Origin of the sequence: Bacillus sp. FCW2 (assembly GCF_021228595.1) — a bacterium.
In the GTDB taxonomy this organism is placed as follows: domain Bacteria; phylum Bacillota; class Bacilli; order Bacillales; family Bacillaceae; genus Bacillus; species Bacillus velezensis.
This window is the reverse complement of the sequence record NZ_CP089436.1, coordinates 1,748,474-1,806,144: the sequence shown is the minus strand read 5'-3', so window position 1 is coordinate 1,806,144 and position 57,671 is coordinate 1,748,474. Positions and strand designations below refer to the sequence as shown.

At 49.8% G+C, this 57,671-nt stretch carries 12 protein-coding genes (2 of these 12 running past the window's edge); all 12 read left to right on the top strand.

From position 1 onward, the window contains the following. On the top strand, positions 1-274 hold the 3' end of the coding sequence (locus K3G25_RS09230) for an MBL fold metallo-hydrolase (protein ID WP_003154103.1). 404 nt of this gene lie to the left of the window's left edge; only the last 274 of its 678 coding nucleotides appear in the window; its start codon lies beyond the left edge, outside the window; the stop codon is at positions 272-274. Positions 275-588: 314 nt separating this feature from the next. Beyond that, entirely contained in the window at positions 589-1,458 is an 870-nt protein-coding gene (fabD, locus tag K3G25_RS09225; protein ID WP_174532553.1) for an ACP S-malonyltransferase, read from the top strand. Between the two features lie 136 nt (positions 1,459-1,594). Further along, positions 1,595-2,569 (top strand): acyltransferase domain-containing protein, encoded by a 975-nt coding sequence (locus K3G25_RS09220; RefSeq protein ID WP_012117590.1) that lies wholly within the window; start codon positions 1,595-1,597, stop codon positions 2,567-2,569. Position 2,570: 1 nt separating this feature from the next. Next, entirely contained in the window at positions 2,571-4,811 is a 2,241-nt protein-coding gene (gene fabD / locus K3G25_RS09215; RefSeq protein WP_232489697.1) for an ACP S-malonyltransferase, read from the top strand. A 65-nt stretch (positions 4,812-4,876) separates the two neighbouring features. Continuing rightward, entirely contained in the window at positions 4,877-5,125 is a 249-nt protein-coding gene (locus tag K3G25_RS09210) for an acyl carrier protein (RefSeq protein ID WP_014417817.1), read from the top strand. Positions 5,126-5,176: 51 nt separating this feature from the next. After that, positions 5,177-6,439: a hydroxymethylglutaryl-CoA synthase family protein gene (locus K3G25_RS09205; RefSeq protein ID WP_014417818.1), complete on the top strand. Its 1,263-nt coding sequence runs from the start codon at positions 5,177-5,179 to the stop codon at positions 6,437-6,439. After that, complete coding sequence (locus K3G25_RS09200; RefSeq protein ID WP_014417819.1) at positions 6,436-7,209, top strand: enoyl-CoA hydratase/isomerase; 774 nt, start codon at positions 6,436-6,438, stop codon at positions 7,207-7,209. The genes K3G25_RS09205 and K3G25_RS09200 overlap by 4 nt, the downstream gene beginning before the upstream one ends. Positions 7,210-7,218: 9 nt before the next feature. After that, positions 7,219-7,968 carry a polyketide synthase gene (locus tag K3G25_RS09195; protein WP_003154094.1) on the top strand — a complete coding sequence of 250 codons (750 nt, stop codon included), beginning with the start codon at positions 7,219-7,221 and terminating at the stop codon, positions 7,966-7,968. 39 nt (positions 7,969-8,007) lie between these two features. Continuing rightward, on the top strand, positions 8,008-22,956 hold the full coding sequence (locus K3G25_RS09190; RefSeq protein ID WP_232489696.1) for a non-ribosomal peptide synthetase: 14,949 nt from the start codon (positions 8,008-8,010) through the stop codon (positions 22,954-22,956). A 1-nt stretch (position 22,957) separates the two neighbouring features. Then, a complete protein-coding gene (locus tag K3G25_RS09185; RefSeq protein ID WP_269770608.1) occupies positions 22,958-36,379 on the top strand; it encodes a type I polyketide synthase in 13,422 nt (4,473 codons plus the stop codon). Positions 36,380-36,396: 17 nt separating this feature from the next. Next, positions 36,397-46,932 (top strand): type I polyketide synthase, encoded by a 10,536-nt coding sequence (locus K3G25_RS09180; RefSeq protein WP_232489694.1) that lies wholly within the window; start codon positions 36,397-36,399, stop codon positions 46,930-46,932. Beyond that, positions 46,922-57,671, top strand: the 5' portion of a protein-coding gene (locus K3G25_RS09175) for a non-ribosomal peptide synthetase (protein WP_232489693.1). The gene runs 5,552 nt beyond the window's last position; 10,750 of the gene's 16,302 nt are visible here — the first part of the coding sequence; it begins with the start codon at positions 46,922-46,924; its stop codon lies off the right edge, out of view. Before K3G25_RS09180 ends, K3G25_RS09175 begins: the two co-directional genes overlap by 11 nt.

Genomic DNA, 57,671 nt, shown 5'->3' with positions numbered 1-57,671 from the left:
TCTTTTTACCGGTGACACCGTGTTTACAGAAGGGTGCGGTATATGTGAGGACAGGGGCAGCTCAGCTGAAGATATGTTTCACAGTATACAGAGGATCAAAGCCTCCATTCCGCCGCATGTGCGTGTGTATCCGGGGCACTCCTTCGGGGAGAAGCCGGGTCAAAAAATGGAGAGTCTTTTGAAAAACAATATTTACTTTCAGATTGAAAAAAAAGAACATTTCGTGAATTTTCGCAACAGAAAAAATCAAAAAGGGCTGTTTCATTTTAAGTAATGAGTAATTTAGTTCTATCTAACTAGCTTTCCTTTTGAGGCAAGGAACTTCTGAAATGGAATGGTAGTTATTACTAGATTTCTGGTGATGAATGGCTGAGTAACGGGAGTTTGCGGAAGAGAACGCCGGGCAGGCCGGATGGGACATTCTGCTTACGCCTGTTCCGAAAGCCCTGAGCCCGACTTCCGGCAGGGAAAAATAGGCATTATTCAGGAGTTCGCATAGGATAAATTAACTTGACATGGTATTTTTGTGAAGTTACTATCAACTTGAACATGCTTCTTATCTGAATCCGAGAAAGGATGGCTGAGAAAATGATCACATACTTATTCCCCGGACAAGGTTCTCAAAAGCAGGGAATGGGGAGCTCATTGTTTGATGAATTTAAAGACTTAACGGAGCAGGCTGATGAAACACTCGGATATTCCATGAAACGGCTTTGTCTTGAGAATCCGTATTCCAATCTTCATAAGACTCAGTTCACCCAGCCTGCTTTATATGTTGTAAACGCGTTAAGCTATTTGAAAAAAATCCAAGACAATGACATAAAGCCGGATTATGTGGCCGGCCACAGTTTGGGAGAATATAATGCGCTGTTTGCAGCAGGTGCTTTTGATTTTATTACCGGCCTGCAGCTTGTCCGTAAAAGAGGCGAATTAATGAGTATGGCCACTGACGGAAAAATGGCCGCTGTTATGGGGTTAACTGCATCTCAAGTGTCAGACGCCCTTCATAAGCACGGATTACATACGATTGATATTGCCAATATGAATTCTCCTCACCAAGTTGTCATATCCGGACGCAAAGAAGACATTGAAAGAGCCAAAAGCGTATTCGAAGGATTAAAAGACGTTACGATGTTTCATCCGTTAAACGTAAGCGGCGCTTTTCACTCGAGATATATGAGTGAAGCAAAACAAGAGTTCGAAAAATTTTTACAGTCATTTCATTTTTCTGCTATATCAATTCCTGTCATTTCTAATGTGCATGCCAGACCTTATGAGCAAGACGGAATCCACTCCGTTCTGGCCGATCAGATCGACCATTCAGTGCGATGGAACGACAGCATCCGCTATCTGCTGGACAAAGGGCGGATGGAATTTGAAGAAGTCGGCCCGGGCCATGTGCTGACAGGACTTATTCACCGCATCAAAAAAGAAACTGAAGCTTCACCCGCCATGTAGCGGAACGCAAGTCAAAATTCTTATCTCACACAATAGTGCCAGCCATACAACATCACGACCACTTCACCTGCACACGACATCACGAAAAACTCACAAATCAATATTTTGAAAAAATAAAGAGCAAAAAGGAGAACAAATGAACCAGCCAATTGTTTTCATGTTTTCTGGACAGGGTTCCCAATACTATCAAATGGGGAAAGAGCTGTTTGCACATAACGCCGCTTTTCGGCAGAAAATGCTTGACTTGGACGATTTTGCAGTCAGCCGTTTCGGTTACTCTGTCCTTAAAGAGATGTATCATACAGGCAATCGTCTGTCTGATCCATTTGACCGCCTTCTTTTCAGCCATCCTGCCATTTTTATGGCTGAGTACGCACTTGCATATGCTTTGGAGCAAAGAGGCATACGTCCCGATTATGTGATCGGAGCAAGCCTCGGAGAGTATGCAGCGGCCGCTGTGTCGGGCGTGCTGAGCGCCGAGGATGCTTTAGATTGCGTGCTGGAACAGGCCCGAATCGTTACGGAAACTTGCCGTAACGGCAGCATGCTTGCGATACTGGGTGATCCGGCTTTATATCAAGATGATCCGCTGCTCGGCGAACATAGTGAATTGGCATCTGTAAACTATCATTCTCACTTTGTCATCTCAGGAGAGCGGGAACATATCAAAAAGATCATGGACGATCTGAGAGAAAAGCAGATTCCTCATCAGCTATTGCCGGTATCTTACGGGTTTCACTCAGCGCTGGTTGATCAGGCGGAACAGCCGTACAAGCGCTTTTTAGCTCAGAAATCAATCCGGACTCCGTTTATACCGTACATCTCCAGTGCGACCGGAGAGGCTGAGACCGATATACAAGCGGACTTTTTCTGGGATATCGTAAGAAAGCCGATTCGATTCCGCGAAGCGCTTCAATTCGCAGACAGCCGCCAAAAAGGATTGTATATCGATGCCGGGCCTTCCGGAACATTGGCCGCATTTGCCAAACAGATTCTTCCTGCGGGATCGGCTGAACGCATCCGTGCCATTATGACGCCGTTTCATAAAGAACAAACACATTTGCAGCAAATAGAAGACAGCATTTTATCACCGCCCGGAAGGAGACTGTAAGATGATCAGCTTTGTTTTTCCAGGCCAAGGCTCGCAAAAAATCGGGATGGGAGAGGACCTGTTCGGCCGCTATCCTGAATTAACCGCAAAGGCCGATCACATTCTCGGATATTCCATTCAGGAGCTGTGCCGGGACGGAGAACGTCTCAATCAGACTCAGTTCACTCAGCCGGCGCTCTATGTCGTCAATGCCCTCAGTTATTTGAAAAAAACAGAAGAAACCGGCTTGAAACCGGATTTTACCGCCGGACACAGTTTAGGCGAATATAACGCGTTATACGCTTCGGGCGCCTTTGATTTCGAAGAAGGCTTACAGCTGGTCAAAAAAAGGGGCGAACTGATGAGCCGCGCAAAAGGAGGCGGCATGGCAGCGGTGATCGGCCTGACTCATGAGCAGGTGACGGATGTTTTAAGAGAAAATCACTTGGATATGATTGATATTGCCAACATGAACACACCGCAGCAAATTGTCATTTCCGGCTATAAAGAAGATATTGAAAAAGCCGCATCCGTTTTTGAAGCCGTAAACGGCGTAAAAATGGTTCACCGCTTAAATGTCAGCGGCGCCTTTCATTCCAGATACATGCTGGAAGCGAAGGAGGAATTTTCACGGTTTATCGAATCTTTCCATTTTAAGCCGCTGTCCATTCCGGTCATTTCAAATGTGACGGCAAGACCCTATGAGCAGAGAGAGCTGAAAGAGACACTCACCGGACAAATAACGGGATCGGTGAACTGGACTGACAGTATCCGTTTCTTAATGGGAAGAAAGAACATGAGCTTTGAGGAAATCGGTCCCGGAAAAGTGCTGACGGGGCTGATTCAAAGAATTACGGCTGAAGCGGATCCGATAACAGATGAAATCAAAGTCCCGGCTGAGACTGGAAAAAGCTCAATTACGGCGGCGTCTTTAGGAAATGAAGAGTTTAAGCGCGATTATCAATTGAAATACGCCTACTTGGCCGGCGGCATGTACCGCGGAATTTCTTCGAAGGAAATGGTCGTCAAACTGGCCGAAAAAGGAATGATGGGCTTTTTCGGAACGGGCGGTTTGAACATCGCGCACGTCGAGGACGCCATTTTGTCAATTCAGCATGAGCTTCGTGACGGCGGTTCCTTCGGCATAAATATTGTACATAACATGAAGCATACAGATTCAGAAGAAAAAATGATTGATCTTTTATTGAAGCATGGGGTTCAGAACTTGGAAGCATCAGCGTTTTTAACGGTTACTCCCGCTTTAGTAAGGTTTCGCGCTAAGGGGTTAAAACGCGGTGCCGGCGGACAAATAATAGCGCGTCAGCGGATTATCGCCAAGCTGTCCCGTCCGGAAGTAGCGGAAGCGTTTCTCAGCCCGGCGCCTGATCACATTCTGCAGAAACTTGCAGCCGAAAACAAAATTACCCCTGAAGAAGCAAGTCTGATGAGAGAAATACCCGTTGCGCATGACATCTGCGTAGAGGCTGATTCAGGCGGCCACACTGACGGCGGAGTTGCTTACAGTCTCATGCCGGCGATCATCCGTTTACGAGATGACATGATGAAAAAATACCGATACGGCAAAACCGTCCGCGTCGGAGCCGCAGGGGGAATCGGAACGCCCGAGGCTGCCATGGCCGCATTTATGCTCGGCGCTGATTTTATTGTGACCGGATCTATTAACCAATGCACCGTTGAGGCAGCGACGAGCGGCCTCGTAAAGGACCTCCTGCAGCAGATGAATGTACAGGATACGGCCTACGCGCCGGCCGGCGATATGTTTGAATCAGGCAGCAAGGTGCAGGTATTAAAGAAAGGGCTGTTCTTTCCGACCCGCGCCTCTAAGCTGCATGAACTGTATCAGCGTCACCGCTCAATTGAAGAAATTGATGAAAAGACACTCAGACAAATAGAAGAGAAGTATTTTAAGGCAAGTGTAAGCAGTATTTATGACAAAGTGAAGGCTCATTATTCGAATGAAGACATTTCAAAAGCCGAACGGAATCCGAAACAGAAAATGGCGCTCATATTCAAATGGTATTTCAGGCAAAGTTCTGCTTCGGCGATTAAAGGAGACCCGGATGCCAAGGTAGACTTCCAGATTCATTGCGGCCCGGCATTAGGCGCCTTTAATCAATGGGTGAAAGGTACGGAGCTGGAGTCCTGGAAAAACCGCCATGCCGATGATATCGGCCTGCGGCTTATGGAAGAGACGGCCACGCTTTTGAATCAGAAGTTAGGTTCATTTTTGCAAACGTGTTGACAAGACGAAATGATAGATTGAAAACATGGAATATTCATAAAAGATGAAACAGGGAGGAACTGACAATGAGTAAAGAAAAAATCTTTGAATTGCTGCAGAACACAATCTACGAGGTTTTGCCTGATTTAGAAGGCGAACAGCTTTCACAGGAAGACCGGTTAGTTGATCTGGGGGCGGATTCAGTGGACCGCGCCGAAATTATCACGATGATGCTTGAAGAATTATCACTGCAGATCCCGCGTGTTGAGCTGACGGGAGTGTCAAACATCGGCGAATTGGCAGCAAAGCTTTATGAAAAGGTACAGGCTGTCTGATAAAACGGTGAAATAATCGGAAACTCAAAATTCATATTGGAGGCGAAGTTCATGGCGGCTGCCGGAATAGAAGCGATAAATGTGTTTGGCGGGACAGCATACCTTGATGTCATGCAGCTGGCGGAGTACAGAAACTTAGACCCTGCCAGATTTGAGAATTTACTGATGAAAGAAAAAGCGGTGGCGCTTCCGTACGAAGACCCCGTCACATTCGGCGTTAACGCGGCAAAGCCGATTATCGACCGATTGACAGAGGCTGAAAAAGACAGAATCGAGCTGCTGATTACCTGCTCGGAGTCCGGCATCGACTTCGGAAAATCACTCAGTACATATATTCATGATTACTTAGGCCTCAACCGGAACTGCCGTTTATTTGAACTGAAGCAAGCCTGTTATTCAGGAACGGCGGGTTTGCAGATGGCGCTTAACTTTATTTTGTCGCAGACATCTCCCGGAGCGAAGGCGCTTGTCGTCGCGACGGATATTTCCCGGTTTTTAATTGCCGAAGGCGGCGATGCGTTAAGCGAGGATTGGTCTTACGCAGAACCGAGCGCCGGAGCGGGTGCCGTCGCCTTATTGATCGGTGAAAATCCAATCGTATTTCAGGCGGATGCGGGCGCCAACGGCTATTACGGCTATGAGGTGATGGATACATGCCGTCCGATCCCGGACAGTGAAGCCGGTGACGCCGACTTGTCATTGATGTCTTATCTCGATTGCTGTGAACAGACTTTTCGCGAGTACAAAAACCGTGTGCCGGGCGCTGACTACAAAGAGACGTTTCACTATCTTGCCTTCCATACACCGTTTGGCGGCATGGTCAAAGGGGCCCACCGGACGATGATGCGCAAGCTTGCAAAAGCGAAAAACGCTGAAATTGAACAGGATTTTCAAACCAGAGTAGAGCCGGGGCTCCGCTACTGCCAAAGAGTCGGAAACATTATGGGAGCAGCCTCTTTACTGGCTCTTGCAAGCACGATTGACCAAGGGGCATTCGACACTTCTAAGCGGATCGGCTGTTTTTCGTACGGCTCCGGGTGCTGTTCAGAATTTTACAGCGGCGTTGTGACGCCTGAAGGACAAACGCGGCAGCATTCTTTCAAAATAGAAGAGCACCTGAACAACAGGTACAGGCTGTCCATGGAGGAGTATGAAGAATTGTTTAAAGGCAGCGGTCTGGTGAAGTTCGGAACCCGGAATGTCAAATTGGATATGAATATGATTCCGAACATTTTAGACCATCATGCCGGAAGCCCTCGTTTGTATTTGGAAGAAATCACGGAATTTCATCGGAAATACAGGTGGATATCGTGACCTATGAAACGATAAACGTCCGTTTTCAGCAAAATGTCTGCTTCATCACCTTTGATCGGCCTGAAGCCAACAATACGATTAATGAGCGTTTAGTGGAGGAATGCCTGCACGTTCTTTCTGAATGTGAAGACTCCGTGACCTCCGTAGTGCTTGAAGGGCAGCCGGAGGTATTTTGTTTCGGGGCGGATTTTGATGAGATGTACCGGAAAATGAGGCAGGGAATGCAGCATGCTGAATCGCAGGAGCCGCTTTACCGTTTGTGGCTGGCATTAAAATCCGGGCCGTACATCACAATCGCCCGCGTCCGCGGAAAAGTAAATGCGGGAGGTGTCGGTTTTGCCGCCGCGTGCGATATCGTCATTGCAGAGGAGAGTGCTTCGTTCAGTTTATCTGAACTGTTATTCGGACTTTATCCGGCCTGCGTTCTGCCGTTTTTAATTCAAAGAATCGGATTTCAAAAGGCGCATTATATGACGATTATGACAAAGCCCGTGCCGGCACGCCAGGCGCTTGAATGGGGACTTTGTGACGTATGCGTCCCGGACTCAGCAACAGAGCTGAGAAAGCATTTGCTGCGCCTTCGTCCGCTGTCGAAAAAAGCAGTCATCCGCTATAAAAAATACATAGATTCCTTAAACGACCTTGTTCATCGTTCGAAATCCATTGCTCTAGCCGAAAATCAAGCGATGTTTTCAGATCCGGATAACCAATCAGCCATCTTCCGTTATGCAGAAACGGGGCGGCTTCCTTGGGAAACGGAGAACAGTTAGGAGGATATCATGCCGAACGCCGCAGTTGAACTGCTCGAAATTGAACCGGATATTATCCAAGTGACAATGCAGGATAAAGCCCATAAAAACGCCTTCTCCAAAGAACTGACGGATGGATTGATGGAAGCATTCACCCGTATAAAAAAATCGTCAGTCTATAAAGCTGTGATTTTAACAGGATACGGCCATTACTTTGCTTCCGGAGGCACACAGGAAGGCCTGCTCAGGATTCAGCAGGGTATCACGAAGTTTACGGAAGACCGCATGTACTCTTTGGCGCTGGAATGTGATATCCCCGTCATTTCCGCCATGCAGGGCCACGGAATCGGAGGCGGGTTTGTCATGGGGCTTTTCAGTGATTTTGTCATTTTAAGCAAAGAAAGCGTGTATACCGCAAACTTTATGAAATACGGTTTCACCCCCGGAATGGGCGCTACCTTTATCGTTCCGGAGAAGCTTGGGGCAAGCCTCGGCCATGAAATGCTGTTAAACGGCGGCCACTACCGCGGCGGTGACTTGGAGAAAAGAGGGGTGCCTTTTCCGGTGCTTCCGCGGCAGGAAGTACTAGACTATGCGCAGGAATTGGCCCGTGAGCTTGCGGAAAAACCGAGAAACTCTTTAATTACATTGAAAAGGCACTTGGTGACGCCGTTTCGCGAGCAGCTTCCGGCCGTCATTGAGAAGGAGTTAATCATGCACGATGAGACGTTTCATGATGATGAAGTGAAAAAACGAATCACGACGATGTACGGAGTATAAGACATACATCTTACATACAGATGAAATGGAGGCAGCTCTATGAAAAGTGATATGAAGGCAAGCGGGTTACTCAAGCCATCTGTCAGCTATGGAAAATCATTGCGGCTTTCAGCGGATCAGCCGATGACGATTCCTGAAGTCCTGCACAAAACCGCCGCGGCAGCGGGAGATCAAAAGGGCATCACATATATACAGCCTGACGGCACCAAAGTGTACCAGACTTACAGCGGCCTGAAAAAGATCGCTCTTTCGATTGTGAAAGGGCTCCGCCAATCAGGAGTGAAGGCTCAGGATGAAGTCATATTACAGCTCAGTGACAATTCCCAGCTGATTCCTGCTTTTTGGGGCTGTGTTTTTTTAGGAGCGATCCCGGTTCCGCTTGCGGCCGCTCCGGCTTATACAGAAATGAACAGCGGGACGCAAAAACTGAAAGACGCCTGGATGCTGTTGAATCAGCCGTATGTCATCACAAGCCGTGACGTGCTGCCGGAGATGACTGAATGGGCGAAGGAGCAGGAGCTTTCCGGGTTTTGCGCTTTGGCGGCAGAAGATCTCAGTGCGCATGAAATGGACACGGACTGTCATCATCCCCGTCCGGAAGATTTAGCGATGCTGCTTTTGACCTCGGGAAGCACGGGCACGCCGAAAGCCGTGATGCTCAGCCATGAAAACATCGTCTGCATGGTCAAAGGAAATATTCAGATGCAGGGCTATACAAGTGAGGATGTCACGTTTAACTGGATGCCTTTTGACCACGTCGGCGGCATCGGAATGCTTCATCTGCGTGATGTTTATCTCGGATGTGAGGAAATCAACATACCGAGCGAATCCATTTTGATGGACCCTTTAAAATGGCTCGACCTGATTGATCATTACCGCGCTTCGGTCACGTGGGCCCCCAATTTTGCCTTCGGACTGCTTGCCGATTTTGCAGAAGAGATTCAAACGCGGAAATGGGACTTATCTTCCATGCGTTACATGCTGAACGGCGGGGAGGCCGCGGTTGCGAAAGTCGGACGCAGAATTATGGAGCTTTTAGAGCCGCACGGTCTGCCGGCTAATGCCATCCGTCCCGCATGGGGAATGTCCGAAACGTCTTCGGGCGTTATTTTCTCAGATGAGTTTACATTGGAAAACACGAGTGACGACGATCGTTTCGTCGAGATCGGTCTGCCGATCCCGGGATTTAATATGAGAATTACGGATGACCGCAATCAAGTGGTGGAGGAAGGAGAAATCGGCCGCTTCCAAGTGTCCGGTCTGACTGTAACGAGCGGATATTATGAGCGCCCGGACTTAAATGACAGTGTCTTTACAGAAGACGGCTGGTTTGAAACGGGAGATCTCGGATTTCTGCGTGAAGGCCGCCTGACGATAACGGGGCGCACGAAAGATGCCATCATTATCAACGGTGTTAATTATTACAGCCACGCCATTGAATCAGCCGTTGAGGAATTGCCGGAAATTGAAACATCTTATACAGCGGCATGCGCCGTCCGGCCGAATCAAAGCACGACAGATGAGCTGGCGATTTTCTTTGTGACATCTGTTCCGTTGGATGAGAACCGCATGACGAAGCTTCTTCATCACATTCACCAGCACGTGACACAGAGAATCGGCGTTACCCCTGATTATCTGCTTCCGGTCGCAAAAGAAGACATTCCTAAGACGGCGATCGGGAAAATCCAGCGCACTCAGCTGAAACATTCATTCGAACAAGGGCAATTTGATTCATTACATAATAGCAGGCAAGAAGGCGGCAATTCAGACACGGCTTCTGCAGAGAAAGATATTGAACGGGATTTTATCCGTTTTCTGAAAGAGGAACTTTCCATCGCAGATGAGCTCGTTGATCCAAATACGCCGTTTCAAAGTCTTGGCGTCAATTCCATCAAGATGATGAAACTCGCCAGATCAATTGAAAAAACGTATCACATCCGGCTGACGGCAAGAGAGCTGCACAAAAACCCGACGATTGGCGCTTTAGCGGCTTATACTGCAGAAAAAGCGGCAAACATGTCAGCGGAGCATCATCCCCAAAAAGCCGAACCGCCGGCAGAACGGGAGAGACGGCAAATGGCGCCAGCGCTTTCAGAAGTCCAAAAAGGGCTGTGGACATTGCAGAAAATGTCGCCTGAAACGACTGCATACCATGTCCCGCTCTGTTTCCGATTCACATCCGGAATCGACAAAGAGAAACTGAAACAGGCGTTTCAGTTCGTATTAAAGCAGCATCCGATGCTCAAAAGCGCGGTGAATGAAACAGACGGCGGGTTTTATTTCATAGAAGCGGCAAATCCTTTTGTATTCTCGGAAGAAGATATTTCTGACGTCAATGAATCACAAATATCCGCTCTGATACGGAAAAAAGTGAAAGAGCCGTTTGTCAAAGAAGGCGGGCCTTTGCTGCGCGTGCAGCTGCTTTCAAAATCCGCCGCGGAACATTATCTTTTGACGGTCATTCACCACATCGTGTTTGACGGCATTTCATCCATTACATTTATTCACAGTCTGCTGGATCATTATCAGGCGCTGCTGGAGGGAAAAGAAGAGTTTACGGCCGCCGTTCCCGGCATTCATCCCGATTTCGCGGCTTGGGAAAAGCGGTATTTAGCGGGGGAAGAAAGCAAAGCTGCCCGCGCTTACTGGATGAAACAGCTCGGGGGCGATCTGCCTGACCTTCAGCTTCCGCCGATGCGCACGGACAGCAGTGTTCCGGAGTTTACAGAAGATACGCTGACACGCCGTCTTCCCGAACGGCTGCTGAATAATATAACGGCGTTTGCCGCATCCCGTTCGATTCATTTGTCTACCGTCATGCTGAGCTGTTACATGGTGCTTTTAAGCAAATATACGGATAAGGAAGATATTGTGACAGGCATGCCTGCAATGGTCAGACCCGAAGAACGCTTTGACGGAGTGGTCGGCCATTTCCTCAACATGCTTCCCATACGGAACAGAGCCGGACGAAAAGAAACATTTGCTGACTTTGTTCAAAAGGTGCAGGATGCCGTTCTGGACGGACTGGATCACTCATTTTATCCGTTTCCGAAAATGGTGCGTGATGTGCATGCGAAACCCCGGCAGAACGGTTCGCCTGTTTTCAGCAATACCTTTTTCTATCAGAACTTTCTGCAGCATTCGAGCTATCAATCGATGCTTGATGAATACAAGGAATTCTCCTGTGAGTTTGTAAAAGACATTCATCAGGAGGGGGAATATGATCTTGTTTTTGAAATGTGGGAAGCAGCATCAGGCATGGATCTTACGATTAAATACAGCACCGAATTATTCGACGAAGCAGGGGCGGCCAGGCTTTTTAGCCAATTTGTACAGGCTGCTGAAGCTTTGACGGCGAATCCGGATATGCCGCTTGAGAACGTTTCTCTCATGACAAAAAGAGAGGAGCACATGATTCTTAAGACTTGGAATGAGACAAGCCGTGAATATCCGGATGCCTGCTTCCATGAATTATTCGAACGTCAGGCGGCAGAAACACCGGACGCTTGTGCGGTCGTGTATGAACAGCAAAGGCTGACGTACCGTGAGCTTGATGAAAAAAGCACGAAGCTGGCGCTCTATTTGCAGGCGCACGGTGCAGGCCCTGATGATCTCATCGGCATTTATACAGACCGTTCATTGCATATGGCTGTCGGCCTTCTCGGCATTTTAAAAGCCGGGGGAGCGTATGTGCCGCTTGATCCTTCTTATCCCGCTGACAGATTGGAATATATGATCACCGACAGCAGGATTTCAATGTGCCTGACGACAGCTGATTTAGAGCACTCTTTGAACTGGGGAGGCGTGCAGACAACTGCCATTGACCGCGATTGGTCTCATATTGAAAGTACAGCCGCGGAAAGAACGTCGCTGAAGCGGTTAGTGACACCTGACGATCTGGCGTATGTCATTTACACGTCGGGCAGCACGGGCAAACCAAAAGGTGTCATGATTCCGCACCGGGCGCTGACCAACTTCTTAATCTCGATGGCGCATGAACCGGGGCTTTCGTCCGAAGACAAACTGCTTGCCGTCACGACATATTGCTTTGACATCGCGGCACTGGAGCTGTACCTTCCTTTAATCAAAGGAGCGGAGTGCAACATCTGTAAGACAGAAGTCACAAAAGACGCACGGAAGCTGAAAGAGCTGATTCAAGAGTACAAACCGACGATCATGCAGGCGACGCCGTTTACATGGAAAATGCTTTTTCATTCCGGATGGTCAAATGAAGAAAAAGTGAAAATCCTTTGCGGCGGAGAGGCGCTCAGCGAACAATTGAAGCAGCAGTTTCTCGATACGAAAAGTGAGGCTTGGAATATGTTCGGGCCGACAGAGACGACAATCTGGTCCGCGGTGCAGCGTATCACGGAAAATGAGAGCGCGCTTACGATCGGGCGCCCGATCGCCAATACCCGTGTGTATATTATGGATTCCGGTCTCAACCCTGTTTTAGAAGGGGTGCCGGGAGAACTTTGTATTGCGGGAGACGGATTGGCAAGAGGGTATTTCAACAAGCCTGAGCTGACAGATAAAGTTTTCGTCAGCCACCGGCTCGAACTGGGATCAAAGCTTTATAAAACAGGCGATATGGCGCGTTTTCTCCCCGGCGGCCGCATTGAATACATGGGACGGATGGACACCCAAGTCAAAATCCGCGGCTACCGGATTGAACCCGGAGATATTGAGAGCCGGCTGAATGCCCATCCGGCCGTACAGGAAAGCGTAGTGGTTGTGAACAATCACTCCGGAAATGAAAAGCTTTGCGCGTTTTATATTCTGAAAAACGGAGAGCCGCTTCCGTCTGCAAAGGAATTGCGCAATCATTTGAAACAAGCGCTGCCGGCCTATATGACGCCAGCTTCTTTTATCCGTCTTGAAGAGCTTCCGCTCACACCGAACGGAAAAGTGGACCGCAAGCTTCTTGCTGCGCGCGATCTGACGGAAAAGCAGCCGGACACACAAACATTTTCATCATCTCATATCCAGCAGGCGGTACTGGCGATTTGGCAGGATGTATTGAAAAGCAAAGATATAGAGCTTGATGACCGCTTTTTTGATGCGGGGGGAGATTCGCTTCTTGCCGTGACTGTCACTGACCGGATGACGCAGGAACTGGATTGTGAATTCAGCGTAACGGAGCTGTTTGAATACGCGACGGTAAAAGACATCAGCCGGTACATCATAGAACAAAAACCGAAAGAAGCCGTTTTGGCTCCTGTGCCGCAAAAGAAAGTGAATACAGAAGACCGGGAACACCCAGCGGGAGAATTTCCCGATTATTACGAGGACAGCCTTGCGGTTATCGGTATATCCTGTGAGTTTCCGGGAGCGAAAGATCATTATGAATTTTGGAATAACATCAAAGAAGGCAAAGAAAGCATCACCTTCTTTTCAAAAGAAGAGCTCCGCCGATTCGGTATTTCTGAAGAACTGGCTGATCATCCCGGCTTCGTTCCGGCTAAATCAGTTTTAGAGGGGAAAGAAATGTTTGATCCCGGTTTCTTCGGCTTTTCACCGAAAGATGCGGAATATATGGACCCTCAGCTGAGAATGCTTTTGCTCCATTCATGGAAGGCAATCGAGGATGCGGGATATATCTCCAAAGAAATTCCGGAAACAAGCGTGTATATGTCTGCCAGCACTAACTCTTACCGCAGCCTGCTGCCGGAGGAGACGACAGCACAGCTGGAAACGCCGGATGGCTACGTGTCATGGGTGCTTGCCCAAAGCGGTACGATTCCGACGATGATTTCTCATAAACTCGGGTTGAAAGGGCCGAGCTATTTTGTCCATGCCAACTGCTCATCTTCGTTAATCGGCCTGCATTCGGCTTTTCAAAGCCTGCAGTCCGGCGAAGCCAAGTACGCCCTTGTCGGCGGTGCGACCCTTCATACGGAATCAAGCGCCGGGTATGTTCATCAGCCGGGGCTGAATTTTTCGAGCGACGGGCATATTAAAGCGTTTGACACGGATGCTGACGGAATGATCGGCGGTGAGGGAGCCGGCGCCGTGCTCTTGAAAAAAGCGTCTGATGCCGTTAAGGACGGCGACCATATTTATGCGCTGCTGCGCGGAATCGGCGTCAATAACGACGGAGCGGATAAGGTCGGATTTTATGCGCCGAGCGTCAAAGGACAAGCTGAGGTCATTCAGAAGGTCATTGATCAGACGGGCATCCATCCCGAAACGATCGCGTACGTCGAAGCTCACGGCACAGGAACAAAACTCGGCGATCCGATTGAACTGTCCGCACTTCAATCGGTGTACGGCCGATATACAGATAAAAAACAATACTGCGGCATCGGTTCAGTCAAAACAAATCTCGGGCATTTGGATACAGCGGCCGGAATGGCGGGCTGCATCAAGGTTGTCATGAGCTTATATCATCAGGAAATCGCGCCGAGCATCAATTACAAAGAGCCGAACCCGAATCTTCATTTAGAAGACTCTCCGTTTTACGTAGCGGAAGAAAAGAAAGAGTTAACCCGTGAGAACACAGCGCACCGCATGGCTTTAAGCTCTTTCGGTCTTGGCGGAACAAACACACACGCGATTTTTGAACAATATCCGGATGCATCTGAGGCAGCAGACGCTGCCGGTCCGTTCATCATTCCGTTGTCTGCCAGAAAAAAAGATCGTCTGAAGAAGTACGCAAAACAGCTGCTGGCTTTTCTGGAAAGAAAAACGGACGCCGACCTCGCTGATCTTGCCTACACGTTCCAAGTCGGAAGGGAAGCGATGGAAGAGCGCGCGGCCTTTATCACAAGCGGCACTGCGGAGCTGAAACGCCAGCTTGCCGATTTTATCAATGATAAGCCGGCTGTAACAGGCTGCTTCAGGGGAGAAAAACAGCAGGCGAAAGATATTGCCTGGCTTTCTGATGATGATGACAGCGCTGAACTCATTGAGAAATGGCTTGCGAAAGGAAAAGGATCGAAGCTCTGTGAAATGTGGAGTAAAGGTGTCGCCATTAATTGGCACAAGCTTTACAAAGACAAGCATCCGAAACGAATCAGCGTGCCGGTCTACCCGTTTGCAAAGGAGCCGTACTGGCCGAAAAAAGCAGAAAAGAACACATCTGCCGCACACACCGGAGTCTCAGTTTTACACCCGCTCGTGCAGCAAAATACGTCAGATTTGGCCGTTCAGCGGTTCAGCTCACGGTTTACAGGCTCAGAATTTTTCCTGAAGGATCATGTGGTCAGGGAAAAAGCTGTGCTGCCGGGAGCGGCATATTTGGAAATGTCTTATGAAGCGGTAAAACGGGCGCTTGGCGGCTTATTAAAAGACCAAGACAGAATAACGCTCCATCATACCGTCTGGATGAAGCCGATCGTCGTTCACGAACAAGAGCGCCAGGTCCATATTGCGCTGTTCCCTGAAGAGGACGGCATCATCTCATATGACATTTACAGCATAAACGCTAACGATGAAGAAGTGCTGCACAGCCAAGGACGGGCCGAAATCATAAAGGCTGAACGAGAGCCTGAGAGAGACCTTTCTGCCATACAAAACAGATGCACAGCGGACATTCTTGATCCGGCGGCCTTTTATCGGGAAGGCCGGAGCAGGGGGATGTTCCACGGAAAAGCCTTCCAAGGCATTAAGTCCGCCTTTATCGGCGAGAAAGAAGTGCTTTCGGACATACAGCTTCCGGATTCTGTTTCTCATACGAACGGACAATTTACGCTTCATCCGAGCATCATTGATTCGGCTATTCAGACGGCGACGATCTGCATTATGCAGGAGTTTTCCGGACAAAAACTGATTCTGCCGTTTGCGCTGGAATATCTTGAAGTCGTCAAAGCATGCACGCCGACTATGCGGGCGCATGCACGCTTCAGCGAAGGATATCAAACCGGTGATTCCGTGCAGAAAGCCGACATTGACCTGTTCGACGAAACAGGAGCGCTTTGCGTGAAGGTGAGAGGATTTTCTACGAGAGTGCTAGAAGGCGATGCAGAATCGGCTCGGCGGCTATCAGGCTCGGAAAAGGTCTTGTTTGCACCGGTCTGGAAAGAAGCCGCCGCATCCGAGAAAGCCTCTGTCCATGCTGATGAGCATTTGATCATACTTTGTGAAGATGCCTGCCGTATAAAAGATGAAGCGGCATCCGGCCTGAAAGACGCCGAACTGCTGATTGCAGAAGGTGAGGGTGAAACAGCCGCTGAACGCTTCCAAAGCTACGCGCAGACAATCGCCGAACACATCCGGCGGATCATCAGCGAAAAAAGGCAGGGCCGCATTCTGATTCAGACCGTTATTTCAGCAGACGGCAGCCAGCAATTGTTTGCGGGGTTAACAGGTTTGTTAAAAACAGCCGAGCTGGAATACGGAAAACTTGACTGTCAGCTCATCGAAATGGAATCAATCGGTGAAATGCCGGCTGTCGCTCAAAAACTGAAAAACGACAGTCATCGGCCGCATGATAAACATATCCGTTATAAAGGAGACAAACGGTATGTGAAGGCTTGGGAAGAAGTGCATCCCGCAGGGGGCGGCACCGTCTGGAAGGACGAAGGCGTATATCTGATTACCGGAGGGACAGGAAGCCTGGGGTTGATGTTCGCAAAAGAAATCGCAGGTCGCGTTAAACACCCGAAAATCATTCTGACCGGCCGCTCAAATCTGACAGAAGCCAAACAGCGTGAGCTTGCTATGCTTCAGCACTCGGGCGCAAATGTCGTCTACAAAAAGCTGAATGCGGCAGACCGGCGGGAAAATGAAGCGCTGATAAAAGAGATTACGGCGGATTTCGGAAAGCTTAACGGAATTATTCACGCTGCGGGAGTGATACAAGACCGCTTCCTGCTGCAAAAAACGAAGGAAGAGTTCAGGGAAGTGCTTGATCCGAAAGTGATCGGAACCGCTTATTTAGATGAAGCCAGCAAAGACTGCAATCTTGACTTTTTCGTATTGTTCTCCAGTGTTTCCGGCGTTCTCGGCAATGTCGGGCAGGCTGATTATGCCGCCGGCAACGCGTTTATGGATGCATACGCCGCTTACAGGCAATCCCTTACGGAGAATGGCCTTCGGCACGGAAAAACGGTCGCCTTTAACTGGACGCTGTGGAAAGATGGCGGTATGCAGGCGGGAGACGAGACGGAGAGAATGATGAAAAAAGCTTTCGGCATGGTTCCGCTTCAAAAGGCGTCAGGCCTGGCTGCATTTTATGAAGGAATGGCTCAGGAAAAGCCGCAGCTTTTAGCAGCCGAAGGACACGCAGCAAAATTAAAACAGTCGTTCCTATATGTTTCTGAAACTGAAAAGCCGCAGGTGGAAAAAATAGAGCCTGTATCCGCCGTTTCGGGAGACAAATGGCACGGTGCGCTTATCCGATTGGCCAGTTCAATTTTAAAAGTCGGCCAAGACGAGATTGATATTGATACGGAACTGAGTGAATACGGTTTTGATTCGGTATCCTTTACCGTCTTTACGAATCAATTAAATGAAGCGTATCAGCTGGAACTGGCGCCGACGATCTTCTTCGAACACGGGACGATCCGCAGTTTAGCAGAGTATTTGACGGATGAGGCAGAAGCCGGCCTTCCTTCTCAGCCGGAAGAAAAACACGATGCAGAAGAATCTCTTCAAACGCTTCACACCGCTTTGACAGCCATGGTAAGCGGCATTTTAAAAGTTGACCGTGAGGACATTGAGACAGATACGGAATTGAGTGAATACGGTTTTGATTCCGTATCGTTTACCGTCTTTACGAATCAATTAAATGAAGCGTATCAGCTGGAGCTGGCACCGACGATTTTCTTTGAGTACGGAACGATCAGCGGTCTCGCCGGATATTTGGCAAAAGAGCATCCGGGCCGTTTCGGCGAAAAGAAGAAAGAGTCTCCGAAAAAAGAGCAGCCAAAAGCCCAAAAACCGAAAATGCAGCGGAAAAAGCGCTTCGCAACGGTAATGAACGCTGCGGCAGGGACACAAGAGCCGCGCCGCTTGGATACGGTTGCGATTGTCGGAATCAGCGGCCGATTCCCGGGCGCGAAGGATATAGAGGAATTTTGGCGCAATTTGAAAGAAGGAAAGGATTCGATCACAACCATTCCGAAAGAACGCTGGGATTGGCAAGCGTTTGATGGCGACCCGAATCTTGAAGGGAACAAAACGAATATCAAGTGGGGCGGCTTTATCGACGGAATAGCTGAATTTGATCCGCTGTTCTTTGGGATTTCACCGCGGGAAGCCCAATATTTAGATCCGCAGCAGCGGCTGTTATTGACTTATGCATGGCGGGCGATAGAAGATGCGGGCTGTAAGCCGGAAAGCCTTTCCGGCACAAATACGGGCGTCTTTATCGGCACCGGAAATACCGGTTATAAAGATTTGTTCACAAGGGCAGGTCTTGCGCCGGAAGGACATGCGGCGACAGGCAGCATGATTCCTTCCATAGGTCCGAACCGTTTGAGCTATTTGTTAAATCTTCACGGGCCGAGCGAGCCGATTGAAACGGCATGTTCAAGCTCGCTTGTGGCGATTCACCGGGCGGTATCCGCTATAGAAAATGGAGAATGCGACATGGCGATTGCCGGAGGAATCAACACGATTCTGACGGAAGAAGCGCATATCAGCTACAGCAAAGCAGGCATGCTCAGCAAAGACGGAAAATGCAAAACCTTCTCCAAAGATGCCAACGGGTATGTCAGAGGAGAAGGCGCGGGAATTCTGATGCTGAAGAAACTGACAGATGCAGAACGTGACGGCAATCCGATTTACGGCGTGATCCGCGGTACGGCTGAAAACCACGGCGGCCGGGCGAATACGTTAACCTCGCCGAATCCGAAACTGCAGGCTGATTTATTGGTGAAAGCATACCGGAAAGCGGGAGTGGACCCGAGCACCGTCACTTATATTGAAGCGCACGGTACAGGAACGGAATTGGGCGACCCGATTGAAATAAACGGTTTGAAAGCGGCGTTTCACGAGCTGGCGAAAACAAATCAAGAGCCTGAAGTCTTCGGTCACCGTTGCGGCATCGGTTCGGTCAAAAGCAATATCGGCCATTTAGAGCTTGCCGCGGGAGTATCAGGCGTCATGAAAGTGCTTTTGCAAATGAAGCACAAAACGCTGGTGAAAAGCCTGCATTGCGAGACGATCAATCCGTACATTCAGCTCGATGACAGTCCTTTCTACATCGTGCGGGAAAATCAGGAATGGACGGCAGCAAAAGATAGAAACGGAAATGCCATTCCGCGCCGGGCCGGGGTCAGCTCATTTGGCATCGGCGGGGTCAACGCCCATATCGTCATTGAAGAGTATGTCCCGAAAGCAGCCGCTCAGCCTGAGCACAGTCCGGAAAATCCGGCAATCATCCTTTTGTCCGCCAAATCAAAAGAAAAATTGTTTGAACAGGCGCAGCAGCTGCAAAAAGCGATCCGTCAAACGCCGTATACAGATCAAGACTTGGCGGGCGTCGCTTATACGCTGCAAACCGGAAGGGACGAAATGGAAGAGCGCTTGGCCATTCTTGCAGCGACGATGGCGGAATTGGAAACAAAGCTGGAAGCATTTACGAAAAATGAGAAAAACATCGCCGGGCTGTATACCGGCCAGTCTCACCGCAATAAAGATACGTTTGCCTTGTTCACGGCAGATGAAGATATGGACATCGTCATTGACGCCTGGATTAAAAAAGGCAAATTCGCCAAGCTGGCAGAGGTATGGGTGAAAGGCGGCGTATTGAATTGGAACCGGCTGTATGAAAAGGGTACGCCGCGTTTACTCAGTCTTCCGTCTTATCCGTTCGCAAAAGACACGTATTGGGTGCCTGAGAATCCTGACAAAAAGAAGGTCCATACAGAGGAACGGATGAAACGTATTCTGACGAAACAATGGGAACCGAGCCCGCTCGAACTGGGTGAACCGTGTGCACGTACCGTTGCGATTTTGACAGGCGGGGACACGGTCAATCTCGCAGAAGAGATCGCAGCGCATATGCCGAATCACCGTATCATCACAGGATCAGACCTTGCCGGTGAATATGACTGGCAGGCGTTTGGCGGAGTCATCGACCTCCTCGGCGCAGCGAAAGAAGATTCTCAAGACATGGCCGGTATCAAATGGCTTCAGCAATTGATTGAGCATGGGCATAAAGAAGGGATGACACTGCTTTGTGTCACGAAAGACCTTGAGTCATTAAATAAAGAAGCCAATCAAACAACAGGAGCAAAACGGGCCGGTCTGTACAGAATGCTGGCGTGCGAGTACGGTCATCTGTCTTCAAGGCATCTCGACCTTGAAGGAGGGCTTTCTGATGACAAACTGGCGAAGCAGATTGCCGATGAGTTTCATGCCCGTACTGATGACGCGGAAGTTTGCAGGAGGGACGGCTTGCGTTACCGTGCTGTATTAAGCGGCTCAGAAAACATGGATATGAAAGGTGAAAGAATTGATTTTCCGGACAACCATGTGCTTCTGATCACCGGGGGTACGAGGGGGATCGGCCTTTTATGCGCACGCCATTTTGCCGAACATTACGGAGTGAAAAAACTGGTGCTCACAGGCCGTGAGACCCTTCCGCCGCGAAGTGAGTGGACGGGCGGACTGAATGGGGTGACGGCTTCTGTAAAAGCGAAAATTGAAGCTGTTCTCGACTTGGAATCCAAAGGTGTACAAGTGAAGGTATTGTCAGTCCCGTTAGCTGATGAAGCCGGGCTGAGACAGGAACTGAGTCAGATAAAACAGACGCTCGGACCTATCGGCGGCGTGATTCACTGCGCGGGTGTGACCGATAAAGAGACGCTCGCATTCATCAGAAAAACCGATGAAGACATACAGCGCGTGCTCGAGCCGAAAGTAGACGGGCTTCAGGCGTTATACAGTGTGCTCAGCGAAGAGCCGCTGAAGTTTTTCGTCTTGTTCTCTTCCGTGTCAGCTGCGATACCGGCGCTTTCGGCAGGACAGGCCGACTATGCCATGGCCAATGCGTATATGGACTATTTTGCAAACTCATACAAAGAGCAGCTGCCGATCGTAAGCATTCAGTGGCCGAACTGGAAAGAAACCGGAATGGGCGAAGTAACAAACAAAGCTTATAAAGAGAGCGGGCTATACAGCATCACGAATGCAGAAGGATTACAGCTCCTTGATGGCATACTTCTTGAATCAGCAAGGGGCCCGGTGCTGCCGGCCGTTCTGAATCCTGAGCTGTGGAAGCCGGAGCGATTCCTGCGGCGGAGCAGGCAGGATCAGCCAATAAGTCCGGCTATGGTAAAACCGGCGGAAAAAAACGCTGACACTGCCGCAGATAACGCTCAATTAACAAGGAAAACAGAAGAATGGCTGAAAGAATTATTTTCTGAAGAGCTGCGGATTGATCAGGACCAGCTTGAGACAGACGTATTATTCCAAGATTACGGAGTGGATTCCATTATTCTTGCTCAGCTTCTGCAGCGGATCAATCGGAATCTCTCGGCATCGCTTGACCCGTCCATTCTGTATGAATATCCGACGATTCAATCTTTCGCAAATTGGCTTCTCGAAGGATATACAGAAGTTTTGTCAGAACGGTTTGATTTGGCGGCGGAGCCTGTTATGAAGAAGCCGGCTGAGCCGGTGATTGAAACACAAGCCGTTAAGGTGCAAGAAGAGCCGGCCGGAAAACAGATTCACCGGGAAGATATCGCGGTCGTCGGCATGTCCTGCCGGTTTCCGGGGGCGGCTTCTTTAGAGGCGTACTGGTCGCTTTTGGCTGAAGGCCGTTCGGCTATCGGTCCTGTTCCGGCTGAGCGATGGGGTTTGAAGACGCCTTATTACGCGGGAATGCTTGATGGAATTCATCAATTTGATCCGGACTTCTTTTTACTGGCTGAAGAAGATGTAAAGGCAATGGACCCTCAAGCTTTGGCCGCTCTGGAAGAATGCCTTAACCTGTGGTATCACGCTGGCTATACGCCGGATGAGATAAAGGGAGAAGCAATAGGTGTGTATCTCGGCGGACGCAGCCGTCACAAACCGGGTGAAGAGAAACTGCTGGATGCGAAAAACCCGATCGTCGCGCTGGGCCAGAATTATTTGGCCGCAAATCTCTCTCAATATTTTGATATGCGCGGCCCGAGTGTTGTCCTCGATACGGCTTGTTCTTCTGCTTTAGTCGGCATGAATATGGCCGTGCAGGCTCTTGTAACAGGAGAAATAAAAGCGGCCGTCGTCGGCGGCGTGAGCCTATTTGAATCAGAAGAAACCCATAAATTATTTGAACAGCGCGGCATATTAAGTAAAGCGCAGTCGTTCCATGTATTTGACGAACGCGCCGATGGAGTCGTGCTGGGCGAGGGTGTCGGAATGGTTCTTTTAAAAACCGTGTCTCAGGCGATTGAAGACGGAGATTCTATTTATGCCGTAGTGAAGGCGGCATCCGTCAATAATGACGGAAGAACGGCAGGCCCGGCTACGCCGAGTCTGGAAGCGCAAAAATCCGTCATGAAGACGGCTCTTGAAAAAAGCGGAAAACAGCCGGAAGACATTACTCATATTGAAGCGAACGGTTCAGGCACGGTCGTGACGGATCTGTTAGAACTGAAGGCCATTCAATCCGTCTACCGTTCAAAAGACGCCGGCCCGCTCGGAATCGGATCTGTGAAACCGAACATCGGGCACCCGCTTTGCGCGGAAGGAATTGCAAGTTTCATAAAAGTTGTTCTCATGCTGAAAGAAAAGAGCTTTATCCCGTTTTTATCAGGCGAGCATGAAAATACACATTTTGATAGAGAAAAGGCCAATATTCAGTTCAGCCGCACTCTGGCAGACTGGCCGTCACCAATACCGGCGGCAGGAATTAACTGCTTTGCCGACGGCGGAACAAACGCCCACGTTATTGTGGAAGGGTGGCAGGAAGACGAAGGGCGCCCAATCAAGCGCCATCCTTTAACACCGCCTGCATTAAATAAGCGGCTGATTTCGCCGGACAGCAAAGAAGAAACGAACGAAAAAGCTGCGGCAAACATCTGGGATACCTATGAAGTGGAGGTTTAACGTGAAGAACTTCAATAAGCAAATCACTTTATCGCTGAAAAATCCGTTTATTTTACATCATGACGTTTACGGACAAAAAGTCCTTCCGGGATTGGCTTATATTGATATGTTTTATCAGATTTTCAAAGAGCGCGGCTATTCATACGACGGGCTTCAGCTGCGCCATTTATCCATATATCAGCCGCTTATTGCGAAAGAAGACAGCGCCGTCAAGCTTACGGTTGAATGTACAAAGGTAAAAGAAGGGCGCTGGAAACTTACCGTAAAAGGGGCTGAGGTCAGCGGCGGACGAGTCCAGCCGGAAGAACGCATTTACGTCAAAGCGGAAATGCACGAGACGGCACCCGCAGTTTTCAGTGACACGCTTGATCTTGACTCTGTCAAACGCGAGGCGGAACGCACCATCGATTTAAATGAGCTGTATGCACAATGCAGAAGCCAAGAATTGGTTCACAGCGGGTATATGAAAGCAGAAGGAGAAGTGTTTGAGGAGCGGGACGGCGTCACCTTTGATGTATCGCTCGGAAAAGACGCGATGGGACAGGCCGGGGGGTTTTTGTTCCATCCGACTCTTCTTGACGGAAGCGGCGTCGGCGCAAACCTATTGATCTCATCGCTGTTAAATGGGGAAAAGAGGCTGTTTCTGCCTCTTTTCTACGAATCTTTTACAGCTTCCGAACCTTTGCAGGCCGGCTGCATCACGAGAATCAAACGTTCGTCGCTTCGGCAGGAAAAGGAGCTCATTTACATTACACTGGAGTTTTTTAACGCATCCGGCCGGAAAGTAGCCGAGCTGAAAGATTTCACAAGCAAGCTCGTGCGGGATGCCGAGCTGATCAATACAGACCGTAAGCCTGCTGAGAAGTCTCCTGAAAAAGCCGGTTTACCGGAAGTTGCGGCATCGCTTGAAGGCGGACACCCGCGTGAGGAAGCAGAACGGTATGTCATGAATCTGATGGCTGAAAAAATCGGCAAGCCGCTTGAACAGATTGATTCTCAAGTCGGCTACTATGAAATGGGGCTGACATCGTCCGGACTGCTTGACGTCGTCGAAACGATCAGCGAAAAAATCGGCGAAACCCTTTCTCCGACTTTGCTGTTTGAATATACGACGGCAGCAGAGCTGGCAGCTTTCCTGACTGAGCAGTACGGGAGCCATTTCAGCGCGCCTCCGGCAAAAATGGAGAAGCCGGTTGAGACGCAAACAGAGAGAAGACGGAAAAGCAGTGTGCCGCAAGATGAAGATATCGCCATTATCGGCATGGCCGGCCGCTATCCGCAGGCCGAAAATATTCATGAATTCTGGGAAAACCTGAAAGAAGGAAAAAACTGTGTCACCGAAATTCCGGAGTCTCGCTGGGACTGGCGCCGGTTTGAAAATGTAAAGTCGCCTTCCGGAAAGAGCATTTCAAAATGGGGCGGATTTATTGATGATCCGGATTGCTTTGATCCCCAATTTTTCCGGATTACGCCGCGGGAAGCTGAAACAATGGACCCTCAAGAACGGCTGTTTTTACAAACATGCTGGGAAACGATTGAGGATGCCGGATATACGCCGAAGTCGCTCGCAGAGGCGCGCGGACGGAATAAGAGACAGCGCGTCGGCGTCTTCGCAGGGGTGATGCATAAGGATTATACGTTGGTCGGGGCTGAAGCTTCTTCTGAAGATCATGTATTCCCGCTTTCTCTTAATTATGCGCAAATCGCAAACAGAGTTTCATATTTTTGCAATTTTCACGGGCCGAGCATGGCGGTCGATACGGTCTGTTCATCTTCGCTGACTGCGGTTCACCTTGCTGCGGAAAGCATTCGGCGCGGGGAATGTGAATCGGCAGTTGCCGGAGGCGTCAACTTGTCGCTGCATCCGAATAAATATCTGACATACGGTTTATGGGACATGTTTTCAACAGACGGGGTTTGTCATACATTCGGGAAAGACGGAGACGGCTATGTACCGGCTGAAGGAATCGGTGCCGTTTTATTAAAACCGCTGCGAGAGGCGGTAAAAGACGGAGACCGGATTTATGCGGTGATAAAGGGCAGTGCCGTCAATCACGTGGGGACAGTGAGCGGAATTTCCGTGCCGAGCCCTGTCGCGCAGGCCGATTTGATTGAAGAATGCCTGGACAAAGCGGGCATCGATCCGCGCACGGTCAGTTATATTGAGGCGCACGGGACGGGAACTTCTCTCGGCGATCCGATTGAGGTTCAAGGCCTTGTCAAGGCGTTCCGGCAGTACACACAGGACAAACAGTTCTGTTCGATCGGATCAGTGAAGTCCAATATCGGCCATGCGGAATCGGCGGCGGGCATCAGCGGCTTAAGCAAGGTTGCCCTGCAGCTTCACCATAAAACTTTGGTGCCGTCTCTTCATTCCGAGGAGCTGAATCCGTATTTAGATTTTGAACAATCACCGTTTTACGTCCAGCATCATACCGAAGAATGGCATCAGCCCTCAGTGACGGAAAACGGAAATGAGACCGTATATCCCCGACGTGCAGGCATCAGTTCTTTCGGGGCGACAGGTTCAAACGTGCATCTCATTCTGGAGGAATTTATCCCTGAAGAATCACACGGAACAGTGGCTGAACCGGCAGAAGAACAGACATTCATTTTTCCGGTTTCAGCCCGGAATGAAGAACGGCTAAAAGAGTATGTTGCGAAGCTGTCTGCATTTATTCATCCCGGCCTGCCGCTTGAGGATGCGGCGTATACACTTCAGATCGGCCGTGAACAGATGGAGGAGCGGGTTGCGTTTACCGCTCAGAATATGACACAGCTCAAAGAGCGGCTGAAGGGCTTTCTGGCGGGTAAAACGGTCAGCGGGTGCTGGCGGAACCGAGCCGATAAAAGCAAACAGGCAGAGCTTGCTCCGGACTTGATACATAAATGGCTTTCTTCCGGGAGTCTGGGGATGATTGCCGAAAAGTGGGCCGGCGGAGGAACGATGGATTGGAATCTCTTGTACGGTGAAAACAAACCGAATCGGATCAGCCTGCCGACATATCCGTTTGAAAAAATCCGGTATTGGGTGCTGAAGGCGGAGAAAAGAGAATCGCTGCCGCAAAAAAGGGCAGGCATGCTGCATCCGCTCCTTCATGAAAATATATCAAACATGTCAGGCGTCCGTTTTCGGTCCTCTTTTAGCGGCGGAGAATTTTTCCTGAAAGATCACGTCGTCAAAAACGAGCGGACGTTACCGGGCGCGGCTTATCTGGAAATGGTCCGGGCGGCCGTTGAACACGCGGCAGAAACGAAGGAAGAAGGAACAGTCCGTCTGAAACATGTCGTATGGATACGTCCGTTTACAGCGGCGGATGAGTCCGCAGAACTGTATCTCCGCCTTTATGACGAAGAAAATGGGGAGATGGGATTTACGGTTTACAGTGAATCGGCTTCCTCGGAAGAAGAGCCCGTTCTCTATGCGCAAGGAAGCGCGGCATTTGTCCGAGCGGGCGAACCGGCCAAAATCGAGATTGACAAATTAAGAGAGTCACGCCGTCTGATCACACCTGACGCTTGCTATCAGGCATACAAACAGATGGGGATTGAATACGGGGATGCTCACAAAGCGGTCACGGAAATCTATGCAAACGACAGCAAAGTGCTCGCAAAGCTCTCACTCCCGTCATCTATTTCTCATACAAAAGATCAGTTTGTCCTCCATCCGAGCCTTTTGGATGCGGCATTCCACGCGACAATCGGGTTAATGCTTGACAGAGACGGGACTGACATACGGCCGATGCTGCCGTTTGCTCTCGAACAGATCGATGTGTTGAAAAGCTGTAAAAGTGATATGTGGGTATCCATTGCGTACAGCGGCGAAAGCAAGCCTGAAGATGCTGTGCAGAAGCTGGATATTGATTTGTGTGACGAACAAGGCAATGTATGTGTGAAAATGACTGGTTATTCCGCACGGGAAATTGAAACGGATAAAACAGATACACTATTTTTTGAACACGTATGGGAAGAGAAGGCCGCTGTACATGAAAAAGCGCCGATCCATTTCAAAGCCCGTCACGTGATGATATCTGACCGGTTTACGGATCAAATGAACAGCATACAGACAGACTTCAGCTGTCATGTGCTCCGTGATCAGCATAAGAGTGAAGACGAACGGTTTGAAGCTTGTGCGCTTCAGGCGTTCGAAGAAGTGAAGAAAATCCTCGCTTCAAATTCCGGCGGGCGCGAGCTCATTCAGATTGTCGTGCCTCAAGAAGCGGATACGCAGCTCCTTTGCGGCTTAACGGGGCTTTTGAAAACAGCGGCGCTTGAAAACCCGAACCTGACCGGCCAGCTGATTGAAGCGGAGCCGGACGTCAAGGCAGACACGCTGTCCCGATATGTAAAAGAATGCAGCGCTCATCCTGATGACAAGCATATTCGCTATGAAAACGGCAATCGCTATACGGCACAATGGCAGGAAACAGGGCTGGAACAGTTCGGCGCCGAAAAGCCGTGGAAGGATAAAGGTGTTTATCTGATCACAGGCGGTGCGGGCGGTCTAGGATTTTTATTCGCCAAAGAAATCGCCCGGCATGCAAAAGACGCCGTTCTTATTTTAACGGGGCGTTCTCTGTTGGATAACCGTAAAAAAACCCAGCTTCAAGAACTGTCCGATCTCGGCGCGCAAGCTGTGTACAAACAAACGGACATGACGGAAAAACAAGAAGTTCAATCTCTCATAGCAGACATCTGTCGGCAGTACGGCGGCTTAAACGGTATCATACACAGCGCCGGAACGATAAAAGACAACTATATTCTGAAAAAGCACAAAGATGAAATCCGTGATGTACTGGCGCCGAAAGTCTCCGGGCTGGTTCATCTTGATGAAGCGGCAAAGGACATTGAGCTGGATTTTCTGATTCTTTTCTCTTCCGGAGCCGGAAGCGCCGGAAGCGCGGGTCAGGCTGATTATGCGATGGCCAATGCGTTTATGAACGCCTTCAGTGAAAAAAGAAACCGTAAAAAAGCCCGAAATGAACGCTATGGACACACCCTTTCAATCTGCTGGCCGCTTTGGAAAGACGGCGGCATGACGGTTGATGCTGAAACGGAAGCCATGCTGACAAAAGAAAGCGGCATGGTCCCTATGCAAACAGAAAACGGCATTCAGGCTTTGTACCGCGGGTGGACGGCAAACACATCCCAAGTCATGGTGACGGAAGGCTACGCCGCAAAAATCCGGGCGTTTCTGAAAAAATCAGCGGATCAGCCGGATAAGGGCAGCGAAACCGAAGAAACGGCAGGTCTTACAGCGGGCGGAGAGAACATGCTTGCAGAAAAAACGGAGCATTTCTTGAAACAAGTGCTTTCGGAAGTGACCAAACTTCCTGTCGGCAAAATTGACGCCAAGGCGCCTATGGAAGATTACGGTATTGATTCGATTATGATTATGCATTTGACGGGCCGGCTGGAAAAGAGCTTCGGTTCATTGTCAAAAACATTGTTTTTCGAGTATCAGAATATCGAATCGCTGGCGCAGTATTTTATGAAAGCACACCGGGACACGCTGCTGGAAGTGACCGGGATGAAAACAGAAGAAACCCCTGCAGCCAAACCGGCGCTGTCTGAGAAAGCGAAAGTAAAGCCCGTTTTCAAACGGAATGAAGGCAAAAAAGGCTTTGCGCAAGTCCGTCCAGACACGCGGAAAAATCAGCAGCTGACAGAGCGTGAAGATATCGCGATTATCGGTATGTCAGGACGATATCCGCAGGCCGAAAATCTTCAGGAATTTTGGAAGAATTTGAGTGAAGGCACTGACTGCATAACCGAAATTCCAAACGATCGCTGGGATCACAGTCTTTATTACGACGCTGATAAAGATAAAGAAGGCAAGACGTACGGAAAATGGGGAGGATTTTTGAAAGACGTGGACAAATTTGATCCGCAATTCTTCTCTATTTCGCCCCGGGATGCAAAATTGATGGACCCGCAGGAGCGGTTATTCCTGCAGTGTGTCTACGAAACGATGGAAGATGCCGGTTACACGCGCAAAAAGCTCACGGAAAAATCGGGTGATTTGCTTGGCGCCAATGTCGGTGTTTACGTCGGCGTCATGTATGAGGAATATCAGCTTTACGGAGCCGAAGAACAGGCGCGCGGAAAATCGCTTGCGCTGACCGGAAATCCGTCATCAATTGCGAACAGGGCTTCCTATGTATTCGGTTTTAACGGTCCGAGCATGGCTCTGGATACGATGTGCTCTTCTTCTTTAACAGCCATTCATCTGGCATGCCAAAGCTTGCGGAACGGGGAATGCGAAGCAGCATTTGCCGGGGGCGTCAATGTATCCGTTCATCCGAATAAATATTTGATGCTCGGCCAGAACAGATTTTTATCAAGCAAAGGCAGATGTGAAAGTTTCGGAGAAGGCGGGGACGGTTATGTGCCCGGTGAAGGAGTGGGCGCCGTACTCCTTAAGCCGCTTTCTAAAGCGAAAGCGGACGGTGATCATATTTACGGCCTGATCAAAGGAACGGCCGTGAACCATGATGGAAAAACAAACGGGTATTCCGTACCGAATCCGAACGCCCAAGCCGCGGTGATCAAACAGGCGTTAAAAGACGCGGGAACCGATCCGAGGGCGGTCAGCTACATCGAAGCCCACGGCACCGGAACTTCACTCGGCGATCCGATTGAAATCACGGGTCTGACAAAAGTCTTTTCAGAACAAACACAAGATAAACAATTTTGTGCCATCGGCTCAGCGAAATCCAATATCGGGCACTGTGAAAGCGCGGCGGGCATCGCGGGTCTGACGAAGGTGCTCCTGCAAATGAAACATAAGCAGCTCGCACCGTCACTGCATTCCCGGACGCTTAATCCGAATATTGATTTTCTCGCTACGCCGTTTAAAGTGCAGCAGACGCTTGAAGAGTGGAAAAGACCGGTCATAAATGAAAACGGAATAAATAAAGAATTGCCGAGAACCGCGGGGCTTTCCTCATTCGGAGCCGGCGGCGTCAACGCTCATATCGTCATCGAAGAATATTCCGCTGATGAGGATAAGGAGACGGCTTTTGCCGCGCCTCATCCGTCGATGATCGTCCTTTCCGCGAAAAATGAGAAACGGCTTCAAAAACGGGCGGAACGTCTTCTTGATGCGCTGCGGAGCGGGCGTTACCGGGAAGCGGATCTGAGCCGGATCGCATATACGCTTCAAATCGGCCGTGAACCGATGGAAGAGCGTCTCGGAATGATTGTCAGCAATTTGCGCGAGCTTGAAGAAAAGCTTGACGAATTTACGGGCGGCAAGGAGTCAATTGACCAGCTCTACCGCGGACAAGTCAAACAGAATAAAGAAACGATGGCGCTGTTTGCGGCTGATGAGGACATGGAAAAAACCATTGAGGCATGGCTTGAAAAAGGCAAAGCCGCAAAGGTATTAGAGCTTTGGGTGAAGGGCCTTCCGCTGAATTGGGATAAGTTGTATCAAATGGGCAGACCGCAAAAAATCAGTCTCCCGGCCTACCCGTTTGCAAAAGACCGTTATTGGATCGACATATCAGCAGATGCAGCTGTCAAAAGACCGGCCGAAACACAGTCTGCGCCGATCGCATCGGCGGCCGTCCCGGAACCGGTCATTGAAGTAACAACTCTTCACGAGGAGACTGCCAAAGAAAAACCCTCAAACATTTCATTGCAGCCTTTGAGCGGCGCGAAACCGAAAAGAACCGTACAGTCTGTTTCCCGTCCGGCGGTTTCCGCTGAAAAAGTAAGTGCCGTATTGACCGAAAGTTTGGCAGACGTTTTATATATGGATGCCGACGATATCGACGCAGACGACACATTTATTGATATCGGCATGGATTCAATTACCGGTCTTGAATGGATAAAGGCTGTTAATAAAGCATACGGCACGTCCCTTACGGTGACGAAAGTATATGATTATCCGACAATTCGCCAGTTTGCGGCTTTCTTGCAAAAAGAGCTCGGGACAGAACCGATCCTTGAGGAAGCAACCGAACCGCAGAAAACAGAGGCCGTGAAAAAACCGTCAAACATACTGCTGCAGCCTTTAAACGCTCATAAGCAGCATGTGATACAAGCAGAAGCGGATATTCTGGAGGCGATGTCTGAAACGGCAGCTTCCGCCGAACCGGAAGAACCGATTGAAGCGGTGCATGACGAGTTATCAAAAGCACTGGCTGATGTATTGTACATGGAGCGGCATGAGGTAGATATTGATGAGGCCTTTATTGACTTGGGTATGGATTCGATTACCGGTCTTGAATGGATAAAGGCCGTCAATAAACGGTACGGCACGGACTGTAACGTAACGAAAGTGTATGATTATCCGACAATCCGCCAATTTGCCGATTTTCTGCGTACGCAGCCGTCCGTCCGCGGCAGAAAAAAACAGGCGGTTCCCGTACGTCCAAAGCCGCTTAAGCAGCACGCCCTGCAGGAGAAAACACCTGCCAAGCCTGAGAGATTAACGGTTCAAAAGGAACCTGAACCGGTGCAGGCCAAACGGGAGCCTAAAGACGAGATGGCGGACGCGATAGCCATCGTCGGCATGTCGGGCAAGTACCCGGATGCGCCGGACCTAAAGACGTATTGGGACAACTTAGCCCGTGCGAAAAACGCCATTCGCGACATCCCGCTTTCCCGCTGGGATGTAGACAAATACTATGATCCGGCCTTAAACAAGAAGGGCAAAGTATACTGCAGATCAATCGGTATGCTTGACGGCATTGAAGAATTTGATCCGCTGTTCTTTAATATTTCTCCGTCTGAAGCGGAACTTATGGACCCGCAGCACCGGATATTTTTACAGGAAGGTTTTAAAGCCTTTGAAGATGCGGGTTACAGCTCAAAAGAATTAAACGGGAAAAATTGCGGCGTTTATTTGGGGATTATGAACAATGAATACGGCATGATGTTAAACAAACATCAGACAGGAGGAAGCGCGACGGGCAACAGTTTCAGCATCGCGGCGGCCCGTCTGCCTTATTATCTCAATTTGAAAGGGCCGGCCATTCCGATTGATACGGCATGCTCTTCATCTCTCGTCGGGACTCATTTGGCGCGTCAGGCGCTGTTGAATCATGAAATTGACATGGCGCTTGTCGGCGGCGTGACCTTGTATTTAACGCCTGAATCATACATCAGCATGTGTGAAGCCGGAATGCTGTCTCCTGACGGCCAATGTAAAGCATTTGATAACAGTGCGAACGGATTTGTGCCCGGCGAAGGCGCGGGGGCGCTCGTTTTGAAGAGGCTGAAAGATGCGGAAGCCGATCAAGACCATATTTACGGAGTCATTATCGGATCTGGAATTAACCAGGACGGAAAAACCAACGGCATTACCGCACCAAGCGCGAAAAGCCAAATGGATTTAGAGCGCCAAGTGTATGAAGCGCACAACATCCACCCTGAGAGCATCACCTATGCGGAAATGCACGGCACCGGCACAAAGCAGGGGGATCCGATTGAATTAGAAGCCCTGTCTTCTGTATTCAAGGAAAAAACGGATCGCAAACAATTTTGCGCCATCGGTTCGGTTAAATCGAATATCGGGCATACGTCGGCGGCGGCAGGTGTAGCAAGCGTCCAGAAGGTTCTGCTGTCGATGAAGCATCAGCAGCTTGTACCGACCCTTCATTTCAGCACGCCGAATGAACATTTTGATTTCAATGACTCGCCTTTATTTGTCAATACCGAACTCAAACCTTGGGAAACAGGCGGAGCACCGCGGCGGGCCTGTGTCAGCTCATTCGGCTACAGCGGCACAAACGCTCATCTCGTTATTGAAGAGTATCAGCCGAAAGACCGAGGAAGCCGTAAGTCTGATGAGACAAACATTTTTGTGCTGTCGGCGAAAAAAGCGCCGCAGGTAAAAACCTATGCCGAGTCTGTGATCGAATTTGCAAAAGCCAATCAGAATATCAATCTTTCAGATATGGCATACACGCTTCAAACCGGGCGTGATGCGATGGATTACCGTCTTGCGGTTACAGCCGGTTCGAGAGAAGAACTGATCAGCCGTTTAACCGATTTTGTAAACGGAAATACGGGTGAAGGGATATATGAAGCCCACATCAAAACGGCTAAAAAAGAAATCAAAGCATTTGAAACGGACGATGACCTGAAGCAGCTTGTGAGGTCATGGTTCGATAAGAAAAAATACGCCAAAATAGCGGAATTGTGGGCCAAAGGGCTTCAGATGGACTGGGACAGACTCTATCAAGGCGAAAAACCTCGCAGAATCAGTCTGCCGGCTTACCCATTTGCGAAGGAGCCGTACTGGCTGCCTGAGCCGAAAGCCGTACCGCAGGAAACAGAAGACCGGCGCAAGGCTGTGCTTTTAGAAAAGCAATGGGTTCCGTGTGAGATCGATTCGGCCGGTGAGAAAAGCGGCAGGACGGTCATGATTCTGGCTGATGAAAGAACAGCGGAGCTAGCCGAAGAGACTGCGAAGCATTTCACTGACTCGTTCATTCTCCCGGTCGATTCTGCTGATACTGCAGCTAGCGATTGGAATCACATAGATGGCGCAATTGATCTGACGGGATGCGGAGACGAAGACCCTTCACTGGAAGGGATCAGCCGGCTCCAGACTCTGATTGATACAAGCCGCCGGCAAGCACGGCCGCTGACGCTGCTATATGTAACAAAAGGCTTGGAGCCATTTCAGCAGAAAACGATTCATCTTGCAGGAGCGGCAAAAAGCGGCCTGTACAGAATGCTTCAAAATGAGTATCAAAACGTGACGTCCAGACACATGGATGCCGATACAGATACGGATCAGCAGACGCTTGCCAAACAGATTGCAGATGAATTTTCGGCGGACAGCACAGAACCGGAAATCTGCCGCCGAAACGGACAGAGATACCGTGCTTTATTCAGGGAGATTCCAAGCGGGAAGCGAGCAGAACATGAGCCCGCACCGTTTCCTGAAGACCATGTGCTTTTCATTACCGGAGGGACGAGGGGACTGGGTCTCTTATGCGCCCGCCATTTCACAGAAAAACACGGCGTGAAAAAAGTAGTGCTGACAGGCAGGGAGCCGATTCCTCCCCGCCATGAACGGTCAGCCGTTAATACGAGGCTGAAAGAGAAGATACGGGCGATTGAAGAGCTCGAAGCAAAAGGAGTGCAAGTGGCGGTGATCAGTCTGAAATTGTCTGATCATGATGCGGCGGCAGCGGAAATTGAAACGATCCGGCGCACGATGGGACCGATAGGCGGCGTCATTCACTGTGCGGGATCGGTTAATTCAGTAAATCCGGCGTTTATCAGAAAGACTGCCGACGATATACAAGAAGTGCTGGAACCGAAAGTCGCAGGGCTTCAAACATTAAGCAGCCTTTTCACAAATGACCCTTTGCAATTTTTTGTCTTATTTTCTTCAGTATCTGCAGTCGTTCCGGCGCTCGCGGCGGGACAGTCGGATTATGCGATGGCAAATGCGTACATGGATTATTTCGCGGCGGCTCATCAGCATCAATATCCGTTAGTCAGCATTCAATGGCCGAACTGGAAGGAAACCGGATTGGGTGAAGTCCGCACAGAAAGCCTGAAGCAGACCGGGCTGCTGGGACTGTCCAACGCGGAAGGCCTTGACTTGCTGGACCGCATTTTATCTGAAAACATCCGCCCGTCCGTTCTGCCGGCTATCATTGATCGGAGCGAATGGCATCCTGACAGGCTGCTCTGTCAAGAGAAAACACAAAAAGAGACTGAAGCCGTAATAACCGGCAAAGCCGCGGAAAAACATTCAGACAGAGAACTGCTTCTTGATACGAAGGCGTGGCTTGTGAAATTGTTTTCCGATGAGCTGAAAATCGCTCCGGAAGAACTGGAAACAGACGAACCGTTTCAGGATTACGGGGTTGATTCGATCATTTTAGCGCAGCTTTTACAGCAAATGAATCAAGCGCTCAAAGAGGACTTAGATCCATCTGTTTTATATGAACATCCGACGATTGACGCGTTTGCCGAATGGCTTGTATCCAATGGGCAGCCGCTGCTTGCAGAAAGGGAGGAACCTGATACAGAAATCTTGGTTCCGGCTGCCGTACAAACGGTTCACACTGAACAAAAGCGTGATGCCGTAACTGAAGACATTGCCGTCGTCGGAATGAGCTGCCGTTTTCCGGGAGCGGAATCGTTAGAACAATATTGGGACTTGCTGAGAAGCGGCAGGTCCGCAATCGGCTCCGTCCCGGCGGAACGTTTCGGATATGCAAATCAATACGTTGCGGGATTGATTGACAATATGGATCACTTTGATTCCGAATTCTTTTTCATTCCGGAAAACGACGCGAAAGCGATGGACCCTCAGGCGTTGGCGGTGTTGGAAGAGAGCTTGAAACTTTGGTGCCATGCCGGCTATACCCGTGAAGAAATCAAGGGCATGGAAGCCGGTGTGTATATCGGAGGCCGCAGCCAGCATCAGCCTGATCCTGAAAGTCTTGCGAATACCCGCAACCCGATCGTTGCGGGCGGGCAGAATTATTTAGCGGCAAACGTTTCGCAATTTTTTGATCTGCGCGGGCCGAGCATCGTGCTTGATACGGCTTGTTCATCGGCTTTGACAGGAATGAACATGGCCGTTCAGGCACTGAGAAGCGGCGATATCAAAGCGGCGGTAGTTGGCGGCGTCAGCCTGCTGAACACAGATGCGGCGCACCGGATGTTCCAAGAGCGCGGACTGTTAAACGAAAAACCGGCATTTCACGTATTTGACAAGCGTTCAGGCGGAGTTGTCCTCGGTGAAGGCGTCGGCATGGTGCTGTTAAAAACAGTAAGCCAGGCGCAAAAAGACGGCGACACGATACACGCGGTCATTAAGGCCGCCGCCATGAACAATGACGGCAGAACGGCAGGCCCGTCAGCTCCTAATATGCAGGCGCAAAAAGACGTTATGCAAAGCGCGCTTTTCAAAAGCGGCAAAAAGCCGGAAGACATCACTTATATCGAAGCAAACGGATCGGGTTCCGCGGTGACTGATTTGCTTGAGCTGAAGGCGATTCAATCCGTATACCGCTCAGGTCAGCATGTTCCGCTCGGCATCGGGTCAATTAAGCCGAACATCGGGCATCCGCTTTGCGCAGAAGGCATCGCTAGCTTCATTAAAGTCGTATTAATGCTGAAGCATAAAAAAACGGTTCCGTTTCTCTCAGGAGACGAACCGATGCCGCATTTTGATATAACAAAGACAGATTTTCACTTTCATAAAACAGCCGGCGAATGGGATGCAGCCAGACCGTCAGCATCCATCAACTGCTTTGCCGACGGCGGAACGAACGCCCACGTCATTCTGGAAGCTTGGGAAGAAAAAGATACCCGAATGAAAAGAAAGCCGCTGCCGGTACCGTCATTAAGACGTAAGGCTCTGGTAAAAGAACCTGACGTACGAGCGGAGAAACAAGAGCTTCCTGCGAAAAAAATGTTTTGGAAAGCATTTAAATGAGAGAGGAGTGGGAAGGAATGATATCGGAAAAAATCAATATCTCACTGGATCATCCCATCATGAAGGGCCATAAGGTCTTTGGTGAAGCGGTATTGCCCGGTCTTGCTTATATCGATTTGATTTATCAGGTTTTTCAGGAACACGGTTATGTATACAATGAGCTCGAATTGAAGCACGTTACGATTTATCAGCCTTTAACCGTCAGTGAAACGGCTGCAATCATTCTGACCATTCAATGTTCTGATAGCGGAGATGGAAAGTGGCTCATCTCCCTTTCAGGGCAGAAACAGCAAGGTGACGAGCTGTCAGACAATATACAATATGCGACGGCTGAAATGGTGAAAAGAGACGCTGTGACATTTGACGAAACCATTGATTTCGGCGATGTGAAGCAGTCAGGCAGATCTCTGAATCTTGATGACATGTATAACCGCTGCCTGGATCATGACTTGGTTCATTCCGGCATGATGAAATCGAACGGACGATTGTACGAAACAGAAGGCGGAATGCTGGCTGAGCTTTCTTGCGAAGAAGGAAAAGATTTCTTTTTATTCCATCCGGCACTTTTGGATGCGAGCGGAATCGGGGGGAGCGGTTTGCTTTCTGAAACAAACCGGCTTCACCTGCCTTTATATTATGAATCGTTCACGGCCGCCGACAGACTGCAATCTGAGTGCACGGCGCGTATCGCCGCTTCCGGCGTCCGTCAGGAAAAAGAACTCACAACGATGACGATCGAGTACTTCAGCCGATCCGGACAGAAGGTGGCGGAGCTTAAAAACATTACGGGAAAAGCGGTTCGGCTCGAAGAAGACGCGAATACAGCCGAACAGAATCAACAGGCTGCAACTGAGTCGGAAAGCGCAGATGAAAAAGACATCATTCTGTTTTTAAAGAAGCTTTTGGCTGATAAGCTTGGGCAGCCTTGGGAGACGCTGGACGTTCTTGCAGGATACTACGAGCTTGGGCTGGATTCATCTTCTTTGCTTGAGATTGTACAGGATATCAGTAAAAAGACGGGTGCGGACCTCGCGCCCACTCTTCTCTTTGAATATACAAATATAAAAGAACTCGCAGCCTTTTTGAAAAAGACCGTTTCATTTGAATGTGCGGAACGTGCAGCCGAACCATCACGGTCTGAAGCTGAAGCACCGGACGCGCCAGAACATCATAAAAACACCGGAGACATCGCGATTATCGGAATGGCCGGCCGCTATCCGAAAGCGAAAAGTGTGGCGGAGTTTTGGGAAAACCTGAAGGCAGGCACGGATTGCATCACTGAAGTTCCGAAGTCCCGCTGGGATTGGAAAACATATCAAAACGTAACGTCCCCGTCTGGAAAAACAGTATCAAAATGGGGCGGTTTCATTGACGATGCCGACTGCTTCGATCCGCAGTTTTTCAGAATCTCACCGCGTGAGGCGGAAACGATGGACCCGCAGGAGCGCCTGTTTTTAGAAACATGCTGGGAAACGATTGAAGATGCGGGGTATACGCCTGAAACGCTGGGAAATAAAGGGGAGAAACAGCATCCGATCGGCGTATTTGCAGGGGTGATGCATAAAGATTATTCCTTAATCGGCGCAGAACAATTATCTGAAACTGATCCTTTTCCGGTTTCACTGAATTATGCGCAGATTGCCAACAGAGTTTCCTATTATTGTGACTTCCACGGGCCGAGCATCGCGGTGGATACCGTTTGTTCCTCATCATTGACCGCCGTTCATCTGGCCATTGAAAGCATCCGCCGCGGCGAATGTGAGGCCGCGCTTGCGGGAGGGGTGAACTTGTCGCTGCACCCGGCGAAATATCTCAGCTACGGAAGCGTGGGCATGCACTCAAGTGACGGCCGCTGCCGTACATTCGGCGAGGGCGGGGACGGCTACGTTTCCGGAGAAGGAGTCGGTGCGGTCTTGCTCAAGCCGCTGGAAAAAGCCGAACAAGACGGCGACCGCATTTACGCGGTCATTAAAGGAAGCGCCGTTAACCACGTCGGGAAAGTAAGCGGAATTACCGTCCCGAGTCCTGCTGCACAGGCAGAAGTCATTAAGGCCTGTCTGAAAAAAGCAGGTATCAGCCCGCGGACCGTCAGTTATGTGGAAGCCCATGGCACGGGTACTTCGTTAGGAGACCCGATTGAAATTGAAGGTCTGTCAAAAGCGTTCAGTCAAGGGACGCAGGATCAGCAATTTTGTTCCATTGGTTCGGTCAAATCAAATATCGGCCACGCAGAATCAGCGGCGGGGATCAGCGGGTTAACAAAAGCGGCGCTGCAGCTTCATCACAAAACGCTTGTCAAATCACTGCATTCTGCGGAATTAAATCCTTACCTGAAATTTGAGGGATCTCCTTTTTACGTACAGCAGCAGACTGCTCCGTGGAAGCAGCCGGCAGCCGAAGAAAACGGTAAAGTCACACATTATCCGCGCAGGGCCGGGCTCAGTTCCTTCGGTGCATCCGGTTCGAATGCCCATATCATTTTAGAAGAATACATTCAGCCTGAACAAAAAGCGCCTGCACCTGAGAACGATGCAGCAAAACTCATCCCGCTGTCAGCAAGAAATAAAGACAGGCTTCTGGCCTATGCGGAAAAACTAGCCCGATCGCTTTCAGAAAAGACGGTGCTGTCTGAACTGGCTTATACTCTTCAGACAGGACGTGAAGAAATGGAGGAGAGAGCTGTCTTCCTTGTAAATGACACCCGCGACTTGAAAGAAAAGCTGAATGATTTCGTAAAAGGAAACGAAAACATCCCCGGTCTTTGGCGCGGACAAGCCGAGCTGCCGGAACTGAGCGAAGCCGCTCCCGAGACGGATGATCCGATACGGCTTGCCGAGTTATGGGCAGAAGGGAAAACAGTAGATTGGAATAAGCTGTACGCTTCGGGTAAACCGCGTAAAACAAGCGTTCCGACTTATCCGTTTGCAAAAGAACGCTATTGGATTCCGCAGCAGAAAAAACAGGAGAAAAGCCTTTCAGGCACAGTGCTGCATCCGCTTTTACAAGAAAATACGTCAGATTTTTCGCAGCAGCGCTTCACCTCTCTTTTTACGGGAGATGAATTTTTCCTATCTGACCATGTCGTCAACGGACAAAAAATACTGCCGGGCGTCGCCTATTTGGAAATGGCCAGAGAGGCGGTCAAAAAGGCTGCTGCCGTGACGGAAAAAGACCATAGCGTCACACTCAGACAGGTTGTTTGGGTCCGGCCGGTCATGATTGAAGACAAACCGAAGGAAATACATATTGCCCTTTACCCAGAAGACAATGGTGAGATTACCTATGAAATATACAGTGAGGCAGAAAACGGCGAAGATCCGGTTATTCACAGCCAGGGTGAAGCGGTCATTACCGAACCGGGAAGCGCCCAGATTGATATCGAGTCTGTCAAAGCTTCCTGCAATTTAGGAATCGTGATTGCGGAAGAATGTTACGGTGCTTTTGAGAAGATCGGTCTGGATTACGGAGAGGCATACAGGGGCGTACAGCAATTGCTGATCGGAGAAGACCGATTATTGGCTCGTATTTCACTCCCAGCAGCCGTACATGACAAAAAAGAACAGTATACGCTTCACCCGAGTATGATGGACGCCGCTTTTCACGCTTCCGTCGGTCTGCTTGTCCGCTCGATACATGACGATGCAGACAGCCACGAGCTTTCTTTGCCGTTTGCGATGCAGGAGGTGGAAGTGTTTGGGCCGTGTCCTGAACATATCTGGTCATATATCCGGTACACAGAAGGCAGCAAAGCAGATGACAACGTAAGAAAATTTGACATTGATATGTGCGATGATGCCGGTACGGTTTATGTCCGGATGAAAGGCGCGTCCGTCCGGGCGCTTGACACAAGCCAAACAGCGGGCGGAGAAACCTCGGAGGCGCCTGTCGGCCATACGATGCTGATTCCGGCTTGGGAGCCTGTTGCGCTTGAAAAAGCCGGGGAAGCAGCGGCGGATAAGCAGACGGCAGTATTCGGCGGAACGGGTTCGAGACATACGCGCATAAAAGAACATCTGCCGAACGCTTCCTATTATCCGATCAGAAGTACGGATGATATCACATCTCTTACGCACATGCTTGAAGGACAAAAAGAACTGGAGCAAATCATTTGGCTTGCTCCGCAGGCTGAGAGTGCGGACAGCCTCAAAGAACAGGAAAGAAACGTTCTTCATGTGTTCAAGCTGATGAAAGCATTACTTGCCTTAGGGTACGGAGAAAAACGTTTGGACTGGTGCATCGTCACAGCAAATGCCCAGCCGTTTTCGGATCAAGACAGCGCCGACCCGTCACAAGCCGCAGTCAGCGGACTTGCCGGAACAATGGCGAAAGAATATCCGCATTGGCATATCCGCATGATTGACACAGAAACGGACGGCAGCTGGCCGATCGAAGAGGCGCTCAGTCTTTCTGCCGGGAAAAACGGTCAAATTTGGGCGTACCGCAATCAGCAGCTGTTTGAGCGGCAGCTGATACCGCTTGACAATATGCCGAAAAACGGCACGCTGTACCAAACAGGCGGGGTTTATGCCGTGATCGGAGGCGCCGGGTATCTTGGCGAGGCATGGAGTGAATACATGATCCGCCGCTACAAAGCACGCATCATTTGGATCGGAAGAAGCACACTGAATGATTCCATACAGGCGAAACTCGACCGGCTCAGCGCATTCGGCCCGGCGCCTGAATATGTTTCCGCCGATGCCGCCGACAGTGCTTCCTTAGAGAGGGCTTATCAGTTCATAAAAGAGCGCCACACAAAAATGAATGGAATCATCCACTCGGCAATGGATTTGTCTGAGCAAAGCTTAAATAATATGAAGACAGAAGAGTTCAAATCGGTGCTGCGGGCAAAAGCCGATGTAAGTGTGTCCATGGCGGAGGTATTTGGACGGGAGCCGCTTGACTTTGCGCTCTTCTTCTCCTCGCTTGTGGCATTTATCCATAACGTGAAACAAAGCCATTATGCCGCGGGATGCGCTTTCAGTGACGCATTTGCGAAAGAACTTGATCAGACATGGAATTGTCCGGTCAAAGTGATGAATTGGGGCTATTGGGGCAACAGCGAAGCGGCTGAAGACGGGGATTTTATTCAGCTGATGGATCAGATCGGATTGGGATTGATCGAACCGGACGCTGCAATGGAGGCGCTTGAAACCCTTATGACGCTGCCGGTTGATCAGGCGGCTTTCATTCATACGACAAAACCGGTCGCAGTCGAAGGGATGAATGAAAGAGAAAAGATTTCCGTTTATCCGTCTCAGCCGCTTGTCTTTTCACAACAGCCGAAGGTCGCTCCGCCCGGCGCACTTCTTGTTAGAGAGGCTGACCATCAGGAGCTCGATGATTTTCTGTATCAGCTTTTGATCGCCCAGCTTAAAGAAGCAGACTTGCTGACGCCGCAAAGCCTTAAAGCGTATGAGCCCGAACACGAATACTTTAAAAAATGGCTCAATCAAACGATCGCTTTCCTTCTGGAACATGGCTATCTGGAAGGGAATGCGGATTCATATAAACTGTCGGCGCAAGCCGAAAACACAACCGCCTCGCTATGGCAAAAATGGGAGCGGGAAAAAGAGGAATGGCTCAATAACGCCGATACAAAAGCGATGACTGTTTTAGCCGAGACGATGCTTAAAGCACTGCCGGACATTCTGCGGGAAGAAGTGCCAGCGACAGACATCATGTTCCCGCACTCTTCAATGGAACTTGTTGAAGGAATTTATAAGCACAATCAAGTCGCGGATTACTTTAACAGCGCCCTGTCAGATACATTAACGGCTTATGTGAAAGAAAACATCAGCAAACATTCAAAAGCCGAGATCCGCATACTGGAAATCGGAGCGGGCACAGGCGGCACAAGCGCAGGCATATTTGAAAAGCTTAGGCCGTATCAAAACCATATAAAGGAATACTGTTACACCGATGTATCAAAAGCTTTTCTCGTGCATGCGGAGACGGAATACGGCAAACGGAATCCTTATCTGACGTATCAGCTTTTTAACGCAGAAGCGCCGCTTGCCGGCCAGGACATAGAGCCGGGCGCATACGACATCGTCGTTGCGGCCAATGTGCTCCACGCGACGAAAGACATCCGCCAGACGCTGAGAAACGCCAAAGCCGTTTTAAAAGACAACGGTTTGCTGCTCTTAAATGAAATGGCGGGAAACAGCCTGTTCCCGCATATTACTTTCGGACTGCTTGAAGGCTGGTGGCTGCATGAAGATTCCGCCCTTCGTATTCCGGGGTGCCCGGGCTTGTATCCGGAAAGCTGGAAGCGCGTGTTAGAAAGTGAAGGCTGGCATTCTGTCTTCTTCCCGGCAGAAGCGGCACATGAATTAAGCCATCAGATTATAGCGGCAAAAAGCAACGGCATTGTTCGCCAAAAAACGTTTAAAGCAGGGGCCGGAAAACGGACCGCTCCGCCAAAAGCAGCACATGCGCCGGAACTTCAGGCGCAAACAACGGTGCAAAAAGGCGACACGTCTTTAACAGAAAAAAGCACCGAGTACTTGAAAACGTTAATCGGAGAAACATTAAAAATTCCGCCGGCTCAAATTGATCCGAAAGCGCCGCTTGAAAAATACGGAATTGATTCTATCGTCGTCGTACAGCTGACAAACGCGTTACGAAATGTATTGGACCAAGTCAGCAGCACTTTATTTTTTGAATATCAGACGATTGAGGCGCTCGTCGCTCACTTAATCAAAACGAAAAAAGACGCGATGATCAAACTGACGGGACAAACGCCTGTTCAGAAAGAACGGAAGGCATCACCAGAACCGCAGGCTGTACAGCCTGCTAAGCCGCTTCGCACTGACTGGCGGCGGAGGGAAAAACGGGCAGCCAAAGAGACCGTCCGGCAAAGTTCGGTTCGCGACGTGGCCATCATCGGTGTTTCAGGACGCTACCCGCAGGCAAAAACAGCGGCTGAGCTTTGGGCTAATATTAAAAAAGGAAAAAACTGCATAGAAGAAATCCCGCGGGAACGCTGGAACTGGCAGGATTACTACGATGAAGAGAAAGGTAAAGAAGGCTCTATTTATACGAAATGGGGCGGCTTCATTGAGGATATGGACAAGTTTGATCCGCTGTTCTTTCAGATTTCTCCTTTGGAAGCGGAGCGAATGGATCCGCAGGAGCGATTATTTTTAGAAACGGCGTATGCGAGTATCGAGGATGCCGGCTATACGCCTGACAACCTGTGCCAAAGCAGAAAAATCGGTGTTTTTGCCGGCGCGATGAACAAAAACTACCCGACAGGCTACGGCTATTGGTCCATTGCCAACAGGGTATCTTACCTTTTTGATTTCCAAGGGCCGAGCATTGCCGTTGATACAGCCTGCTCTTCTTCTTTGACGGCCATTCATCTGGCGCTTGAGAGCATATACAGCGGTTCAAGCGAATGTGCGATTGCCGGGGGCGTAAACATAGTGACCGACCCGATCCATTATATGAATCTGTCAGTCATGAACATGCTTTCCGCAGGCGATACGTGCAAATCGTTCGGAGACCGCGCGGATGGTTTTGTCGACGGAGAAGGGGTAGGAGCGGTCGTATTAAAGCCGTTGGACCGGGCGATTGCCGATAACGATCACATTTACGGTGTAATTAAAGGAAGCACCATTAACAGCGGAGGCAAAACGAACGGATACACCGTTCCGAATCCGAAAGCGCAGGCCGCCTTAATAAAAGAAGCTTTCGAAAGGGCAAACGTCCCGGCGCGCACCGTCAGTTATATTGAAGCCCACGGTACGGGGACAGCATTAGGAGATCCGATTGAAATCGCCGGATTAACGAAAGCATTTGAAGAGGATACAACAGATAAACAGTTTTGCGCCATCGGCTCCGCAAAATCAAATATCGGTCATTGTGAAAGCGCCGCGGGCATTGCGGGTCTGACAAAAATACTATTCCAGCTCAAAGACCGCCAAATTGCGCCGTCCCTGCACGCGGAACAGCTGAATCCGAATATTGATTTCGCGTATACGCCGTTTGCCGTTCAGCAGGAGCTCGGTGAGTGGAAACGTCCCGTCATCGGCGGCAAAGAGCTTCCGAGAAGGGCGGGGTTAAGCAGCTTCGGCGCGGGAGGAGCAAACGCCCACCTCGTCATAGAAGAATATACGGCAGACAAAGAGCCTGATGAGATGCCGGCAGATCAGCCCGCCATCATCGTCCTGTCCGCGAAAAACAGCGAACGGCTCACTGAAAAAGCAAAACAGCTCAGAGACGCCATCCGTGAAAAAAGATACAGCGGCAGCGACCTTATGAGCATAGCCTTTACTCTTCAGACGGGCCGGGTGCCGATGGAAGAGCGTCTCGGTTTTATCGTCCATTCACTTCATGAACTTGAGGAAAAACTGAATGGATTTACCGCCGGACACAACAGCGCCGGACTGCACCGTGACGGCACGGAAGAAAACAAACGGATGCTTGCCGTATTTTCGGCGGATGATGATCTGGAAACAATCATAGACGCTTGGATCAGCAAACGGAAATATTCTAAGCTGCTTGAGCTTTGGGTAAAAGGATTGGACATCGATTGGGCGAAATTATACGGAGACCGTCCTCCGGCCCGCATCAGCCTGCCTGCTTATCCGTTTGCGAAAGAACGCTTCTGGCATCAGCAGCCTGTACAAAGCAAGGCCGCGTCCGTTAAGGCGCCGGCTGATGAAAATGATCCGGCGGAACAATTTGAAGTGATGGCTTTTAGAGAAGTTCTTAAAGAACAGGCTCTGCCAGCTGCCGGAGAAAAGAGAATCAAAACGGTGATTTCTTTTTTATCTGATCAGAAGAAGCAGCAGGAAGCCGTCTCTGTGATCAGATCGTATGACAATGACATTGACGTTATTTTTATCGCTCAGGGAGACCGGTATGAGGCTCTGTCCGCCGGCCGCTGCCAAGTGGTGCGGGAAGATCCGCAATCATATGTGAACGCTTTTGCGGATATTCAAAAAGAGTACGGTGAAGCTTCTGCCATTTTGTATTTATGGGCGCTTGAAGATAAAAGCTGCATCGAAGATTATTCATGTATCGTCCATATTCTCCAAGCAATGGCTGAGACCGGTCTGCAGCCGGAAAGGCTGTTATTGGCGGGGGAATATGCATCCGGTCTGGAAAGGTGCTACTTGGAATCATGGATCGGCTTTGAGCGTTCGCTCGGCATAGTTCTCCCGAAAACAAGTGTTACCGGCCACTTCAGAAAAGCCGGAGCGGCCATAACGGACTGGATGAGAACCATTTGGGACGAGCTGAAAGCTGAAACAGACCATACCGTTTTCTTGGAAGAGGGAAAACGATATGTCTATCACACCGAACCAACCGGACTAACGAAAGAAAACGGCAGAATCAGAACCGGCGGAACATATCTCATTACAGGCGGATTAGGAGGGCTCGGCTGCTTATTTGCCCGCCATCTCGCCCGGAACTACCAGGCAAATGTCATTCTCACGGGGCGGTCGCCGATCAATGAAGAAAAGAAAGAAAAAATGAAAGACCTGGAAAATCTCGGTGCGGGTGTTCTTTACGCCGAAGCCGATGTTTGTGATCCGATCGGAATGGGCGACTGCATCAAGCGCGCGAAAGAACGATTCGGAGCCATTCACGGCGTCATTCATGCGGCGGGCATCGAAAGCAGAACATCCGTCTTTGAAAATGAAATCGGGAATTTCCGCAGTACGCTTGAACCGAAAATAAACGGAAGCCTGCTTCTTGACGAGTGGCTGAAAAACGAAACGCCGGATTTCATCTGCTACTTTTCATCCACATCGGCTGTTTTAGGAGATTTCGGCTGCTGTGATTACGCGGTCGCGAACAGGTTCCAAATGGCGTATGCCAACTATAAAAACGAACAATCAGAAAGCGGAAACGCTTTTGTCATCAACTGGCCGGTCTGGAAAAACGGCGGAATGGCCGTCGGCGGTGAAGAGACGACGGGCATGTACCTGAAATCAAGCGGCCAGCGCCTGTTAGAAACAGATGAAGGCATTGAGCTGTTTGAGCGCGTTATTTCTCAAGACAACACCCAGTGCCTTATCATTGCCGGCGAAAGAAGCCGTGCCGAACGATTTTTAGGCATACGGCGGGACGATTCATCAAAACCGGATGCGCTTTTGGAAACCGTGAGCCGCCGCATCCCGGAAGAAAGCGCAGAAAAACGGCTCGAAGCGGATTTGAAAGAGCTGATACACAGTCTGCTGAAAATATCCAAAGATAAACTCGTCCTGCATAAAAATTGGGCGGAATTCGGATTTGATTCCATATATTTAGCCAAATTTGCCGCTCTTTTGACGAGTCATTACGGCATTGAAGTCACTCCGGCGTTATTTTACAGCTATGCCACGCTCGGAGACGTCATCAGCTATTACTTGACAGAACACAAAGAAACGATCGAAACGTTTTACAGAACGGAAGAAACCGAAACAGAAGCCGCCGCTCCGGAAAGCAAGGAGTATACGGATCAGGAGATCATCGCCATGATGAAACAGGTCTCTGAGGGGACATTAGATTTTAAAAGAGTGCAAGACATCATAGAAGGGAGTAAGACCTATGAATCATAAAGAACTTCTCGATGCCTACAGATCAGGAACGCTCACCATCGCTGAAGTAGAACAAAAGCTTCAGGCTTTCAAGCGGACAACTGCAAAACGTCCGCTTTCTGAAGGCCAGAAAGGTTTGTGGATGCTTCAGAAAATGTTTCCGGAGATGAGCGCATATAACATTCCGTTATGCTTTCGTTTTCAAAAGCTGGATATCGAGACATTCAAAAACGCCCTTTTGTCCGTGCAGCGCCAGCACCCTATTTTGACCAGTGTGATAAAAGAGAAAAACGGCCTTCCGTATCAGATAGAAGATACGGATCGGCATTTTCCGATTGAAGAAATGGATCTTTCTGAATTAAGCGGGCGTGACGCTCTTTCGTTTATTAAAGAAAAAGCAAAAGAACCGTTTTCGCTTGAAACCGGGCCGCTCCTGCGTGTTCAAGTATTCCGGCGGGCGAAGCGGGAGCCGATTGTGTTAATCACCATTCACCATATCATTTTTGACGGCGTCTCTCTTATGACGTTTATGTCGGCGCTGCTGGACGCTTATGCAAAAGCAAGGGAAGGCAAAGAACCTGTCATGCTTCAGCAGGCCGCAGATTATCATGACTTTGTGAAATGGGAAAAAGAGCTGCTGGAAAGCGAAGCGGGAAAAACGCATCTCTCTTATTGGAAAAAGCAGCTGGAAGGACCGCTGCCGGTGCTTGAGCTTCCGTCGGATTATCCGAGATCATCGGTTCAAACGTGCAAAGGGCAGGCGTATCAGCGCTTGCTTCCTGATGAACTGAACCGGCAGATTAAAGTTTGCGCCCAAAAAAATAATGTCAATGAATCCGTTGTGTATCTCGCTATTTTCAAAGGACTGCTCTATCAATATACGAATCAGGAAGATGTCATCGTCGGCATGCCGACGATGGGGCGTTCTGAGGCTCAATTTGAGTCTGTCATCGGCTACTTTATTAATATGATCGCGGTCAGAAGCAGAGAGACGGGCGCCAAATCTTTTACGTCGTTTTTGAAGGAGCTGCAGCTGACACTGGCAGAAGGGCTGGACCATGCCGCGTATCCGTTTCCCGCGCTTGTCAAAGAATTGAAGACGGAACGCTCGCCTGCGGTGTCGCCTGTTTTTCAAACCGCGTTTTTCTATCAAAACTTCTTCCGGACGGAAGGAGCGGAAAAGCTGGCGGAACTATATCAATCACTCGGCATTGAAATGATAGAAGACATTCATCAGGAAGGCGAATTTGAGCTTGCGCTTGAAGTCTATAAAAAAGAAACGGGAACCGTCCTGCAATTTCTGTACAACCCGGATGTCTACAGCCCTTCTTTCATCGAACGAATGGCGGAGCATTATATGAAACTGGCAGAAAAGGTGCTTTCTGATCCGGAGATCGCTTTTGAAGCCTGTTCCGGCCTGCTCAATCAAAGACGGGATGAAAGCCGTTCATCCCATCAGCCGAAAGAGCGCTGCATTCATGAAGTGTTTGCGGAAAAAGCCGGACGCCACCCTGACAGAGAAGCCGTCACATTCGGTGAAAACAGTCTTACATATCGCGAATTAGATGAACGAAGCACGGCGCTCGCTGTGTACCTGCAAGAAAAGGGCGTCACACCGGAATGCCCGGTCGGCATTTGTACGGAGCGTTCTTTTGAGATGGTCATCGGCATCCTCGCCATTTTAAAAGCGGGAGGCGCGTATGTACCGCTGGACCCGGCTTTTCCAAACGAACGGATGGCGCACGTGTTGACTGACAGCGGCGTGTCAATCGTATTAACGCAGGAAAAGACGCGCGGCATGATTGAACAGTTGGCCATCGGCGGTGTGAGCACGGTGGAAATTGAAAACAGCGGACGTTCTGTCAGCGGGGCAAAACTGACGCCGCGTTCAAAACCGCATCATCTCGCTTATATTCTATATACGTCCGGAAGCACGGGAAAACCGAAAGGCGTCATGGTTGAGCACAGGGCCATCATGAATACGCTGCAGTTTTTGGAAGCTGAGTATCCGGTCGCACAAGAGGATGCCTATCTGTTAAAAACGAATTACGTATTTGACGTTTCGATTTCTGAATTATTCGGCTGGTTTATCGGAAACGGACGGCTTGTCATTTTGCCGCCTGGTGCAGAAAAAAATCCGCAGCTTTGCATGGAATATATCCAAACCCACCAGGTCACGCATCTGAATTTTGCGCCCGCCGTGTTTAATGTATTTCTGGAAACGGTAAAGCGGCATACGGCATTTACAGAAGACGGCCCTGTGAAATATGTGATGGTGGCCGGTGAGGCGTTTCCGAAAGATTTAGTCAAAAAGTCAGTTTCCATCTTCAAACATGCCAGAATTGAAAATATATACGGCCCGACGGAAACATCCATTTATGCCGCTTACTACAGCTGCGGCCAAAAGGAAATCACAAGCAGGAATACGCCGATCGGGAAACCGATTCACAATACGCGGCTTTATATCGTTGATGAAAAGCTCAGCCCCGTCCCTGACGGTGTGGCCGGGGAGCTTTGCGTGGCCGGCGCCGGTCTGGCCAGAGGCTATTACAATCAGCCTGAGCTGACGGCGGCATCATTTATTGATAATCCGTTTAGTGAAGGAGAAAAACTTTACAAAACAGGTGATTTGGCCAGATGGCTGCCTGACGGAAATATAGAATATGCCGGCCGGATTGACAGTCAGGTGAAAATTCGCGGCTTCCGCATCGAATTGGGAGCGATTGAAACGAAATTGAGCGAACATCCGGATATCCTTGACCAGGCGGTTGTGGTTCAGGAAAAGAACGGACATAAAAAGCTGATTGCTTATTATACGGCCCGCTCCGGTCATACGGCAGACGAAAAAGCGCTCCGCAACCATCTTTTATCGAGCCTGCCGGATTATATGGCGCCTGCCCATTTTATCCGTCTGGATGCGCTGCCGTTAACACCGAGCGGAAAAGTGAACCGCAAAGACCTAAAACAGCGCAAGGTAATCGTTCACCGGTCTGAAAAGACGGGCAGACTGCCGTTATCAGAAGCGGAAGCGAAAGTGACCGCAATATGGGAAGACCTGCTGAATACGGCGGGCATCAAAATCGAAGACGGCTTTTTCGATGTTGGAGGCGACTCGCTTCTGGCTGTTGCGGCGGCAGAACGCATTAAACAGGAGCTTGAATGCGATTTTACCGTCACGGATTTATTCGAACACTCTACCATTCAGGCGATCAGCCGATTTATTGTTGAAACAAAACAGGCGGCTGAATCAGAGGCGCCCGGCCAAGATGAGAGAGAAAGAGAACAAACACCGCAAAACGGGGTGCCGTCTTACTTTGACGACAGTGTGGCGATAGTGGGGATCTCCTGCCAGTTCCCCGGCGCGAAAAATCATCATGAGTTTTGGAAGCAGTTAAGAGAAGGAAAGGAAAGCGTCCGGTTCTACTCGAAAGAAGAACTTCGGGAAGCCGGCGTGCCTGAAGATTTGATCGAAAATCCCGACTATGTGCCGGCATTATCGACGATAGAAGGAAAAGATCTCTTTGACCCTGAGTTCTTTCACATTTCTCCGAAAGACGCAGAATTTATGGATCCTCAGCTTCGGCTTCTGCTGCTTCATTCTTGGAAAGCCGTCGAGGACGCGGGATATGTATCGAAAGAGATTCCGAAGACAAGCGTTTATATGTCGGCAAGCAATAATTCGTATCGGTCGCTTTTGCCGGAAAAAACGACAGAAGGCCATGAATCTCCCGACGGCTATGTGTCATGGGTGTTAGCGCAGAGCGGCACGATTCCGACGATGGTTTCCCATAAGCTCGGATTAAAAGGGCCAAGCTATTTCGTTCATTCCAATTGCTCATCATCATTAGTCGGTCTTTATTCAGCCTATAGAAGCATAACGAGCGGAGAATCGGAATACGCACTCGTCGGCGGAGCAACTCTGCATGCAGCGACCGGCATCGGCTATGTGCACCAAAACGGATTGAATTTTTCAAGCGACGGGCATGTCAAAGCATTTGACGCTTCAGCCGACGGTATGGCGGGCGGAGAAGGAGCGGCCGTCATTCTGCTGAAAAAGGCGTCACAAGCCGTTCAGGACGGAGATCACATATACGCCATGCTCAGAGGCATCGGTCTGAACAATGACGGAGCAGATAAAGTCGGTTTTTACGCACCAAGTGTAAAAGGTCAGACTGACGTCATCCAGCATGTTTTAGACAGCACGAATATTCACCCGGAGACGATTTCCTATATCGAAGCGCACGGCACAGGAACGACATTGGGTGATCCGATTGAAATGTCCGCGCTGCAGCAAGTGTATAAACGTTACACGGACCGGGAGCAGTATTGCGGGATCGGTTCCGTAAAAACGAATATCGGACATTTGGATACAGCAGCAGGTCTGGCCGGGTGCATCAAAGTCGCCATGAGTTTATATCATCGGGAGCTGGCGCCTACCATTAATTACACGTCACCGAATCCGAATATCAAATTCAGCGGTTCGCCGTTTTATGTGGCGGATAAGAGAAAACCGCTGCCGGAGAGGGAGACGCCGCACCGCGCAGCGTTAAGCTCATTCGGACTCGGAGGAACAAACGCACACGCCATTTTTGAACAGTATGAAAACAAAACGATCAGCGGATCAAATGACGGACAGCCGCCTTATATCGTTCCGCTGTCAGCGAGAAATAAGCAGCGTCTTACTGCCTATGCATCTTGTTTATCCGGCTTTCTGGATGAAGCCGAAAACGACGTTTCCTTGCATGATCTGGCATTTACGTATCAGACCGGACGTGAAGCGATGGAAGAGAGAGCCGTTTTTATCAGTCATGATCGTCACGATTTGAAGCGTCAGCTGCAGGATTTCATCAACGGCAATGACCAAACCATCTTACGGGGCGAAAAAGTGAGAAGCAGAGAAGTGTCAGCTCAGGAGATGGAAGAGCTTGCGGCATGTCAGACACGGGATGAAAAGCTGAAAGCACTGGCGGCGCTCTGGGTTGAAGGAGCGCGTGTCGATTGGGGCTTATTGTATCAGGATTCCGCGCCGCAAAGAATCAGTGCGCCGACCTACCCGTTCGCAGAGGAGCGCTTCTGGCCGGAAGAAACGGTGAAGCAAACGGATACCAAGCTTTTGCATCCGCTGGTACATCAGAATACATCCGTCTTGCAGGAGCAGCGGTTCAGTTCGGAATTCACGGGAAAAGAGTATTTTATTGCCGAGCATATCATTAAAGGAATGGCGATCGTGCCGGCTGCCGTTACCCTTGAGATGGCACGGGCCGCGGCGGAGAAAAGCATCGGCGGGGCAACAGAGGAATCTCTGGGCCTGCGCTTAAAGAATATTGTATGGGTCCGTCCGGTGATAGCCGATCAGGAGGCTGTCCGTGTCCATATCGGACTTTATGAAGAAGAGGACGGACAGATTCAATACAGAATGTACGGGGGTAACGATTCTATCGGTGAAGAAGCTCCTCTTTATAATCAGGGCATCGCTGAAATCATCCGGAAGGAACCGGAGGAAGCGGCGGATATTGAGCAGCTGAAGCGCCGGTGCACACAGGGAACAATCGAATCTCAAGCGTTTTACAAAGGAATGATCGGTGCTGATTACGGGCCCGGATACAAAGGGGTGCAGCTTGTATACAAAGGCGATGACCGGCTGCTTGCTAAATTGAAGCTTCCTGAATCCGTCTCTCATACAAAAGCTGATTATATCCTTCATCCGAGTATGATGGACGGTGCGCTTCAGGCCGCCGAATATTTGCAAAACGTGACGAGAGCGCTGCTTACAGAAAGCGGGGAACCATTCAAAGCCGCATTGCCGTTTGCTTTAGAGGAGCTGGACGTTCTGAATCCGTGCGCTGATGATATGTGGGTGCACGTCACATTCAGTGCGAACAATAAAGCCGGCGATCCTATCCAAAAAGCCGATATTGATCTATATGACAATAACGGCGGGCTTTGTGTGCGGATGAGAGGTTTCTCAACGCGGATCATGGAAGAAAACGCGGGTGCCGGCATTTCGGTCAGCCGTACGGACACATTGCTCGCTGAACCGGTCTGGAAAGAGCAGCCGGAACCGGCGGCCCACGAGCCTTCGTATGAAGAGCATATCATTTTCCTTTGTGAGTACGATGAAGCTGTAAAACAGGCCGTGGAAGCAAAGCTTGAACATGCAAGCGTCATTATCTTGGACGATCGTCCCGCATCTATTGCAGAGCGGTATCATTCTTATGCGGGTCAGATGTTTGACCATATCAAAACCATAATGAAAAGCAAGCCGATGGGCCGCGTTCTTCTTCAGGCTGTTACGCGGTCAGCAGGCTTACAGCAGGTGTTCTCAGGCATTACCGGACTCTTCAAAACCGCATGCCTTGAACATTCCAAGCTGATCTGTCAAATGATCGAAGCCGAGGAGGAAGAAAGTGCTGAAGGCATAGCGGAAAAAGCGTCCGAAAACCGTATGCATGCCGAAAGCGTCCATGTGAAATATGAAAACGGCAAGCGCTTTGCCGCTGATTGGGAAGAGATGGATATTTCTCAAGCGGAGCCGGACATTCCGTGGAAAGACGAAGGCGTTTATCTCATTACAGGAGGTGCGGGAGGTTTAGGTCTGATCTTTGCAAAAGAGATCGCAAACCGTACAAAAGACACCGTCATCATACTAACCGGCCGGTCCGCTCTCAGAGAAAAGCAGAAAGACATGCTGGAAACAGTACGTGCTGCCGGCGCTTCTGTTTTCTACGAGCAGACCGATGTCACGGACGAAGCAGAAGTATACCGATTGATCCGCAATATCCGCAAACGGCACGGCAAGCTGGACGGGATTGTTCACAGTGCCGGCATTATAAAAGACAACTACATGGTGAAGAAGACGGCAGAGGAATACCAACACGTTCTCGCTCCGAAAGTGAAGGGCCTTGTGTATCTTGATGAAGCGTCACAACATGAGAAATTAGATGTCTTTATTGTCTTCTCATCCTTATCAGGTGTGCTTGGAAGCGTCGGCCAGGCTGATTATGCGTCTGCAAATGTCTTTATGGAGATGTATGCCGAGTACCGCCGTTCTTTACAAGCCGCAGGACAAAGATACGGAAAGACACTTTCTGTCAGCTGGCCGTTATGGAAAGAAGGCGGAATGCAGGCAGGAAAGCAGACGGAAGATATGCTGATGCAGGAGGCGGGAATCGCACCGCTCGGCACAGATGCCGGCATCAAGGCTTTATATCAAGGCTTGATGAGCGGGACAGCCCGGCTGACGGTTCTTGAAGGAGATGTGAAACACATGAAAGCAAAACTGTTCCGCAAAGAGAATGATCATCCGGAAGCAGAGACCGGCGTACGTCATGACATTGATGCTGACAGCCTGCTTGAAAAAGTGAAGCATCTGTTAAAACAGCAGACGGCCTCACTGTTAAAAGTAAACATTGACAAAATTGATCCTCATGAAGAAATGACAAAATACGGGCTGGATTCTATCTCGATGACTGAGTTTACGAACCAGTTAAACAAAACGTACCGGCTTACATTAACGCCGACGATTTTCTTTGATCATCCGACAATCCATGAATTTGCCGTTCATTTAATCAGTGAATACGAAGAGGAATTTGCCGGACGGTTTGCGGTAAATACAAAAACGGTTCAATCGGCAAGACCGGTAAAAGAGACTCAAATCACGCGCCCGGCCGTTAAGCGACGCCGCACTCTGCCTGAGACACTTCCGCAGACAGTGCAGCGGGACCAAGGGCCGGAACCGATCGCAATCGTAGGCATCAGCGGGATTTTCCCGATGGCAGAAGACATTGAAGCTTACTGGCAGAACCTGAAAGAAGGCAAAGACTGCATGACCGAGATTCCGAAAGACCGCTGGGACTGGCGGGACTATTACGGGGATCCCGCAAAAGAAGCCAATAAAACAAACGTCAACCAAGGCGGGTTTATTGACGGAATTGCTGAATTTGATCCATTGTTTTTCGGGATTTCACCGCGGGAAGCGGAGCAAATGGACCCTCAGCAGCGACTCTTGCTGACGCACGCGTGGAAAGCGATTGAAGATGCCGGATATGCGTCAAAGAGTCTCTCAGGCACAAAAACAGGTGTGTTTATCGGGACCGGAAATACCGGCTACGGTTCTCTTTTAGCCAATGCCGATGCGGAGATTGAAGGGTCATCCGCGGCGAATACAAGTCCGTCTGTCGGACCGAACCGTGTCAGCTATACGCTCAATCTGCACGGGCCGAGCGAACCGATTGATACCGCCTGCTCAAGCTCGCTCGTTGCCATACACCATGCCGTTTCTTCAATTGAAGAAGGGACGTGCGACATGGCTTTGGCGGGAGGAATCAATACGATTGTTCTTCCGGATGTGTATATCAGTTTTGACAAAGCGGGCGCGCTGAGTAAAGAAGGAAGATGCAAAACGTTCTCTGATCAGGCTGACGGTTTTGCCCATGGTGAAGGAGCCGGTCTCTTTTTCCTCAAAAAGCTGAAAGCCGCTGAGGCGGATGGGGACTATATTTACGGCGTCATTAAAGGAAGCGCGGTGAATCACGGCGGCCGCGCGGCATCTTTAACAACGCCTAACCCGAAACAACAGGCGGAAGTCATTAAAGCCGCATACAAAAAAGCGGGCATTGATCCGAAAACAGTCTCTTATATCGAAGCGCACGGCACCGGAACAGAACTGGGAGATCCCGTTGAAATTAACGGCCTGAAACAAGCGTTCAGCTCGTTTACAGACGGAAAAGAGAAAGCGGCCGGCTATTGCGGCTTAGGGTCGGTCAAAACGAATATCGGCCATTTATCCCTTGCCGCGGGAGCAGCGGGCATTATTAAAATTTTGCTGCAGATGAAGCATCGGACACTAGTAAAAAGTCTCCACTGTGAGACGGTAAATCCGTACATTCAGCTTGAAGACAGCCCGTTTTATCTGGTGCGGGAGACGATGGAATGGAAGACGCAGACGGACGAACGCGGAAACGAACAGCCGCGCCGCGCGGGCATCAGCTCATTCGGCATCGGAGGCGTAAATGCCCACGTCGTCATCGAAGAATACATTCCAGAAGACAGAGAGGAAGCAGATGATTCTCATATCGATCCATGTCTTTTCGTTCTGTCCGCCAAAAATGAAAAACGCCTGAAAGAACAGGCAAAACAGCTGAAACGTGCGCTTACTGAAAAACGGTACGATCAATCCTCCCTCGTTTCTATGGCATATACCCTCCAAATCGGAAGGGACGCCATGGAAGAACGCCTGGCGGTTATTGCCGGATCCGCAGAAGAACTGCAGGAAAAACTGTCACAGTTTATCACTGGAGATAAGCACGCGGACTTGTACAGAGGAAGAATAGACAAAGGCACGCTGCAAATGCTGACGGAAGATGAAGAAATTCAAGAAGCCGTTGAAAAATGGATGGCCCGCGGCAAATACGCGAAGCTGCTTGAATTGTGGGTCAAAGGGCTGAACGTCGATTGGGCGAAGCTGTATGGAGACCGGCCGCCTAAACGCATGAGCCTGCCGTCGTATCCTTTTGCAAAAGACCGTTATTGGGCGGCGAAACATACCGGAAAACACGAAAAAACAAAAACTGTATCTGCCGGAAAACAAGACGCGCTTCATCCGCTTCTGCACAGAAATACTTCAAACCTTGCAGAACAGCGGTTCAGTTCAATCTATACAGGAGAAGAATTTTACCTTGCGGACCATGTTGTAAAAGGCGTGCCGATTTTACCGGGAGTGGCACATCTTGAAATGGCGCGCGCAGCAATGGAACAGGCATCTGAAGTTCCGGCCGGACAAGGAAGCGTCAAGCTTAAGAATACGGTTTGGGTGCGGCCGATCACCATTGAAGACGAGCCGGTTCATGTCAACATCCGTCTCATTCCTGAAACGGCAAATGACGTTCAATTCGACATTTACAGCGGCCGGGACACAGATCAGCCGTCCGTTTACAGCCAAGGGGCAGTATCAGTCCGCCCTGACGCCGAGGCTCCGGTCATTGATCTCCAAAAGCTGAGATCACAATCCGCCGAGACACCGTTTTCTGCAGATGAAGTGTACGATATGTACCGCAAAATCGGTTTTGATTACGGCCCGGCTTTCCGGGGTGTCAAAGCGATTTATACAGGTGATGATTTCGTATTGGGCAGACTGTCACTTGATGCGGCTTGTGCGGACACGGTACAGGAGTATGTCATGCATCCGGGCTTAATGGACTCTGCATTGCAGGCATCAAGCATATTAACCGGAACAAATGATGAAAAACTGATGCTTCCGTTTGCGGTTCAGGAGCTTGAAGTATTCAGCGCATGCGCTGCCGAGATGTGGGTTTACGCCAGACTTTCTGAAGACCACAAAGCCGGCCAGATTGAAAAACGCGATCTTGATATTTGTGATGAAAACGGCAAGGTTTGCGTAAGGCTGAAAGGTTTGTCATTCAGAACGGCTGAAAAAGAACCTGAGAAAAAAGAAAAAGCTCCGGAAACGCTCATGCTTGAGCCGGTATGGAGCCGAAGCGATAAAACCGCCGTTCAAACGGAACCGGTTTTTGCCCGGCATATCGTGTTGCTTTGTGACACAGACGCCGGATTGAAACAAGCCGTTGAAGCCGCGGGAGCTGAATGTATTGAAATGACCTCCCAGCATGGGAAAGCGGCGGCGCGCTTCCGTGATTATACAGGACGGATATTGGAGACGCTGCAAAAACTGCTGAAGGAAGAGACGGATGGAGACGTCCTCATCCAGACGGTTCTCTCTAAAACTGATAAGCATCAGCTGC

Bases quoted from the DNA above. Each gene is read 5' to 3' on its own strand.
- fabD (WP_232489697.1), top strand. From the start codon at position 2,571: ATGATCAGCTTTGTTTTTCCAGGCCAAGGCTCGCAAAAAATCGGGATG.
- K3G25_RS09210 (WP_014417817.1), top strand. From the start codon at position 4,877: ATGAGTAAAGAAAAAATCTTTGAATTGCTGCAGAACACAATCTACGAG.
- K3G25_RS09195 (WP_003154094.1), top strand. From the start codon at position 7,219: ATGCCGAACGCCGCAGTTGAACTGCTCGAAATTGAACCGGATATTATC.
- K3G25_RS09190 (WP_232489696.1), top strand. From the start codon at position 8,008: ATGAAAAGTGATATGAAGGCAAGCGGGTTACTCAAGCCATCTGTCAGC.
- K3G25_RS09180 (WP_232489694.1), top strand. From the start codon at position 36,397: ATGATATCGGAAAAAATCAATATCTCACTGGATCATCCCATCATGAAG.
- fabD (WP_174532553.1), top strand. From the start codon at position 589: ATGATCACATACTTATTCCCCGGACAAGGTTCTCAAAAGCAGGGAATG.
- K3G25_RS09220 (WP_012117590.1), top strand. From the start codon at position 1,595: ATGAACCAGCCAATTGTTTTCATGTTTTCTGGACAGGGTTCCCAATAC.
- K3G25_RS09205 (WP_014417818.1), top strand. From the start codon at position 5,177: ATGGCGGCTGCCGGAATAGAAGCGATAAATGTGTTTGGCGGGACAGCA.